Here is a 57,671-nt window from a genome sequence, read left to right on the forward strand (position 1 = left end):
TTCATACCGGTAGTGGTTCAGGCGTGTGCCGGGGGCCAGCCGGTTCCATCCGCGCAGATCGGCGAACCAGTCCAGCTCACCCGCGTCGAGGCCGAGCAGCCGGGCGAGATCGGCGGGGGTGTCGGGACGACGGCTCGCGGGTTCCTGCGCGAAATCCTCGGCCCCGGATGGGGTGGGGCGTTCGTCGACGGCCATGGTGCCGAGTGCTGTAGGGATCTCATACAGGGCGTGCCGGACCAGGACGAGGTGTCGGCCCTCGGCGCTCGCCCGCTCGGCGGCGGCGGTGAGTTCGGCGCTCTGGGCGATCCAGCGTCCGAGTTCCCGCGGACGGTCGAACGGTGCCCGCGGGTACGCGGTCAGCACCGCGGATACCAGACCCGGTAGCCATCGTCGGCGGGCACCGAGCACGTTCACTCCGGCGGCGATCAGAGCCGGCCGCGTCCAGCCGATTGCCGGGGCAGGATTCTGGTCTCGCCTGGGACCGGGTCCTTGCGCCGGGTCCCGGTCTCGCCTGGGACCGGGTCCTTGCGCCGGGTCCCGGTCTCGTGCGGCCTCCGGATATGCGGCTCCCAGGAACGCGGCGGCCAGCGAATCGGCGACCGCGGCGAGCGAGGGCGCGGGGGTGTGTCCGGCGGGTCTGCTCATCACGATCCGCCGCGATAGGGGGCCCGATCGGCGGCGGCGCGGGGGAGCGATCGACCGGTTGATGCGGCCGTGTGCGGGGCGACGCGAAGCGTCGCGAGGCACTCGGGGCGCGGTGTCCTACTCGGTTTGCGGTCCCCGGGGTTACCCCGGAGCGGAACGGTCCCATCCATGATGAGCCCTCCCGTTCTCGACCGGTTCCCCACGCTGCCGCCGGGGTGTGTACAGGCTAACCGCTGAGGGCAAGCCGAACAAGGGCACCCAGAAAAGACGGCGGGGTGCCCACGAGCCGTGGACACCCCGCCGGGAAATCAGAGCGGGCCGACTAGACGCCGAGGCGCGACTTGACCTCGATCAGCGAGGGGTTGGTTGCGGCGGTGCCGTCGGGGAAGATCAGGGTCGGCACGGTCTGGTTGCCGCCGTTGAGTTCGGCGACGAGTTCCGCGGTGCCCGGGACCTCCTCGATGTTGATCTCCTGATAGCCGATTCCGGCCGAGGTGAGCTGGGTCTTCAGACGCTGGCAGTATCCGCACCAGGACGTCGAAAACATCGTGACCTGGCCGGCTTCGGGTGTGTAATCCATGCCCCGATTCTAACCCCGCATGCGCCATGCACAGATTCCCAATCGTCACGGGCAAGTGCCCCGGGTTCCGGCGAACCGATACGCTCGATGTGAGGGCAACAGGGTGTTGACCTCACCGACCCGCCGTTGGGCCAGCACCCTCGGGCATCGGGTCAAACTATTGCGCGCAAGGGAAGTGATTCGATGAGAATTGGTGTGCTCACCAGCGGTGGCGACTGCCCCGGACTCAACGCCGTGATTCGCGGAGCGGTGCTCAAGGGCACCGCCGTCCACGGCCAGGAGTTCCTGGGGATTCGTGACGGATGGCGTGGCCTGGTAGAGGGTGACGTGTATCCCCTGACCCGCCACGACGTACGCGGCCTTTCCAAGCAGGGTGGCACCGTTCTCGGCACCAGCCGCACCAACCCCTTCGACGGCCCCAACGGCGGTCCCGAAAACATCCGGGTCACCATGGATCGTCTCGGCATGGACGCGGTGATCGCGATCGGCGGCGAGGGTACCCTGGCCGCGGCCAAGCGCCTCACCGACGCCGGACTGAACATCGTGGGTGTGCCCAAGACCATCGACAACGACCTGGACGCCACCGACTACTCCTTCGGATTTGATACCGCCGTGGAGATCGCCACCGAGGCCATCGACCGCCTGCGCACCACCGGTGACTCCCACCGTCGCTGCATGGTGGTGGAGGTCATGGGCCGTCACGTGGGCTGGATCGCCCTGCACTCCGGCATGGCCGCGGGTGCCCACGCGATCCTGATGCCCGAGCAGCCGCAGTCGATCGATCAGATCGTCGCATGGGTCGAATCCGCCAACAACCGCGGTCGTGCCCCGATCGTGGTGGTCTCCGAGGGCTTCACCCTGGACACCATGGAAACCGCCCACTCGGAGAAGGGCCTGGACGCCTTCAACCGTCCGCGCCTGGGTGGGATCGCCGATGTGCTGGCCCCGATCATCGAGGAGCGCACCGGCATCGAAACCCGCGCCACCGTGCTTGGTCACATCCAGCGCGGCGGCGTGCCCAGCGCCTATGACCGCGTGCTGGCCACCCGCCTCGGTATGGCCGCAATCGACTCGGCCGTGGCCAAGCAGTGGGGCACCATGATCGCCCTGCGCGGCACCGAGCTGGTGCACGTTCCCTTCCAGGATGCCCTGGGCGGATTGAAGACAGTGCCGCAGGACCGCTACGACGAGGCCGCAATCCTCTTCGGCTAGCCGATCACGCGCCACGCGGGCCCGGATGCTTTCCTGCATCCGGGCCCGCGTTGTTCTCCGCCCTATTCCGGGGTGACATACGCCGCGGAGATGCCTCCATCCACCAGGAATGTGCTCGCGGTGATAAAGCGCGAATCGTCGCTGGCTAGGAACGCGACCGCCGCGGCGATCTCATCGGGCTCGGCGAACCTCCCGGTGGGAACGTGAACGAGACGTCGTGCGGCCTCGGCCGGGTTCTCTGCAAACAGCGACCGCAGCAGCGGCGTGTTGACCGGTCCCGGACACAGGGCGTTGACCCGGATGCCCTCGCGCGCATACTGCACCCCGAGCTCCCTGCTGAGGGCCAGCACCCCGCCCTTACTCGCGGTATAGGAAATCTGCGAGGTGGCCGCCCCCAGCACCGCCACAAACGAGGCGGTGTTGATAATGGATCCGCCGCCGCGCTCGCGCAGGTAGGGCAGCGCATGCTTGCAGCCGAGAAACACCGAGGTCAGGTTGATCGTCTGTACCCGAATCCACGCCTCGAGCGTGGTCTCCTCGATCAGCCCATCGGAGGCCGGGGAGATGCCCGCGTTGTGAAACGCGATGTCCACGCCGCCGTAGGTGTCGGCGGCCACCCGATACAGGTGGGCCATATCGTCCTCGCGGCTCACATCCGTGGGGACAAACAGGCCATCCAGCGCGGCGGCGGTGCGTGTTCCGGCCAGCGGATCGATGTCCGCGATGACCACCCGGGCCCCCTCGGAGGCCAACCGGGTGGCGCTGGCCAGGCCGATCCCGCTGGCACCGCCGGTGATCACGGCCACGCGGCCGTGGAGTCGGGCAATCGGGGCGGGAGAGTGGGTCATGATTCCTCATTTCGTTGGGTGGATGGGTGGGGGCCGTCGTGGCTGATAAACACGGTTTTCACCTCGGTCACCGCATCGAGGGCATCCGGTCCGAGCTCTCGGCCCAGCCCCGAGTGCTTCATGCCGCCAAACGGTGTCTGATAGCGCACCGCGGTCTGCGAGTTGATCGAGAGATTGCCCGCCCGGATGGCGCGTGCGGTGCGCAGACCGCGGGCACCGTCTCGGGTCCAGATCGAACCGGCCAGGCCGTACGGGGTGCTGTTCACGCGTGTGATCACCTCGTCCTCGGTGTCAAACGGGAGGAGTGCCAAAACCGGTCCAAACACCTCGGTCGCGAGGATCGGATGGTGCGGGGGCGGTGCCACCACCGTGGGTGGGAACCAGAATCCCGGGCCTTCGGGGATTCGGCCGCGATAGACCACCGGAATATCATTGGTCACCAGGGCCGCGACCCGATCCCGGTGTGCGGCGGAGATCAGGGGGCCCAGTTGCGTGTGAGGATCGAGGGGATCGCCCACCCGGAGTGCGTCCATCGCGGGAATCAACAGGTCCACAAAGCGGTCGAATACCGGCCGCTGAACATAGACTCGTGAGCGTGCGCAGCAGTCCTGTCCGGCGTTGTCCAGCGCCCCGGACGGGGTGGCCGCGGCTGCCGCCGCCAGGTTGGCGTCGGAGAACACAACACTCGCATTGTGCCCGCCCAGCTCGAGGGTGACCGGTTTGATGTGCTCGGCTGCCGCCGCGAGCACCCGGGCACCGGTCGCGGTGGATCCGGTAAAGATGATCTTGTCCACATCCGGATGCCGTGCCAGATGATCACCCAGCAGCGCCCCCGACCCGGTAACCACCCGAAAAACACCCTCGGGAAGCCCCGCCTCACTCGCCAGGTGTTCGAGCCGAAGCGCCCCCAGCGGGGTCAGCTCGGCCGGTTTGAGTACCACCGTGTTGCCGGCGGCCAGGGCGGGGGCAACGCCCCAGGCGGCAATCGGGAGCGGGAAATTCCAGGGAGCGATGATCCCCACCACCCCGAGTGGTTCGTGAAAGGTGATCGCGGTGCCCCCGGCCACCGGAATCTGGGTACCGAGATGACGCTCGGGGGCACCGGCGAAATACGTGAACACATCCCGCACCTGATCCGCCTCGGCGCGAGCAGCGGTGACCGGATGCCCGGCCTCGGTCACCGTCAGGGTTGCCAGGTGTTCGCGGTCCGCGGCAATCGCTCGCGCGAAGCGGGCCAGGAGGTGGCCGCGTTCGGCCGCCGACAGCGCCCGCCAGCGGGCCCCCGCGCGCACCGACTCGGCGATGATCTGGTTGGTGTCGGCGATACTGCGGTGGGGCACCCGAATAAACTCATGTCCGGTTGCGGGGTTGATCAGGATCGACTCGTGCGGCGTGGGCTCGGTCATTGTGACACCTTTCGGACTGCGGGGAGGGGTTGCGACGTGGAATCCGCGGCGCGGGCGAGGGCAAAAGCCCGCGCCGCACGTACCAGCGCGCGCACCGGTGCGCGCAGCTCGGGCCGCTCCTGGGCGGTTTCGGGATGGAACTGCACGGCAAACACGAAGCGTCCGGCCGGGTCCTCGACCGCCTCGATTGTGCCGTCATCGGCGCGGGCGCTCACCGTGAGGCCGTGTCCGACCGCGTCGATGGCCTGATGGTGGTAGCAGGGCACAGCGAGCCGGGCACCGAGCAGGGATCGCGCCCGTGTCGCGGGTTCGGTGAAGATGGGCACCGACCGATATACGGCGACTCCTGATCGATGTTCGTGGGGTGCCGAGGCGGCGGTCGGTAGCGCCGGGGACACCAGGTCGGGGATGTGCTGGTGCAGGGTGCCGCCGCGCACCACATTGAGCACCTGGGCGCCACGACAGATCCCCAGGAGCGGGAGATCCCGCCCCAGGGCGGCCGCGCAGAGCCGCAGATCCAGGGCGTCCCGGCGGATCTGACTGCGAGTGGCGGGATGGGCGGGGGCACCATAACTGAGCGGGGTGATATCGGGTCCGCCGGCGATCACCAGTCCATCGAGCCCGTCCAGATAGTCGGCCGGGTCCCCGGGGATCCCCGGGGCGAGCAGCAGCGGCAGCCCACCCGCCTGGGCGACCGCATCCACATAGGACTCGGGGATCAGCACGGCACCCGTGGACCAGTCTCCCCAGGAAGCCCGTTCGCGATACCCGGTAATTCCGATCCGGGGGCGCACGGGGAGGGGCCCCGGTTCACCCGCGCCGGGTGCCGGCTCAGAGACGTTCGAAGCCACGGCGGCGCTCCCAATCGGTCACGGTCGCGGCATGGGCGGCGAGTTCCAGATCGGCGGTGTGGACATAGTGATCCACCACATCGTCGCCAAAGGCCGCGCGCGCGAGGGCGCTGCGATCCAGCAGGGTACGCGCCTCGGCAAGACTGCCCGGGAGGGCTCCGAGACTCGAGGATCCGGTCCGGGCCGCCAAATATGCGTTGCCCTCGACCGGATCGGGCAGCGGGATATCCGTGGTGAGTCCGTGAATCGCGCCGGCGATCAGCGCGGCCGCGGCCAGATACGGATTCACATCGCCCCCACCCACCCGGTTTTCCACGTGCAGCCCGCCACCGTGGCCCACCACGCGATAGGCGCAGGTGCGATTGTCGATGCCCCAGCCGATCGAGGTTGGCGCAAAACTGCCCTCGACAAAGCGCTTATACGAGTTGATGGTCGGGGCAAAAAAGTAGGTGAGTTCGGCGAGGGTTGCCAGTTGCCCGGCAAGCATGCGGTCGAGGACGGGGGAGAACCCGTGGGCTCCGGTTCCGGCGGATACCGGCGTGCCATCAAGCGTGGTGAGGCTGAAGTGAATATGACACGAGTTGCCCTCATCCTGATCGAACTTGGCCATAAATGTGAGGGACTGACCGTGGGCGGCGGCGATCTCTCGGGCCCCGTTTTTATAGATGACATGGTCGTCGCAGGCACGCAGCGCGTCCCGGTAACGGAACGTGATCTCGTGCTGCCCGCGGTGACACTCACCCTTGGAGGACTCAACGATGAGCCCGGCATCGGCCATCCCGGTGCGGATCGCCGAGATGAGCGGTTCCACTCGGCTGGTGGCCAGGAGCGAGTAGTCGATGTTGTAGCGACCGGCGGGGGTAAGTTCCGCGTAGTGGCGATCCCAGGCCCGCTCATAGGACTCCTCGAAGAGGAGGAACTCCAGTTCGGTGCTCAGATGCGCGGCATACCCCAGCGTGGCGAGCTTGGTGATCTGGTCCCGCAGGATTTGCCGGGGCGATACCCGGGCCGGTTCCTGTGTGGGCAACAGAATATCGGCCTGGACGATGGCCGTTCGCTCAAGCCAGGGGGCGACCCGCAGCGTTGCGAGATCGGGCCGGAACAGGAGATCCCCATAACCGGTTTCCCAGCTGGAGAACGCATAGCCGGCCTGGGGCGCGTTTTCCACGTCCACGGCCAGTAGATAGTCGCATCCCTCAACATCGGCGGGGGCAACATCGGCGATAAACGTGGACGCGGCAAGCCGCTTGCCCTGTAAACGGCCGAGATGGTCGGTGATGGCAACCACCACGGTGTTGATGGCCCCGTCGGCCACCGCCTGATGGAGGTCTTCGAGCGTGAGTGGTGCGGGGGCGGATCGAATGGTCATAATTTCTCCCGGGTTAGATGGAACACGGATGTTAGGAGAGCTCGCGGGTCGCCTCGGTGATCCGCGCAAACTCCTCCTCGGGTGCGGTGGTGACGATTCGGTGTCTGCTGACAAACCAGTAGTAGGCGAGGAACCCGACAAACACCGCGGCGGTGATACTGGCGGCTCGAACATCCACCACAAACGTGGAGATCACCGCGACGACCGCCAGGACCAGGGCGATGCCGGTCGTGAGGATTCCGCCGGGGGTGCGATAGCTACGCGGCAGATCGGGGGCGCGCAGGCGCAGCACGATATGTGAGACCATCAGCAGCACATAGGACACCGCGGCCCCGAAGACGGTGATGTTCATCAGTAGCCCGCCGTCTCCGATCGCGGTGGCCAGCAGGAATCCGATGGTACCGGGGACGATCAGTGCGAGATACGGCGTGCGTCGCGTCCCGGTGAGGGAGAGGACCCGGGGCAGGTACCCGGCGCGGGAGAGCGCAAACAGCTGCCGGGAGTAGGCGAAGATGATCGAGAAGAAGCTGGCCACGAGGCCGGCAAGCCCCGCATAGTTGACGATGGTTGCGAGCACCGAATCCTGCCCGTAGGCGATGCGAAGCGCCTCGGGCAGCGGATTATCCGAGGCTCCCATCGCGGTGGCACCACCGGCCCCGGGAATCAGGATCAGCATCGCCGCGCCCAGCAGCACCAGCACGGCGAGGGCGGCGATGATTCCCCGGGGCATATCTCGGGCGGGATTGGTGGATTCCTCGGCGGCCAATGGCACCCCCTCCACCGCCAGGAAAAACCAGATTCCGAACACCAGGCAGGCCAGCACCCCGGGGATTCCGAAGGGGAGGAATGAGCTGGCACCCGGGGCATCGGTGGGGGCGATTGTGAAGAGGTTGGCCACATCAAACCGGGGGATCAGGCCGATGATGGTGGCCAGCAGGGTCAGCACGGCGATGGCCGCGATCACAAACAGGATTCGAAGGGCCTCGCCGACCCCGCGCAGGTGAATCCCCACAAAGACGACATAACAAACCAGATAGATCGGCCAGGGGTGCGCGAGGGTGAAGAGACCCAGCGCCTGAACATAGCCGCCGATGAAGATCGAGACGGCGGCCGGGGCAATCGAGTATTCGATGAGGACGGCGATGCCGGTGGCATAACCACCCAGCGGGCCCAGCGCGCGTCGGGCGAACCCATACCCGGCACCGGAGGTGGGAAGCGCCGAGGACATCTCGGCGAGGCCCAGGACGATGCCCGTGTACATCAGCCCCATCAGGGCAAAGGCGATCAGCAGGCCGCCCCAGCCGCCGACGGCAAGACCGAGGTTCCAGCCGGAGAAATCCCCCGCGATGACGTAGGCGATGCCGAGGCCCGCAAGCAAAACCCACCCCGCGGCCCCGCGGCGCAGCTGACGCCTGGCCAGGTACTCAGAGGCACCGGTGTCTCGGGCACCAGAATCGGCGGAGGTCTCGGGCGCGGCCAGCGGTGCCTCGCCGGGAGGGGCCAGCGGTACCTTCCCGGGAGGGGAGAGTGGTGCTCCGCCGGATGGGATGAATGGTGCTCCGCCGGGAGGGGCCAGCGGTGCCTTCCCGGAAGGGGTGAGCGGTGCCGCGGAGTGTGGAGACGAGTCGTCGTGGTTGTGGTGACGCCGCATTGCTTCCCCCTGAAAACTCTGGCCGGGCTCCGCGGGGGATCGGGGCCGGTGTGCGTGTGTTGCTCGGGGGAGCGACGGTGTGGGATCGAGTCTGCGCGCGGCAAAACCCCGGGTCAAGCACAGTGTGATCGTTATTGGGCGAATTCTCGGAAACGGTGCGGCATGCCCGTTGGCGGCAAAAAACCGCGGGTGGCATCGGAATGATGCCACCCGCGGAGGTGGTGTTGCGAGGCAGGCATTACGCGCGTAGGCGGGTGGGGTCGAGTCTGCCGGGAACGCCGTATATCTGCTATCTAGTCGGTGCTCTCGGCCAGACTCAGGACGTCCAAGATCCAGGCGAGCTCGAACGCGCGTTCGCGCCAGGAATTGTAGCGGCCGGTGACGCCGCCGTGTCCGGCCGACATCTCGGTCTTGAGGAGAACGGGAGCATCAACTTCGCGCAGTCGGGCCACCCATTTGGCGGGTTCAACATAGAGCACCCGGGTGTCGTTGAGGCTTGTGATGGCCAGGATCCGCGGGTAGGTCACATCCGTGCGGATGTTCTCGTAGGGGGAGTACTCCTTCATATACCGGTAGACCTCGGGATCGTGCAGCGGGTTGCCCCACTCATCCCACTCGATCACCGTGAGCGGAAGGTCGGGATCGAGGATCGAGGTCAGCGGATCCACAAACGGCACACTCGCCAGCACCCCGGCGAAGAGCTCGGGCGCCAGGTTGGCGATGGCACCCATGAGTAGACCACCGGCGCTGCCGCCCTCGGCCACCAGTCGATCCGGCGTGGTGTAGCCGTGATCGATGAGGTGCTTGGCGCTGGCAACAAAGTCCGTGAACGTGTTCTTTTTGGTGAGGGTCTTGCCCTGTTCGTACCAGGCACGCCCCAGCTCGCCACCGCCGCGGACATGCGCGATCGCGAAGGTGACGCCGCGATCCAGCAGCGACAGCCGCGCGACCGAGAAGGACGGATCCATGCTGGCCTCATAGGAACCGTAACCGTAGAGCTCAAGCGGACCGGGAACCCGGTTTCCCGGGGCCGCCTCGGCGTAAGTGTCGGGTGCACTCGCCGCGTGCCCACGCTTCCACACCAGCGAGATGGGGATGCGGGTGCCGTCCTCGGCAATGGCCCACTCGCGTGCCTGCTGGTAGTCGGCCGGATCGTAACCGCCCAGGACCGGCTGCCGCTTGAGCACACGGATGTCGCCGGTGGCGACGTCGAGCTCGGACACGGTGGATGGGGTGATCAGCGAGCCGTAGCCCAGGCGGAGCGTGGGCTGGTCCCATTCGGGGTTGGAGCCGGTGTGCACGGTGTACAGGGGCTCGTCGAATTCAATTTCACGCGGGGCGATGGAGGACAGGGTGGTGTCGGGGGTGAGGGCGGCGACCGCGACGCGTGCCAGTCCCTCACGCCGGTATTCCACGGCCAGGAAGGAGGAGAAGACCGCCACGGACTCCAGACGCACATCGGCGCGGTGAGCAAGCACCACGGTGGCCGTTTCGGGGGAGGACGCGGACTCGGTTCCGATGTCGTCTACGGGGACCGCCACCAGCTCGAAGTTCTCGGCACCGGCATTGTGCGTGATCAGCAGGAAATCCTCCCCTCCGATGACCGCGTGTTCAACCTCGTACTCGACCCCGTCCCGGCGGGCCCAGATGACCTCGGGTGCCGAGCCCGCGGCTTCATCGCGAACCAGGAGCCACTCGGACGTGATTGAGGATCCCGCCGCAATCAGCAGGAATTTGCCGCTCTGCGAGAGCCCCGCTCCCACCCAGAAACGCTCATCGGGCTCATGGAACACCTGCTCGTCCGCGATGTCCGCGCCGAGGGTGTGCCGCCAGAGGGTATCCGGACGCCAGCTCTCATCGACGGTGGTGTAGTAGACGCGCCGTCCGTCGGCGGAGAAGAACGCACCGCCAAACGTGTTCTCGATGGTGTCGGGTAGCTCCCGGATCTCTTCTTCGGAGCCGGCGCTGGCACCCAGACCGTTGGCACCCAGACTGTTGGCACCCAGACCGCTGGCACCCAGACGGCTCAGATCCCGGAAACGCAGCGTGTAGCGCTCATCGCCCGAGACGTCGACCCCGTACAGCAGGGTGTTGCCATCCTGGGAGACGTCAAAGGACCCGATCGAGAAAAACTCATGCCCCTCGGCCAGCAGGTTTCCATCGAGCAGGATTTGTTCGCCGGGAACGGGGTGCGCGGGGTCGAGCTCGGGCGGGGTCCAATCATCCGGCCCGGCAATGGGCGCGCGGCAGTGCAGCGCATACTGGCTGTCCTCGACGCTGCGCGAGTAGTACCACCAGTTGCCCTCGCGAGTGGGTACCGAGAGGTCGGTCTCCAGGGTGCGCCCCTTGATTTCGCCAAAGATCCGCTCGCGCAGATCTTCGAGGTGCGCGGTGTGATCCTCGGTGAAGGAATTCTCGGCCTCAAGATGAGCGAGAACCTGCGGATCTTCCTTTGCCCGGAGCCACTCATAGTTGTCGATCACGGTGTCGCCGTGATGGGTGCGTTCGGTGGGGCGCCGCTCGGCGCGGGGTGCGGATGCGGATGTCGAAACCATAGTCCTACGCTATCGCTGACGGCCGGGGAATTGACCGGTGAAGCCGCAACCTGTGGAATTTCGCTCAGCGCTGAACGCCTGTGGAGGAAGCTGGAAATGCTTGGCGGGTGTGGTCCCGAGGAGTAAATTCGGGATATGACCCAGTATCCAGTGCATCCCCTGAACGATGGCCACCGCCTGCCCGCGATCGGGTTCGGAACCTATCCGCTGACCGGACCGGAGGGCGTCGAGTCGATCGCCGAGGCGCTTCGGATCGGCTACCGCATGCTGGACACCGCGGTGAACTACAACAACGAGGAGACCGTGGGGGAGGCGCTGCGTGTATCCGGGGTCGCCCGTCGCGACATCACCCTCACCAGTAAGCTTCCGGGCCGGGATCACGGATTTGATGAGACGCTGCGCTCATTCGACGGCACCCTGGAACGACTCGGAGTGGACAAGCTCGACCTCTATCTCATTCACTGGCCCAACCCCAGCGTGGATCGGTTCGTCGACACCTGGAAGGCGATGATCCGCCTCCGCGAGGAGGGACGTGTGTCCTCGATCGGTGTCTCCAACTTCACCCCCGAGTTCCTGACCCGCCTGCTGGCCGAGACCGGTGTGCTGCCGGCGGTCAACCAGGTCGAGCTGCACCCCTACTTCCCGCAGGAGGCGCTGCTGGACTTCCACCGCGAACACGGCATCGTGACCGAGGCGTGGAGCCCGCTGGGCAAGCGTGCCAAGCCGCATGAGGAGGCCGTGATCGGCGAGATCGCAACCAAGCACGGGGTGACCCCAGCCCAGGCGGTGCTGCGCTGGCACCTGGAGCGCGGCGTGGTTCCGATCCCCAAGTCCTCGTCTCCCGAGCGCCAGCGGGAAAACTTCGATGTGTTTGGGTTCACCCTGGAGGAGGCGGACATCGCGGCCATTACCGCGCTGGGAAAGCCCGATGGGCGCCTGTTCGACGGGGATCCCAACACGCACGAGGAGATGTAACCTCACAAACTCCCCGGGGCATCCGCGACAACACCGTCGTGGATGCCCCGTTTTGTTGCCGGGAGCGGGTGCATGTCCCCTAGGGTGGAGGCATGATTCTGCTGAGTGCGCTCCCTACCCGAACCTCGATCGGGATGCGCGGGTTGGCGAGGCGGGCGACACGTTGGACCACTGCCCTGCTGCTGGGGACGGCCCTGCTGGGCGGCACCCTGCTGTTCCCGGTGTCCGGAGCGCTCGCCGCAGAGATGCGATCCTCGACGCCGGCGAACGCAGACTCTGCTTCACCGGCGAATGCTCCGGCATCGGAGATCCTCGCCACCACGGTGACGGCCAAGTCCGGTGTCGAAAACTTCACCTTTGACAGTTTCGAGGGTGTCTATTCGCTCTCCCGGGATGCCGAGCGTCACTCGATTGTCGACGCGCGAGAGACCTTTGTGGCCCGCTTCCCCGACATCGATCAGAACCGGGGCATTGTGCGGGCGATTCCGCGTGATTACCGCGGCGTCGACCTGGGCACCGTGGTTGAATCGGTGACCGATGCCCAGGGGGTCGCGGTTCCCTTCAGTATCGAAACCACCGGCTCCAACACCGTGGTGTCGATCGGGGATGAGTCGTATCTTCGCGGCGTGCACACGTTCGTTCTGCACTACACCCAGCGGGATTCCACCCGGTACTTCTCAAATACCCGGTCGGACGAGTTTTACCGCGATTCAATCGGAACCCAGGTGCGCCAGCCAGTGGATGCGGCCACCATGAAGGTCATCGTTGATCCCACCCTGGTAACGGACCTGACGACCAATCAGGCCTGCTATGTCGGGCCAGCGAAGTCCAACCAACGCTGTGAGTTCTCTCGGGCCGATGCCGACGGTGCCGCGGTGTTTACCTCCGCGCAGCAGCGCCTGGCCCCGGGGGAGAACATCACGATGTCGGTCGGATTCACCGCGGGAACGTTTGCCCAGACCAAAGCGCTCGGCGAGCAGCCGATCTTCAGCTGGCTCCCCGCGGTCCTGGCCGCCCTGAGTATTTTGCTGGTCATTTTCGCGGCGATCCTGCGCCACCGCCGAAACCCGCGAGTGACCGGGGACGGAATCGTGGTCGCGCAATACACCCCGCAGCCCGGTGTGGATCTGGGGGTTGCCGCGGACCTGCTGCAAAAGCGCAACCTGCCGCAGGCGGCGATGGTGGACCTCGCGGTTCGGGGCAAGCTGCGCATCGTGGAGACCGAGGGTCGCGGCCTGTTTTCGAAGAAATCGACCTTCATGCTTGAGTACCGGGCGCCCGAGGAGGGCAAGGGCGCGTCTGCGCGGGTGCTGCGGGCGCTCTTTGGTAAGGACGCCAAGGCGGGCAAGACGGTGTCATTGGATAAGCCGAGTAAAAAGCTCACCGAGGCGATTACCAAGCTCACCTCCACGACCCGCGAGCAGGCCCTCGCGCAGGGATTACGCCGATGGGAAAAGCTACCCGCGGCCGGATGGTGGGCCATCACCGCGGTGTTGGCGTTCATCGCCACCCTGGGCATGACGATCACCGCCGCCTCCCAGGGGGGCGCGCCGGCCGTGGCGGTCGGGGCCACCGTCATCACCGGGATCACGATGCTCCTCACCTTACTTTTTGCCATGCCGGTGGCCGCGCTGAGTGCCGATGGCATGCGCGCGGTCGAGTATCTGAAGGGGCTCAAGCTGTATCTGGAGGTGGCCGAGGAGGATCGGCTGCGGATCCTGCAGTCCCCGCAGGGTGCGGAACGGGTGGACGCCACCGGGCCCGGCACGGGCGCCGAGGTCGGGGCCGCGGCGATCGAACCGCAGCGGGTGCTCCGTCTCTACGAGGCGCTGCTGCCGTACGCGGTGCTGTGGGGCGTGGAGAAGGAATGGGCAAAGACCCTCGCCGGCCGATATGAGACCGATCTGAGTGAGCCCAACTGGTACGTCGGACATAACGGGTTCAACGCCGCCGCACTGGGCCTGGGGATCGCCGGATTCAACTCGGCCGTATCCACCGCATCCTCCTGGAGTAGCTCGGGTGGGTCCAGTACGGGCGGCTCCATGGGCGGCGGCTTCTCCGGCGGCGGTGCCGGGGGCGGCGGGGTCGGCGGACGCTAGTTTCGCGACCATCGGACAGGGGGCCGTCAATAGCCGCCAGGTGCGCACCGGGCGAGGAATTAAATCCAGCGATTTTGAGGTCGTGACATCGGCCACGTTTTGCGCGCTCACCGGGGGGAACGCTGCGGCGTGTCGAGGGGAGCGTGGGTGTGAGCCCCCGGCGCGTCGAATGTCGAGTTGACGCACGTGGATACCGATGGAAGTATCGACATGACAACCCCGTTTGCAACCCCGTGTGTGGGAAATCGTCGTGAACTCCGTATGACGCATTCCTGAACAGTGGGGGTCCGACTCAGAGAAAAATCCCGGTGGACGCAACCTTTATCGTTATTCTCGTAATAGCGCTCGCACTCTTTTTTGACTTTACAAACGGTTTTCACGACACCGCTAACGCGATGGCCACCCCCATTGCTACCGGTGCGATGAAGCCGAAAGTCGCGGTTACACTCGCGGCCATCCTGAATCTCGTCGGAGCATTCCTGTCGACCGAGGTTTCCAAGACCATTTCCCACGGCATCATTCGCGAGGGCGGAGACGGCGGGGTTCAAATTACCCCCGAGCTGATCTTCGCGGGCTTGCTGGGTGCGATCATCTGGAACATGCTGACCTGGTTGCTGGGTCTGCCCTCGAGCTCGTCTCACGCGCTCTTTGGTGGCCTGATCGGTGCCGCCATCGTGGGTATCGGCTTTACCGCGATCGACAGCGGACAGCTCCTGTCGAAGGTGATCCTGCCCGCGGTGTTGGCGCCACTCACGGCCGGTCTGATTGCCTTCCTGGCGACCCGCCTGGTGTACGCGATGACCCGTCGCTATGACGGCAAGCCCGACGGTCGTGCCGGCTTCCGCTACGGCCAGATCTTTACCTCCTCCCTGGTGGCTCTGGCGCACGGTACCAACGATGCGCAGAAGACCATGGGTGTGATTACCCTGACCCTGGTCGCCGTGGGTGCGCAGTCCGCCGATCACACCGAACCGCAGTTCTGGGTGATTCTGGTGTGTGCACTGGCCATCGCGCTGGGAACCTACGTGGGTGGATGGCGCATCATCGCAACCCTGGGTACCGGTCTGACCGAGGTGAAGCCCGCCCAGGGCTTCGCCGCCGAGACCTCCACCGCGGCCACGATCCTCGCCTCCAGCCACCTCGGATTCGCCCTGTCGACCACCCAGGTCGCCTCGGGATCGGTGATCGGTTCGGGACTTGGACGCCGCGGATCCAAGGTGAAGTGGGGCACCGCCGGGCGCATCGCGCTGGGCTGGCTGATGACCCTGCCCGCCGCCGCCATCGTGGGTGGCCTGGCCGCCTGGGTGGCACACAACTTCGGAACCGTGGGCCTGATCATCGACGCGATCGTCGGATTCGGTGCCGTGCTGTTCATCTACCTGTGGTCGCGTCGCAGCAAGACCGACTTTGTCGAGGCTGCGGTGGCCGATGTGGCCGAGTCCGCCTTCGCCGTGGACATCCCCGAGGAGATCGAGCCCAAGCCGATTCCCGCCCGCATCGAGGCACGTCTCGAGGCCCAGGCCGAAGCTAAGGCGGAAGCCAAGGCCGAGGCAAAGGCGGAGGCCAAGGCCGAAGCAAAGGCCGAGGCCCAGGCGGCCAAGGCCGATCCCGAGTCCGGTTCGAGCGAGGGAGACAAGCGATGAGCGTCGACTGGATCGCCTTTATTACCGTTTTCGTGGCCGCCCTGACCGGCACCATCCTGGTGGTTGCCCTGTACGCGATGGGTGTGCGCCTGCTGGTCACCGCCGGTCGTGTGCCGGTGGCGCTGCCCGCCGAGTTCACCGATGCAATCACCGTGCTGTCCAAGGCCGAGATCAAGCAGGCTTCCAAGCGCGCCGCCAAGGCCGCCAAGAAGAACCCGCTGACCCCGGCACAGAAGGGCCTGGCCCGCGCCGGTGCCTATGCCTGCTTCGCGCTGTGTGCGGCGGCAGTGCTGGCCGGTATCTATCTGATTGTGCCGTTCTTCCACGGCTAGAACGTGTCACGCGCGCCTCGGGGTGCTCGCCTGCGGGCGGGCACCCCGAGATCGTTAGGCGGGGATACGCAAAACGGGCCCGATCCTCAGCAGAGGATCGGGCCCGTTCTGATGGGACGTCTTAGCCGCGCCCGCGAGCGATCTCGCGAATCACCGCCACCGCACCACCGCGCGCCCACTCCTCAAACGTGTGGGACGCCACGATGATCTCGCAGTTCAGGGCGGACCCGAACGCGTGCTCGGCAAAGGCCTTCCGGATGCGTTCGGCATAGAGGTCGTACTCACCCACGGCCTCGCCGGCGATGATCACGCGCTGCGGGCCGATCAGGTTGACCAGAGCGGCCAGCGCCGATCCGATGGTCTCACCGGCGTCGGCAAACGCGGTCCGCGCGGCCACATCGCCCGCTCGGGCCAGTTCTACCACCGCGGGCATGTCCAGGGTGTGATTGCCGAGGGCTCGACGCACGGCGGTCACGATCGCCGCCGAGGACGCGATGGTCTCCACACACCCGCGTCGTCCGCACGAGCACACCAGATTGCCGGGCGCGAGTGGGAGGTGCCCGATCTCGCCCGAGACCCCGTGGGCCCCCTCGACCACCGCGCCGTTGACAAAGATGCCACAGCCGATGCCGGCACCGATGGTGACCATCGCAAACGAGTGGGTGCCGGCACCACGGCCGAACATCTGCTCGGCGATGGTCAGCGCACGCACGTCGTTTTCCAGGACGATGGGCAGGCCGAGTCGCTCACCCAGTAGCGCGGCAACCGGGACATCCCGCCAGCCCATCAGCGGGGAGTCGCGGACCACGCCGGCCTGCGCATCCACGTCGCCCGAGACGGTGATCCCGACCCCGGAGATCGGGGTCCCCACGGTGCTGAGCTCGGCCACCACCGCGGCGATCTGTTCAAGCACGGCCTCGGGGGTGGTGCCGGGGTTGGCGCGGCTGGTCGCGGCCAACGGGGTCGCGATAAGGTCGGTGCGGACCGCATACACCCGGTCCGCGGTGACCTTGACCCCGATGGCCTGTGCCCGTCCGGCGCGCACCCGCAGCGGGTTGGCCGGACGTCCCAGCAGCGCCTCGGCGCGCGGGGGAGCGGCGGAGTCCTCGTCCTCCAGGAAGCCGTCCTCGATCAGCACGCTCACGGCCTTGGTGACCGCCGCCTGCGAGAGCCCGGTGGCCCGGGCCACGTCGATCCGCGGGACCGGACCGTGACTGAGGATGTGTCCAAAGACCGCAATGCCCGCCGGGGAGGACACCGGGATCTGCGTGATGCCGGTCATCCCTTGAGCCCGCTCGACGCGATGCCGGCAAAGAACTGGCGCTGGAGGGCCACAAAGATGATGATCAGCGGCAGCGAGACGATGAAGGATCCAGCCATCAACAGGGGATAGTCGGTACCGTACTGCCCCTGCAGGGCGGCGAGTCCAACGGGCAGCGTCATGGTTTCCTTCGACGAGGTGACAATCAACGGCCAGAGCAGGTCGTTCCACGAGTATAACGAGGTCAGCACCGTGAGGGCTGCAAGCGTGGGGCCCGTCATCGGAAGCATGATCTGCCAGAAGATCCGCCAGGATCCGGCACCGTCCAGGCGGGCGGCCTCCTCAAACTCGCGCGGGATGGCCAGGAATGCCTGACGCATCAGGAACGTACCAAACGCCGAGAAGATACCGGGGAGCGCGATGGCGGGCACAGTATCGAGCATTCCCAGGCCCTTGACCAGGTCGAACTGGGCGATGATGAACAGCTGGCTCGGGGCCATCAGCATGATCAGGAACGCCCCGAACAGCAGGTTGCGACCGCGGAACTCGAAGCGGGCAAACCCGTAGGCCGCCAGCGCACAGATCAGCAGCTGCCCGGCCACCCGCAGCAGCAGCGCGCCCAGGGAGACCGCGAGCATGCCCCAGAAGGGCACCATGTCAAAGAAGCGCTCATAGGAGGAGAGATTGAACGTGCCCGGGAGCAGGGTGGGCGGAACCGCCCGCGACTCGGGGATCGTTTTCATGCTGGTCAATAGCTGCCAGATGAAGGGGGCCACCATCACGAAGGCACCGAGGATCAGCGCCGTGTGGGTGACCCACTGCGTCGGACGGCGCGAGGCTCGTCCGCGGCTCAAAACTGTCTCACCCATAAAAGACCCATCTGCGCTGAAGGCGGAACTGGATGGCGGTGGCCGCCATGATGATCATCAGCAAGACGATCGCGATCGCGGCCCCAAAGCCCTGATCGTTTTCGATAAACGCCTTCTGATAGAAGAGGAACACGATGGTTTTCGAACCGTCGAGGGCGGGGGATCCACGGCCGATCATCACGTAGATCAGATCGAACATCTGCAGCGAGGAGATCACCGAGAGTACCGAGACGAAGAAGATGCTGGGGCTCAGCAGCGGCAGCGTGATGCCGAAGAACTGGCGGACCGGACCGGCACCATCCAGCGAGGATGCCTCCATGAGCTCCTCGGGGATGCCCTGCATCCCCGCGCCCAGGATGATGATGTTGGTGCCGAGGGTCATCCAGATGCCCACGATGGCGACCGCAAAGATCGCGACCTGCGGGTCGGCAACCCAGCTGGGCCCGTCGATCCCGAACAGACCAAGAAACTGGTTGAGCAGACCGAAGTCGCCGTTATAGATGTAGCGCCAGACCATACCCACGGCCACGGGGAGGGTGACCACTGGCAGGAAGTAGAGGACACGGTAGATCGCGCGGCCGCGCCGGGCGTTGTTGATCAGTGCCGAGACGAGGATCGCCAGCGGGATACCGATCAGCACGATCGCCGTGTAGATCGCGCTGTTACGCAGGGCATGCCAGAAGGCCTCGTCACCGAGCAGCGCCTCATAGTTGGACAGGCCGGTAAACTTACCGCCACCAAAGGGCCCGGTCTCCATCAGGCTGAGGACAACCGTGCGGACCAGGGGGATCAGATAGAGGGCGAGTAGCCCGATGAACGCGGGAGCGATAAAGAGCAGGCCGACCGCGGCACCGCGTCGCCGGGCCGGACGGGCGGGACGCGTGTTCGCGCCCCGCCCGCTCAGTGTGCTGGTCATTCTTTGGCGAGAACCTTGTTCATGGCCTCGGCGAGGGCGTTTGCCGCATCCGGCACGCTCTCACTCAGCTCCCACGCCGGGGCGAGCAGCTTGTCCTCAAGCTCGTTCCAGGCGGGGGTGTTCTTGGACACCGGGTAGACCACCGAGTCGGGGACCTGGTCGATGAAGTTCTTCAGCGCGAACTCGGGCATCGAGTCGATCCATGCCTGCTGGGTGTTCTCATAGGCGGGGATCGCGGCACCGGTGTCGGCCTGGATCTTGGCGGCCTTCTCGCCACCGAGGAACAGCAGGAATTTCTTCAGCTCCTCGGGGTGCTTGGTCTTGCCGTAGCCGACGTTCTGGATGCCGTTGATCACGGTGGCGCGCTTCTCGCCCTTGGGCAGCACGGTCACGTCGATCTCGCCGCGCAGCTTCGCGTCCTCGTAGAACCGGCTCGCGTAGAAGGATCCGCCGTAGTACATGGCGACCTTGCCATTTTCGAACTGGGCGACGGCTTCGGTGTCGGCGAGCTGCTTGAGGGTGGGGGACTGGCCGTTCTTCACGAAGTCGACCCAGTACTGCAGGCCCTCCTGGGTCTTGGGGCTGTCGTAGCCCGACTTCTTTCCATCGGCCGAGATGACCTCGCCACCGGCCTGGGCGATGGTGTTGTAGATGCCCTCCTGGCGGTTTAGCGGGGCGGCGATACCAAACGTGCCCGTGGCCGGGTCGGTCAGCTTGGCCGCGGCTTCCTGAACGTCCTTCCACTCCCACTGGTCGGTGGGGTAGGCGACGCCGGCGGCATCAAACAGGGTCTTGTTGTACCAGAGACCGATGGTGTCAAAGTCCTTGGGCAGGCCGTACTGCTTGCCGTCGTAGTTGAACAGGTCCACCAGGGCCTTGGGGTAGACCGAGGTGTCGATGCCCGCGTCCTTGATCGCGTCATCCAGCGGGAGGAGCTGATCGTTGGATGCGTACACCTGGAAGCGGTCGCCGAGCATCCAGAAGGCGTCGGGGGCGGTGCCACCCTGGGCGCTGACCTGGAGCTTGGTCCAGAACTCATTCCACGGGTTGACCTGCAGCTTGACCTTGATCTTGGGGTTGTCCGCCTCGAAGGCGTCCACGATCTTCTGCATGGCATCCTCCTGCGACCAGACGCCGTAGGTAAGGGTCACGGCTTCGTCGCCGTTCGAAGATCCGGGGCTCGACGATGAGCACCCGGCCAGGAGGGCACCGGCCGCGAGCATCGCGACGGTGGTACCAAGCCACTTCTTCATGGGTATTCCTTTCGTAGTTCCGCCCGGGGGCGGGATGGATGGAACGCTTGGGGGAAGGGTTAGGACTGGAGGCGCGGGTTCAGCCAGTCGATGTGGGCCGGGGCCGCTCCATCGAGGGGCTGGGTGCGCAGGGTGAGGGTGTGGGCACCGACAACCGGAATCTCCAGGTCGTGGGGTGCCTCACCCGAGCGGAGGGTGAGCCGGGTGTGCTCGGTGCCGTCGATCTCGATCGAAACCTGGGCGGCGGCATCGGGGGTTTCGTCATCCACGGCGACCGCGGTGCGCAGCGTGGAGGCCGAACCACCCAGGTAGAAGGTGACCGCGGAGTTGTGGGAGACGCCGAGCCCCGAGGGATAACTGGTTCCGGCGACGGTCAGCGTGGTGCCATCGTGGGGATCGCCCCCGCCGTTGGACTCGTTGCGTTCCACCGGCCCGACCTCGTTGTGGCAGAAGAGGAAGGGTGCATCCGAGAGCGGGTGCTCACCCTCCCCAAACGGCAGGACAAAGCGGGCGTGGGCGGTGCGCGGGACGCCGTCGGTCCCGGGCAGCTCGATGGTCACGATTCCGGTGTCTCCGGCGCTCGCCGCGGCGGGGGCGGTGATGGTCCAGGCGTGCTCATTGTCGCCCGCCGGCAGCGCCGACCAGCCCGGGGTGATGCGGATGCGGGCATCGGGCTCGGTGTGCAGGGTTGCGGTGCCGCCGGCGGTGATGGCGGCAACCCGGGGTTCGACGGTCGGTTCGGGAAGCACCGCTCGTGGCTTCGCCCGCAGCAGCGGGGTACCGGCGGGGACCGCGATGGCCACAAATCCGCCGTTGGTGGCGACCGGGACCTCGATCGCCTCGCCGCCGTGGGCACTCAGCAGTGTCTCCTCGAGGGTGTTGTCGGGACCGTCGGTGACCAGCCAAATGTCCAGCGCGGCGCCCGACAGCTCACCGATCGGCAGGCTCAGCGTGCGCGCGGCACCGGTCGCGATCGCCCCCAGGTACCAGGCGTCGCCGTGGCGACGGGCAATCAGCGCGTGACTGTCGGGGTCGCCGCCAAGCAGTCGGGTTTCGTGCCAGGTTGCCGGCAGCTCGGCCAGGAATCGGTTAGCCAGCGGACGCTCGCGGTAACGGTCGGGATCATCGGCAAAGTGGGTGATCCCCGACTCATAGACGATCCCGAGGGCCAGCTCATGGCCGTCGCTGGTTTCGCGCTCGGGGGCGCTGAAGGTGACCGGGGTGTAGTCCATCGCACCGACCACATTGCGGGTGAAGGGCTGGATCACATTGTGTGAAGCCGAGAGCGGGTTGCCGTAGAACACGTAGTACTCGGCCCCGCGAATGCCCTCATAGGAGACCACGTGCGGGTAGGTCTTGGCCCAGCCGCGGGGAATCACCGAGCCGTGGAAGTTCACCATCAGGCCCACCCGCGCGCTCTCGCGCAGGATCGCGTCGTACCAGCGGTAGCGGCGGTTGCCCTCGGACTCCATGAAGTCCACCTTGATTCCGGCCACACCCCAGTTGCGCCAGCGCTCAAGCTTGCTCAGCGCCTCGGCACCGTCGAGGTCGGACCAGGAGCTCCACAGGTGCACCTGGATGCCGCGGGCGGCGGCGAAGGCGACCAGCTCGGGGACCCAGGTTTCGTCCCAGCCGCAGTCCACCAGCACGTGCTCCCACCCCTGTTCGGCGGCGTACTCGGTGAAGCGCTTCTGGTCGGAGAGGTAGGCACCGGAGTACTGGCTTGACCACCAGGACCAGGCTGCACGTCCCGGACGCGGCGCGGTGATCGGGCCGCTGGGTGCGGGGGCGAGGTCATCCACCAGGGTCGAGGCGACAACCCGGGCCAGGGATCCGATGATCGCGACCCGCCACGGGGTGCGGTGTCCGGCCAGGATCGAGAGTGTGGGGTCCGCCGGGGTCACCAGCAGAGCGGGTCCGCCCTCGCGGGTGAACACCGGGTGGGCACCCGAGTTGGTGGCGTCGATGTCGGATTCGCTCCAGAGGACGTGTGCGCCTCCGGGGCGCGAGACCAGCAGCGGGAACCCATAGTCTCCCGGAGTGAGGTCGGCGAGATCCACGCCCACCCGCGGGGTTTCGTACCAGGTCTGGTAGTCGAGTACCCAGGCGCGCTCGGCGTTTTCGAGCGAGATCCGGGTCAGCTCGGTGCCCAGGGTCAGGGTGTCGGCGGGAACCGCGGCGGCGGTGCCGATCTGGTAGCGGAAGGCCAGGCCGTCGTGACCCAGGCGCAGGATGAGGGTCCACTCGGTGCCGCGCGGGGAGCGCAGTTCGATGTGTCGCTCGGCGTGGTCCACGGTGCGGGTCCCGGTGGCCTTGCCTGTATAGGCGGTGTAGGTCTCGGCGATCCGCTCCTGGTGGATGCCGGTGATCTCGCCGGTGCCGGTGAGGGCCTCGCCGTTGACGGTGATGCCCAGTTCGATCGGGTCGATTGCCGGGGCACCGTTGTGGGTCGCGCTCAGCAGCAGGCGTTCCCCGTCGTGGGTCAGGGTCGCGGTGAGGTCACCCTCGACCAGTTCGGTGACGGCGACGGGGGTGGGGAGAGGGGAGGTGCTTGTGATCATCGTTGATCGGGGTCCTTTTCGCGGGGAATCCGGAATACACGGTTGCGTTGTTGGTTGAGTGTAGACATTATTAATTCACGATGTCAAGTATGCACGAACGATGTGCCAGATGAGGAAGTCTGCATGAACAACACACCTGCTTCGCCCATTCACCTGTCCGCGGCCGGGGTCAGCGTGGTCCTCGACGTGGTGGGGGATGAGCTCCCCGCGGTGATCCACTGGGGGGAGGCCATTCCCGCCGGGGATGCCCACGCCCTGGAGGACCTGCGCGCGACCGCGCTCCCCTCGGTGGTCAACAGTTCCTTCGACCAGCCGCGGCGGCTCGGGATCCTGCCCGCCCAGTCCGATGGTTGGTCCGGGGTGCCGGGGATCGAGGCGGCTCGCGGCGGGCGCAGCGCGACCCGGTTTGAGCTGCTGCGCGTGGAGAGCGATACCCGGTTGGCCCGATTCTGGCTGCGTGAGGCGGCGACCGGCCTGGAGGTGGTGGCGAACTACGAGCTGAGCCCGGCCGGGGTGCTGGCCGTGCGCTTCGAGCTGGTCGCTGCGGAGTCGCCGCTGGGCGGCGCTGGATCGGGGGGCGGGGTGAGCTTGCTCGCCGAGGACCCGGCGGACTCGATCCTCGCGCTCGGGGCCGTGCGCGCCCTGCTGCCGGTGCCCGAGCGGGCCCGCGAAATCCTCGACTTCACCGGCCGTTGGAGCGGGGAGCGCCGCCCGCAGCGCACGTCGCTGAGCGACGGCGGTCACGTGCGCGCCACGCATCGAGGACGCCCCGGACACGACGCCGCCTACCTCACCCTGCTCGGCACGCCGGGCTTCGAGAACCGCAGCGGAGAGATCTGGGCCACCCACGTGGCGTGGTCGGGATCCCTCGAACAGCGCGTGGATCGCCTGCCCGAGGGGGCCGGCACCCTCACCTCGCTGATCGGCGGCGGCGAGCTGCTGGAACCGGGCGAAATCCGGCTGCGGGCGGGGGAGCGCTACGTGTCGCCCGAGGTGCTCTTTGCCTGGTCAAACGCGGGAATCGACGGTATCAGCGCCCGCTTCCACGCCTATTCGCGCGCCCTGGCCGCGCACCCGGAGAAGCCGCGTCCGCTTGTGCTCAACACCTGGGAGGCCGTCTACTTCGACCAGAACTTCGAGACCCTGGCGCGCCTGGCCGATACCGCGGCCGAGATCGGGGTCGAGCGTTTTGTGCTGGATGACGGCTGGTTCCGCGGGCGACGCGACGACACCGCGGGCCTCGGCGACTGGTTTGTGGACGAGGGGATCTGGCCCGGTGGGCTGGGGAAGCTCGCCGCGCACGTGCACAGCCTGGGCCTGGAGTTTGGGTTGTGGTTTGAGCCCGAGATGATCAACCTGGACTCGGATCTGGCGCGCGCGCATCCCGAGTGGATCCTCGCCGATGACCGCCAGCTCGGCCGGAGTTGGCGTCACCAGCACGTCCTGAACATCGCGCATCCCGAGGCCTATCGCTTCATCTATGACCGGATCTCGGCCCTGGTGCGGGAGTACGGCATCAACTTCATCAAGTGGGATCACAACCGCGAGCTGCACGCGGCGATCGACCGCACCACCGGCACCGTCCGGGTCCACGAGCAGACCCGGGCGCTGTACCGGATGTTTGCCGAGCTGCGGGCCGAGTTCCCCGAGCTGGAGCTGGAATCCTGCGCGAGCGGCGGGGCCCGGGTGGACCTGGGGATCATGGGCCGTGCGCAGCGGGTGTGGGCCTCGGATACCAACGATCCGATCGAGCGACGCTGGATCCACCGCTGGACCGCGGCGCTGCTGCCCCCCGAGGTGATCGGGGTGCACGTGGGGCCCGAGGAGGCGCACACCACGCACCGCTCGATCGCGCTGCCGTACCGGCTGATCGCCGCGCTGTTTGGTCACGCCGGAATCGAATGGGACATCACCTCCTGCACCCCCGAGGAGCGGGCGATGCTGACTGCCTGGACCGCGCTGTATCGCGAGCTGCGCCCGGTCCTGCACGCGGGCACCTCGGTGCATGCCGACGGGCTGGATGCGGGGGCCGCACTGCACGGGGTTGTCGCATCGGATGGGTCGCGGGCGATCTATGCGTGGGAGCGCTTTGCGACCAGTGCGGTGGCCCACACCCCGCGTGTTCGCTTCCCGGGACTGGATCCCGAGGCGCGCTATCGGGTGGCGATTCGGCGCGAGGTGGGGCCCGCGCAGGCGCATCAGGTGGCGGATCCCGAGTGGTTGCCCACGGGGGAGTCGGCACCGATCCTCTCGGGATTTGTGCTGGGCGTGACGGGGGTTCCGCTGCCCCTGCTCAACCCGGGAAACGCGCTGCTGTTTGACCTGGTTCGCGCCTAACCGAGATCAAACTGTTACTTGACGATGTGAATTAAATTCGGTTTACTCCTGAGTGTCGACGCGATGGCGCGTCGACCGACAGGAGGAAGCATGAAACAACATCGTCTTGTTGCCCTCGCGAGCGGCGCACTGCTGCTTGCGGGGGCCGCGATCCCGCTCGGATCGCTTCCCGCAGCCGCCGTCGGAGGGGCCTATACGGTCACCTCTCCGGACGGCAACACCTCGCTCGTGGTCACCGAGGCCACCGGCGGTGCGCTGAACTACAGCGTCGCCCAGAACGGTCAGAGCGTGATCGATTCCTCGGCGCTGGGCCTGGTCACCGCGGCCGCGGACCTCAGCACCGGACTGAATTTTGACTCGGTGACCACCCGTGCCGTGCACCAGGAGTACTCGCTGGTGGCCCGAACCAACGGCCCGATCACCTCGGACGCCAACGAGATGACACTGACCTATCGCAAGGGCGCGGCCACCCTGGAAATCACCGCCCGCGCCCAGAACGACGGGGTGGCCTTCCGCTACCGGGTCGCCGGCGTGGGCCAGACCACGCTCACTCGTGAGGCCACCAAGTTTGCGCTCCCCGCGGGGACCGGACTCTGGGCCAGTCCCTACCGCGAGGCCAAGGACTACGAGGACAGCTACCCGTATGTCTCGTCCACCCAGATGGGCACCAAGAAGTTCTCCATGCCGGTGCTGGCGAGCCTGCGCGATAACGCCTCCTGGGCGCTGATCACCGAGGCCGCCGTCTACAACAACGACTTCTATCCGGCGATCCGACTCGATGCGAACGGCAACAACAACCGCACCCTGAACGCCCAGCTCCCCGGACCCGACAACAACGTGTTTAACACCGCGGCCTCGGCCGTGGCGGTGCCCGTAAACGGTGCGGTGCAGACCCCGTGGCGCGTGGTGATCGCCAGCTCGCAGCTGGAAAAGGTCACCGTGAGCTCGATGGTCACCGACCTCAACCCCGATCCGGCGGCCGGGACCGACAGCTCCTGGGTTGAACCGGGGGCCGCACTCTGGTCCTGGTGGTCGAATGAGGAAAAGGCGGGCGAGGGTGACAACATGCGCCTGTCCCAGCAGTCCTATATCGACTCCGCCGAGGAGCTCGGGGTGCGCTACGTGACCGTGGACTGCTGTTACAACAACACCAACGGCGACGTCGAGTATCTGGCCGCCTACGGCAAGGAGCGCGGCGTGGGCATCTTCATCTGGATGCACAAGGGCGACTTCACCAACGCCGACGGTAGCTACTTCACCCAGGCCCAGGTCAACCAGGTCATGCAGAACGTGAAGAACCGCGGGGTTTCCGGGGTCAAGATCGACTTCATGCAGTCCGATCGAGCCGAAACCATCGCGCTCTACGATCGCATTTCGAAGGCCGCCGGGACCGCCCACGTACTGGTGAACTTCCACGGCTCCACCAAGCCGGCGGGGGAGAACCGCACCTATCCGCAGATCATCACCAGCGAGGCCGTGCTCGGTAACGAGCAGTACAAGTATGGCCGCCCGCCCACGGCCAAGGACTCGGCCACCTACCCGTTCACCCGTAACGTGATCGGCGGCATGGACATGACTCCGATCACCTTCTCGATCGGATCCCTGCTCACGACCCACGCCCACCAGCTGGCACTCGGCGTGGTGACCGCCTCGGCGATGGCACACTATGCGGATTCCAACGCCGCGTATGAAACCTGGGTTGGCCGTCACCTGCTGCGCGCGATCCCCAGCGTGTGGGACCAGACCAAGCTGATCGAGGGCTTCCCCGGCGACTACGCGACCCTGGCTCGACGCAGCGGGGACGACTGGTTCATCGGATCGGTCACCGATAAGGCCCGCACCGCCACGATCCCGCTGAGCTTCCTGGGCTCGGGATCCTACACCGCGACCATCTTCGCCGACGGCACGGATGACCGCAGCATCGCGCTGAGCACCCAGACGGTGACCGCGGGCACCACGCTGAGCATTCCGCTGCGCCTGCACGGCGGCGTCTCGGTGCACGTGTCCAAGACCCCGTTGGCGATGCTCGGGACCGCCGACCGCGTGATCGAGGCCGAGGGATCTGCCGCTGTGCGTGCGGGCGGAGCCCAGATCGCCGCCTGCCCGGGCTGCTCGGGTGGAAGCAAGGTGGGCAGCATGGGGGGATCGGCGACGCTGAGCTTCCCGAACCTCCAGGTTGCCACGGCCGGAACCTACACGCTGCGGGTCGGGTATCTCTCCGAGGACCCGCGCTCCTTCACCGTGAAGGTCAACGCAGGCTCGGCGCAGACGGTCTCGCCGCCGCGCTCGGGTAAGGGCAACGACGGCAAGCCGAGCGGATGGGAGATCGTCCGCACGGTCGATGTGCCGGTTCAGCTGAACGCCGGCAACAACACCGTGGTGATCGGTGCCGTCGGTGGCTATGCGCCGGACTTTGATCGGGTGACCGTCGTGTCCGGTTACGCGCTGTCCTCGGGCAGCGCGAGTGTGAACGCACTCAACGCCGGATCCACGACCGCGCAGATCCGCTACTCGGCGGCCACGGCGACCTCGGCCAAGGTGGTGGTGAACGGGACCGTGGTGCCGATCACCCTGCCCGCGACCGGTGGTGCCGGGCACGTGGGGACGCAGACCGTTTACCTGCCGCTCGGTGTCGGGACCAACGCGGTGAGCGTGCAGCGTGCCGATGGCGGAGCGATTGCCGGACTCGAACGCCTGGACGTGCGCCAGTAGCACGATCCGGTTCGTCGCTGAAAACGGGAACCCCCGCCGAGTAGCTCGGCGGGGGTTCCTGTGTGTGGCGGGGTGGGGTTACGCGGCTGTGCCCGCGTCCTTGCCCGAGGTGGTGGCCGAGGCGGCCGGGGCCTCGGTGCCACCGATCAGCGGCGAGGCGTCCTCACCGTCGGTGCCGCGCCAGCGACCCAGCACGTTCATCACGTGGTAGATCACGATGGCGGCGATCGCACCCAGGGCGATCGAGTTGAACGAGATGTCGTCGAAGGTGAAGACAAACTGTCCCACGGCCACGATCAGCGCGGTAGCCGCGGTGAACTGGTTCTTGGGCAGCGAGAAGTCGACCTTATTGTCCAGCCAGATCTTCACACCGACGATACCGATCAGACCGTACAGCGCGGTGGTCACACCACCGAGCACACCGGCGGGGATTGTGGTGATGATCGCGCCGATCTTGGGGGAGAGGCTCAGCAGGATCGCCACGATACCGGCCACCCAGTAGGCGGCGGTCGAGTAGATCCGGGTTGCGGCCATCACACCGATGTTCTCGCCGTAGGTGGTGGTGGCCGAACCGCCGCCGGAACCGGCAACGATGGTGGCCAGGCCGTCGGCGAAGAGGGCGCGGCCGGTGAGCTTGTTGAGCTTGGGCTGGTCCACCATCTCGGCGACGCCGCGGATGTGGCCCACGTTCTCGGCGATCAGCACGAGCACCACGGGGATGAAGGCGGGCAGGACGGTCCACAGACCGGAGTCCAGGAACGGGTTGCCGGGCAGGTGCAGGTCGGGCAGGCCGATCCAGGCGGCCTCGCCCACGGCCTTGAAGTCGACCTCGCCACGGATCACGGCGAAAACGTAGCCGACGATCACGCCGATGAAGATCGAGAGGCGACCGAGGATGCCCTTGAACAGCACGGTCGAGAGGACCACCGCGAACAGGGTGACCAGTGCGGTGATCGGGGCCTTTTCGGCGTTCATCCAGGCCGCCGGACCCAGGGCGAAACCGATCAGCGCGACGATGGTTCCGGCAACAACCGGCGGCATGAGCTTATTGATCCAGCCCACACCGGTCCAGTTGACCAGCAGACCGATCAGCGCCAGGGTCAGACCCACCACCACGATGCCAAACAGTGCGCTCTCCTGGCCGTGGCTGGCCACCGCCGCCTGAACCGGGGCGATAAATGCAAACGAGGAGCCGAGGTAGCTGGGCAGCTTGTTCTTGGTGATGAGCAGGAACAGGATCGTTCCGATACCCGAGAAGAGGATGGTGGTGCTCGGCGGGAACCCGGTCAACACGGGGACGAGGAACGTCGCACCAAACATTGCAATAACGTGCTGGGCACCGATTCCGATGGTGCGGGGCCAGCTCAGGCGTTCGCCGGGGGCAACAATTTCGCGGGGCTGAACGGTTTTTCCGTCGCCATGCAGGGTCCAAGGGAGGGCCATGTATTCACTTTCAGGGAGGGTAGGGTATCGCGTGTCGTCAACAGACCTGGCAACACTCTATGCTATTTCACAGACAAACTTTTTGAGAGGAGCGCCCGCCAGTGGCCTCAGAGAACGCATCCAGCGTCAAGAGCAAGATCGACAGGTTTTTTGAGGTAACCAAGCGAGGTTCCTCCTTCGGCGCGGAAATCCGCGGCGGTCTGGTGACCTTTGTCACCATGGCCTACATCGTGGTTCTGAACCCGATTATTCTCTCCGGTCACCCCGATATCGCCGGTAAGGCCCTGGACTTCGCCCAGGTCAGCGCGGTCACCGCCCTGACCGCCGGTGTGATGACCATCCTCTTTGGTGTGGTGGCCCGCCTGCCCTTCGGCTTCGCCGCGGGCCTCGGCATCAACTCGTTCCTGGCCGTGAGCGTCGTGGGCCAGGTCACCTGGTCCGAGGCCATGGGTCTCGTGGTCATCAATGGTGTAATCATCGTGCTGCTGGCCGTGACCGGCCTGCGCCGGATGATCTTCGACGCGGTCCCGGTGCAGCTCAAGGTGGCCATCTCGGTGGGTATCGGTCTCTTTATCGCGTTCATCGGTTTTGTGAACGCGGGCTTTGTGACCTCGACCGGCCTGGGTTCGCCCCCGGTGGGCCTGGGCAAGGACGGCTCGATCACAACCGTTCCGACCATCATGTTTGTCATCGCCCTGCTGCTGACCGGAATCCTGGTCGCCCGCAAGGTGCGCGGCGCGCTGCTGATCGGCCTGGTTGTCAGCACCCTCCTGGCAATCATCGCCGAGGCCATCTTCAAGCTCGGCCCGGCCTTCGTGGACGGCAAGCCGAACCCCGGCGGCTGGGGCCTCACCGTGCCCGAGTTCACCGGCAGCCTGGTCTCGCTGCCCGACTTTAGCCTGATCGGTGCCTTCAGCTTCGGCGGCTTCGAGCGCCTGGGCATCCTGGCCGGCATCATGGTGGTCTTCACTCTGGTCTTCTCGAACTTCTTCGACGCGATGGGCACCATGACCGGTCTGTCCAAGGAGGCCGGACTGGCCGATGAGAAGGGTAACTTCCCGCGTCTGAAGTCGGCCCTGGTGGTTGAGGGTGTCGGAGCGATCGCCGGTGGTGTGACCTCGGGTTCCTCCAACACCGTGTTTGTGGAGTCCGGTGCCGGAATCGGTGAGGGTGCGCGCACGGGTCTGGCCAACGTGGTCACCGGTCTGCTCTTCCTGCTGGCCGTGTTCTTCACCCCGCTGACCCAGCTGGTGCCCTCCGAGGTGGCCTCGGCCATGCTGGTGATCGTGGGTGCCATGATGATCAGCCAGATCAAGGAGATCGACTGGACCGAGTACACGGTCGCGCTGCCGGTCTTCCTGACCATCACCGTGATGCCGATGACCTACTCGATCGCCAACGGTATCGGCGTGGGCTTTGTCTCCTGGGTTGTGCTGCACGCCCTGGCGGGCAAGATTCGTACCATCAGCCCGCTGCTGTGGATCGTCGCGGCCGGCTTTGTGGTGTTCTTCGCCCGCGGACCGATCGAGGCCCTGATCGGCTAAATCCGAATAACACACACGGCGAGGACACCTTTGTTTCCTCGCCGTGTGTGTTTAACGGGATGTTGTCTGGGGGTTCAGGGTCTTTCCGTGTCGGACCGGGCGAGCCGGTGATTCCGCGGGCTAGGCTGGTTCCATCACCCTCTCCCTCACCGGAGGGCAACGACGCCACAGTGACTATCGCGCGGTATCCCGCAGATATGGAGCAAGGAACAACATGACCACCACCAACGCCACCCGCACCGAAACCGACTCCCTCGGCTCGGTTGAAATTCCGGTCGACGCCTACTGGGGTGTCCACACCGCGCGGGCCCTGGAAAACTTCGCGATCACCAAGCGACCCATCTCGGTGTATCCGGACCTGGTCAACGGTCTCGCGGCGGTTAAGCAGGCGGCGGCTCGGGCCAACGTGGAGCTGGGCACGCTCTCGGCCGAGAAGGGCGATCTGATCGTACGTGCATGCCAGAAGGTGCTCGATGGCGAGTACCACGACCAGTTCTGCGTGGGTGTGATCCAGGGCGGTGCCGGCACCTCCACCAACATGAACGCGAACGAGGTCATCACCAACATCGCGCTCGAGCTGGCCGGCCGGGAGAAGGGCGACTACGCCTACCTCTCGCCGATCGATCACACCAACCGCAGCCAGTCCACCAACGACGTCTACCCGACCTCGATCAAGATCGCTCTGGCCTTCTCACTGCAGACCCTGCTGACCGAGCTCAAGGCGCTGCGTGCCTCCTTCACCGCCAAGGGGAGCGAGTTCAACCACGTGCTCAAGGTGGGTCGCACCCAGCTGCAGGACGCCGTGCCGATGACCCTGGGCCAGGAGTTCCACGGGTTCGCCACGACCCTCGGCGAGGACTACGACCGACTGCGCGAAACCCTGCCGCTGCTGGCCGAGATCAACCTCGGGGCCACCGCGATCGGTACCGGTATCACCGCGGATCCTCGTTACGCCGGCGTGGTGGTGCGTCACCTCAACGAGATCACCGACCTGGGGCTCTCCACCGCCCCGGACCTGGTCGAGTCCACCTCGGATGTGGGTGGATTCATGTCCTTCTCGGGCACGCTTAAGCGTTCGGCGGTGAAGCTCTCCAAGATCTGCAACGACCTGCGCCTGCTCTCTTCGGGTCCGCAGGCGGGTCTTGGCGAGATTAACCTGCCCGCGCGTCAGGCGGGATCCTCGATCATGCCGGGCAAGGTCAACCCCGTCATCCCCGAGGTCGTGAACCAGGTCGCGTTCTCGGTGGTCGGCGCGGATATGACAGTCACCATGGCGGTGGAGGGCGGCCAGCTGCAGCTCAACGCGTTTGAGCCGGTCATCGCGCACTCGCTGCTGCAGTCGATCACCTGGATGGCACAGGCCTGCAACACCCTGCGGATCAACTGCATCGACGGCATCACCGCCAACGAGGAGCGCCTGGAAACCATGGTGGGAACCTCGGTGGGTGTGGTCACCGCGCTGACCCCGTTCATCGGTTATGCCGCCGCCGCGGCGCTGGCCAAGACCGCTCTGCTGACCGGTCGCAACGTCGCGGACCTGGTGGTCGAGGCGGGTCTGATGAGCCGTGAAGAGGTCACCAAGCAGATCGCTCCGGCGCGTCTTTCGGGCATGGAGGCCATCACCAGCGCGATCCCGATCATTTCGCCGACCGCTTAAGTTCATGTGCCGCGTCCGGTTCGGGTTTTGAAATCCCGGCCGGACGCGGTTTGATTAACCCATGACCAACAACACCAAGCCTGAAATCGACGCTCCCGTCGGTCCCGCCCCCACCGAACTGCAGATCGTTGACCTCGAGGTCGGCACCGGCGCCGAGGCTCAGGCCTCCTCGACCGTTGACGTCCACTACCTCGGCGTCTCGTTCGAGTCCGGCGAAGAGTTCGACTCCTCCTGGAGCCGTGGACAGTCCATCAACTTCCCCCTGCGCAACCTGATCTCGGGTTGGCAGGAGGGTATCCCCGGGATGAAGGTTGGCGGACGCCGCCAGCTGACCGTGCCGCCGCACCTGGCCTACGGCCCCGCCGGTTCGGGTCACCAGCTCTCGGGCCAGACCCTGATCTTCGTGATCGACCTGCTGGGTGTGAAGTAAGCACCTTGACCGCCGCCGATCTGGTGCTCGCGCACAGCGTCACCATTCCCGACTTTCCCAAGCCGGGTATCCTGTTTCGTGACCTCACCCCGGTCTTCAGCCACGCGGACGCGTTCCGCGCGGTCATCGACGAGTTTGCCGAGCACTTTGCCGGCCAGTTCGATGCGGTAGCCGGTGTGGAAGCACGCGGATTCCTGCTGTCCTCGGCGCTTGCCTACGCCACCAACACCCCGCTGATTGCGGTGCGTAAGGCCGGCAAGCTGCCCGGTGAGGTGATCCGTGAGGATTACCAGCTGGAGTACGGCACCGCGTCGCTTGAACTGCGCCCCGGGCAGCTGCCCGAGGGCAGCCGGGTACTCATCCTCGATGATGTGCTCGCAACCGGTGGCTCCTGCCACGCGTCCGGCCGCCTGATTGAGCGCGCCGGCTACGTGGTTGCCGGGTTTGGTCTGGTGCTGGAACTGGCCGATATGACCGGTCGGGAGCGTCTGGCGGGTTACCCGCTGCACGCGATCATGAGCGAATAGGGTTTTCACCCTCCAAACGAGCCTCGCCTTCGGGCGGGGCTCGTTTTGTGTGTGGTGCTCGATTGGGAGGGGAGAGCACGGCGGCCCGGGTTCTTAGTGAACCCGGGCCGCCTTCTGATCCGATCTAGAACTCGCGCACCAGCGAAACCGATTTTGCCTCGGGGGCGAATCCGACCGACTGGTAGAGGCGCAGGGCACCGGTGGGGCTCTCCGAATCCACATCCAGGGCGGCTCGTTCGAGGCCCTCGGCCTTCAGGTTGCGCAGCACCTGAGCCAGCAGCGACTTGGCCAGGCCCTTGCCTCGCCAGTCGCGTCGGGTCGCCACCAGGTCGATGTAGCCGTAGGTGTACCCGGCGGCCTCCCACTGGGCGGGATCCACCGAGACGATGACCAGCGCGGCCACCTCGTTCTCGGGGGTGACCGCGAGCGCCGACAGGTCCCCGCGCAGCGTCGAGACTGAACCGTACTTCTCCCAATCTTCTTGGTTGGTCGGCTGGGATCCCCAGTGATCGCGGAACGAATCGTTGAAGGCCAGGCGGGTGGCCTCGGAGAGATTATCGGTCAGCGGTTCCAGTCGGACATCCGCGTGCAGCGGAAGCTCGGGGATGGGCGCGCCCAGATCCCGGGTGAGTTCCATCCACCAGCGCCGTTCCCCGTACCCGCGAGAGGTGAGGAAACCGCGCGGGCTCGTCGCGTGTTCGGAGGCTCCGGTGGAGAACCATCCGGGCACGCTCAGCTCGGAGGCCGCGAGGTGCTGAGCGGCGCGAGCCTCCTGCCAGTCGAGCAGCGCGGTGCCGAGTCCTCGGCCGCGGTGGTCGGGGTGGACTGATCCCGGGATATGTGCCTTGACCACGCTGCTGGCTTCGGGCTCGGCGTGGGAGGTACCGTAGGCGATCACGGTGCCGTCGGCGGTTTCGGCGAGCAGGGAATCGTGTTCGGGATCAAAACCCGAGGCGGCAAAGTCCACGGTGAGGGCTTCCAACGTGGTGACGTGGCGCGGATCGTCCACGGCCTCCACGGCGCGATCAAGTTCCAGGATCGCGGGCAGGTCGGCACTGGTGGCCGGACGCCAGGTGACGCCCTCGAAGCCGGTGGGCAGCGAGAGCTGGGTGGGTGCGGTGATCCGCTGGTTCAACGGGAGCATGCTTTCCGTAGTCATGTCCCAATTCTTTCACCCGTTATGTAAAAGACGCTAGGGGACGGGGTGAAGCGCGTCGTAGTGACGGAAGCTCCGCTGGGTGGCCACCAGCACATAGACCAGCGCGATGATGACCACGCCGCCCACCAGTGGCGGGGCCCAGGCCAGCAGGAGCGAGGCCATGATGCCCATGTAGAGGTCGCCGAGGCGCGGACCGCCGGTCACCACCACGGTGAACAGGCCCTGGAGTCGTCCCCGGACCCCGTCGGGCACCGCCGACTGGAGCAGGGTGCTGCGGAAGATCGCCGAAACGTTGTCGGCGGCACCGGATCCGGCCAGCGCCAGCGCGGCGAGCACCAGCCCCGGGATGTAGGCATCCGCGAACAGGTCGCCCACGCGCGCGTTGCCGGTCCAGGTCACCACGCCGAGCACCAGCCCGAACAGGCCGATACAGGCACCGTAGGCGGCCACGGCCCAGGCGATCGCGCGCCCCTGATAGCGCACGCGCCCCAGCGGTCCCGAGAACACGCTGCTGACCAGCGTGCCCACCGCGGACGCCGCGGTCAGCACGCCCACGGTGATCGGTCCGCCACCCAGCAGGAACGCGCCCACCGCGGGGAAGATCACGCGCGGCTGACCGAAGGTCATCGCGATGATGTCGATCACAAACGAGGCGCGCACGTTGGGGGCCGTACGCAGGAAGTTCCATCCGTCTACCAGGCTCGACAGCCCCGGCAGCCTGCGGGAGGCCCCATCGGGCACGATCGCCGGAAGCGAGGCAATGCCCCAGAACGCGGCGAGGAACAGCACCAGGTCCAGCGTGTAGGTCCACGGGACTCCGACGGTCGCGACGAGCACACCGGCGAGCATCGGACCCACGGTCACCGCGGCCCCCATCGAGATACCGCCGAGCGCCGAGGCCGCGGGCAGTAGTCGGGCGGGCAGGATGCGGGGGAGGATCGCCGCCCGCGAGGTGCCCACCACGGTCGAGGAGACCGCGTTAAGGGTGGTGAGGACGTACAGCGGCCACACGGTGGTCGAGCCGGTCCAGGCGAGGATCGCGATGATCGCCGTGGACACCCAGGTCACCGAGGCGGCGGCCAGCGCGAGTTTGCGGCGGTCTACCGCGTCGGCGAGCATGCCGCCGTAGAGCCCAAAGATGATCATCGGGACCAGCGCAACCACACCCACCAGAGCCACCGCGAAGGTGTCGTGGGTCAGATCGAAGATGTGCAGGCCCACGGCGACGATGGTCAGCTGGCCGCCGATGGCGGTGATCGCCGAGCCCGCCCAGAGCCGGGCGAACGCCGGGCTGAAGCGCAGCGGTTCCAGGTCCAGGAAGATGCCGCGATGCTTATGTGGGGCATCCTCGTGGGGGTCGTTGGGGGAGCCGGGGGTGTGCGGCAGCGGATCCTGACCGGTCTCGGTGGGCAGGGGGATGGGAGAGGTCTGTGGATCCGCGGGCATGGGGTAAGCCTAGTCCGCGGCCCGGACACACCGCGGTGGCGTGTCACGGTGGATATCACGACCACTTTCGGCGGCGGGGAATTCCGTGCGATCGATGTGGCTTATACCGAGGGTGTGGTTCGCGAGGGTCGCGCACATACGAAGGGACGGCAGTGAAACTTTCAATTCTGGATCTGGTGGCGGTACGCACGGGTCAGACCACCTCTCAGGCACTTCGAGCCGCGGGATCGGTGGCCCGCTGGGCCGACGCCGCAGGCTTTACCCGCTACTGGCTGGCCGAACACCACAACATGCCCTCGGTGGCATCCACCAATCCGCCGGTGCTGATCGGACTGATCGCCGCGCAGACCGAGCGCATCCGGGTCGGCTCGGGCGGCGTGATGCTGCCCAACCACGCACCGCTCGTGGTGGCCGAGCAGTTTGCCCTGTTGGAGGCCGCCTATCCGAACCGGATCGACCTGGGCATCGGCCGCGCCCCCGGCAGCGACCCGGTGGTCACCGCCGTGCTCAACCGCTCGGGTGCAACCAGCGATGTGAACACGTTCCCGCGGTCGATCCAGGAGATTCAGGGCCTACTCGAGCGCGACGGCATCGAGGTGTCCCTGTCCAGCGGTCGCGAGTACGGGCTGCGTTCGACCCCGGATGCTGCCAGTAGCCCGGACCTGTGGCTGCTCGGCTCCTCCGACTACTCCGCGCGCCTGGCCGCCGCCCAGGGGCTGCCCTACGTGTTTGCCAACCACTTCGGGGGAACCGTCCCGGACCAGGCGATGCAGGTGTACCGCAGCGAGTTCCGTCCCGGTGCCGAGGAGTCCCCGCGCACCTTCATGACCGTGACCGCGGTGGCCGCCGATACCGCCCAGGAGGCGGAGGAGCGCGCGCTGTCGCAGATGATCATGATGGCGCGGATGCGCACCAATAAGCCCATGACCAAGGGGCTCACACGTGACGAGGCGATCGCCGTGGAGCTCGATCCGATCGAGCAGAGCGTGGTCGAGGGCATGCGTCAGAACTGGATCATCGGCGACGCCGACACCGTAGCGTCCCGCATCCAGGCCCTCGCCGACCGCTTCGGCGTGGACGAGGTCATGATCGCCCCGGCCACCGCCGAGGACTCGGCCACCGACCTCGAGAGTGCCCCCGCGCGGATTCGCACGCTCGAACTGCTAGCGGATCGTCTGCTGGATCGCTAGCGCACACCCCGCGCGACACGCCGAGGCGAGCATGGGCGCGAGTTATTGTTGAAATGACTTTAACTGGGTTGGGGGTGACACTAAGTCACCACTCGGCCGGCGTGATCGCCCGCAATTCGCGGGATAAGCGAGGAACGGCCCCGTTGTGGTCCGAGTGACACTAACTCGGTGCGGGGCCGTTTTTGCGTGCGAAAACCGCCAAAAACCGCGCATAAATGCGAGCAAAATGGCCTGCATGACTCGATTAGACCGCCTCGATGCGCTCCCCTTTACCCGTGAACACCGCAAGCTCCTCTATGGATCGGGAGTGGGCTGGGCTCTGGACGCGATGGATGTGGGACTGTTCTCGTTTGTGATCGTCGCGCTCACCCAGCAGTGGAAGCTGGAATCCGGTGAGCAGGGCATCATCGCCTCGGTGGGGTTCCTGGGCATGGCGATCGGTGCCAGCGTGGGTGGGCTGCTGGCCGACCGTTTCGGTCGACGCCAGGTCTTCGCGATCACCCTGCTGATCTTCGGCCTGGCCACCGGTGCCTCGGCCCTGGTGTGGTCGGTGGGTGCGCTGATCGCGCTGCGCTTCCTGGTGGGTCTCGGCCTCGGTGCCGAGCTGCCGGTTGCCTCGACCCTGGTGAGTGAGTTTGCCCCGCCGCGCATTCGCGGACGCATCATCGTGCTGCTGGAGGCCTTCTGGGCGGTGGGGTGGATCGCCGCCGCCGTAATCGGCTACTTCGTGGTCAAGGCCGGGGATGACGGCTGGCGCTGGGCGCTGCTGATCGGTGCGGTCCCGGCAATCTACGCGGCCGTGATTCGCTTCGGAATGCCCGAATCCGTGCGCTTCCTCCAGTCCCGCGGCAAGAACCTGCAGGCCGAGAACACCGTGCGCCGCTTCGAGCGTTCGGCGGGGATCGACGCCCCGCACCTGAACGCGTTGCCGACCGCCGCCGAAAGCGATGCCGCCGAAACCACAACCGTGGAGCCTGCCGTTCCCGCCCGAGAGCGACTTGCGGCGCTGTTTGCCCCGGTTCGACGCGGGCAGACCATCGCCCTCTGGACCGTCTGGTTCTGCGTGAACTTCTCCTACTACGGAGCCTTCGTCTGGATCCCCACGCTGCTGGTGAACTCAGGTTTCTCGCTGGTTCAGTCCTTCACCTACACGCTGATCATCACCCTCGCCCAGCTGCCCGGGTATGCGGCCTCGGCCTACCTGGTGGAGAAGTGGGGCCGCAACCGCACCCTGGCGATCTTCCTGATCGGTTCGGCCATCGCCGCGACCCTGTTCGGTCTGGCCACGGTCGAATGGCAGATCATCGCCGCCGGGATGCTGCTGTCCTTCTTCAACCTCGGTGCCTGGGGTGCGCTGTATGCGATCACCCCGGAGCTCTACCCGACCAAGCTGCGCGGAACCGGGGCGGGCTGGGCCGCGGGCTTCGGACGGATCGCCTCGATCATCGCCCCGCTGATCGTCCCGACCCTCGCCAAGACCGCAGGTCTGCCCACGGTGTTTATCGTGCTGGCCACCGCGTTTGTGATCGCGGCCATTGCCGCCTTCCAGCTGCATGATCGTCGTGGCCAGTCGATCGATGACTTTGCCGAGGAGCCCGCGCAGGTTCCCGCACCCACCGCCTAGCGCGGCTCGTCGTCACAGCAAAGCAGCCCGTTCCGGGATTCGGAACGGGCTGCTTTTATGCCTAGATCCTAGGCCTGGTTGATGCGGATGAGGTTGCCGGCCGGGTCTGGCAGGGCGGGCGCTGTGCGGCGTCGTGTGGTTAGGCCTGGTTGATGCGGATGAGGTTGCCGGCCGGGTCACGGAACGCCGCATCCCGCACCCCGTAGGGCTGATCAGTGGGCTCCTGAATGACGTCGGCCCCGGCGGCGGCGAGGCATTCGAACAGCGCGTCGAGATCATCGCTGGACAGGGTGATCGCGGTATACACGCCCTTGGCGATGAGCTCCAAGACCACCCGGCGCTCCTCCTCGGTGATGCCGGGGTCGGCCACGGGCGGGTGCAGCACGATCGAGGTGCCGGGCTGGCCAACCGGTCCGACGGTGATCCAGCGCAGGTCGTTGTAGCCGACGTCCTGACGCACCTCGAAACCGAGGAGGTCGCGGTAGAAGCCGAGGGCGGCTTCGCCGTCGGTGTGGGGCAGGAATGCGTTCTGAATGGTGAGGGTCATAACGCCATGCTAGTTAGGCGTTCTCACCGCGCGCTTCTTGATTCCTGACCGGTCTGGTGATCTGCTTGGCCAGGCAGTGGGGGATGCCCGCGGCCGCCTGCGACTGGTCGCGTCGATACACGCTGGGAGCCACCCCGACCAGTTCGGTGAAGCGGGTGCTGAAGGTTCCCAGTGACGTAAATCCCACGGCAAAGCACACTTCGGTGACGCTCTGATCCCCGCGCCGCAGCAGGGTCATCGCCCGTTCGATCCGCCGCGTCATCAGGTACGAGTACGGCGATTCTCCGTACACCCGGCGAAACTCGCGGCTGAGGTGACCGGCGGACATGTGCTCGCCGCGGGCGAGTTCCTCGACGTTGAGCGGCTGGGCGTGCTCGTGGTCGATCCGGTCGCGCACCCGGCGCATCGTGACGATGTCACGCAGCCGCTTCTGCTCCTCGGGTGTGCCGCTCATACCGTCATCCTCGCACGCCCACATATCGAACGTCATAAAAACCCGGGCGTTTCGGTTGCGGATGCAGGGCCCTTCCCGCCAAAATTCAGCTATCCCGCGCACGGGCGCGGATGGAAATGGTGGGCTGAATCGTGGGGGACCGGAGCATGCAACAGCAGGCGGCTTCGACTCGGCGACCCACGGCCGAGTATCCGCGCGGTCCGTTGGGCCTGGGCGTTCGCGTTCCCGGAACCGGGAATCCCGCCCGACTGTGTCTTGCGTTCCTGTTTGTCCCGTTGACCGGGGCGAGCGCGCTGCTCCGGTTCTTCGCCGAGGACCCCGGAAATCCGCTGGCCTTTCTCGGGACCCACTGGATCGGTGTGGTCTGGGTGGCCATGCTGCTCCTTGTGCTGCGTGCACTGATCGGTGGCGTGTGGGTCAGCGGAGACCTGGTCCTGGTGCGCTCCTGGTGGCTCACCCGACGCGTCGCTCGGACCGATATCACCCGGGTGTCGGTGATCGGCGGGCCCTCCGTGCGGCTGGCCGCGCTGGAATTTGGGTTGGGGGCGGCGCAGAACTCGCGGCCGATGGCGGGGACCGTCCTGTTTGGTCGTCGAATCCCCGAGGCGCTCCTCTTTCTCGCCGAAGCGTGCGACCTACCGCCGCTGATCGCGAGTTTTCCCGATCCGGTGCGCGAGCGTGCGGTGGCTCAAAACGTGCGCGGGGTTCTGGATGGGCCTCGGGCCGCGGAGAGCAGGCTTGTTCGTCCCCGTCCGGCCGGCCCGGCACGCTGGCATCGGGTGCGCGGAACCGGCACGCTCTCGGGCCTGCAAACCCTACCGCTGGCCGGACTCCTGATCCTGTTGGGCTGGGGGACGCTTTCCGATAGCGCAACCAGGGAGGTGACGCCCGGTGCCACACTCTTCGTTGCCTGGTTGTGGTTTGCCCCCGCGATCTTCCTGGTGGTGCGCTTTTTTACCACCGGGCTCTTCGTTCGTGGTGACACCGTGCTGATGATCCGGCTGGGGTTCCCCACGCTCATTCGCTTTGGCGAGGCGACCCGGGTGGATATCGCACCTTCTGATTTGCCCTGGGGACAGACCCTGTCCATCACCCGGTCGGGTCGCGCGATCACCCTGCTGCGGCACGCGCACTTTCCCGCGCACTCGGCGCGGATTCGGGACGAGGTGAGCGCAGCGCTCGGACTCCCGCTGAGCACCGACCCAGACGCGGAGACCGCGGCCGACACCACCGCGTCTCGCGGCACCGAACCGTCTGTTGGCTCCCACCCGGGTGGAGTATCCGGATGAGCCCCGTCGCGGCACCGCCGCGCGGTCCCGGCTACGTTCCCCATGTTGTGCGCATCCAGGGCACCGGTGCCCTCTATCGAATTCTCCTCACCCTGGCCCTGCTTGGGCTGATCATCAGCTTCGTGGTTGTCCCGCGGGGAACCTGGTTCCTGCCCGACTGGGTGGCCATTCTCTGCGTGCTCGCGGGAGTGTGGGTGCTCGCTCGCGGGGTCTGGATCACCCGCTCTCACGTGGTGCTGGTGAACATCTGGGGCGTCTTGGTGTTTAGGCGTTCGCACATTCGCCGGGTGTACGTGGATACGCGGGTGATCTGGGTGTCTCGATTCGCCCAGGAGCGGACCTTCCTCGGGTTGGAGATCGAGGGACGCCGACGTCCGGTGCGGGTGGAAGCGGCCTTCGTGGAGGAAGACTCCGTGCTCGACGCCTATCAGGAGCTGGTCTGGCGACTGACCGACAACCTGGGCGACCCGGTATTTGGACGCGATGGTGCCGGAAAACCGGTACTCCTGAGGCCTGCCTCGCTCGCTGCGCCGCGCGCCCACGATGGGCGGGAACAGGATTCGCCGGTGCTGCCCGTGGATGTCGACACCGCCCGCGCCCTCATCCCACTTCAGGTCGAGCTGTCGTCGGACGCCTGGACGGATCCGCAAGCGGGGGTTCAGGCGCAGCGGATTGCCCACCTTCCTCGGGTGCGTCCGCTCATCATCCAGCACCGAGACCTCGCCCTCGCCGTGGTCCGAACACTGATGCCCGGGTATTTTGATGCGGCCGGCGTGGCGAGCGCCACGGAGATTCTGGAACACGAGCCCAGCCTGACCGCGGTGGAGCGGGCACTGGCCAGCCGCGGTCTCGGCCTGAGGGTTGTGCCCTCGGGCTGGGTGCTGTGCCCGTCAGACGCCCAGGGGTCCGTGCGGATTCCGACCTCCCCAGCGCCGGAGACGCTGATCGCCGAGCTGCACGCGGAGCGACTGGCCCGGATCGATGGGCTCAGCCCGATCTGGGACGAGACCGAGGTGAAGGCGATCGAGGCAACCAGCGCGCTGCTGCGCCCGATTCCGCAGGCCGAACAGGGCCTGATTGCCGCGACGTTCCTGCTGACCGAGCGTGACGACCTGGACCGCTTTCGCCTGGCGATCGTTGATGCCGACACCGCGATCATCGAACGGGAGCGCGACGAGGACTGGATGCTCAACGCCCTGATCGACGACGGCTATGCGGCCCCCACCCTCTGGGACTATGTGTCCACACTCGGTGCCGAGGCCGTGCCCGTGGCGATGTCCCGCCCCCATCTTTCACCCATCCCGCGCACGGTCGTGGAACATCAGGAGGACTAGAACACGTGGTTGACAATCTGTCCGCACCGCCGAGCATCGCGCGCACGCCGCGCGGGGTCGCCTGGCTGGGGCGTCGAATCCCGGGGACCGGTGCGCCGGCGCGGCTGGGTCTGCTGGTGACGTATCTGTTTTTTGTGGGAATTTTCTGCCTGATGGCCATTGACTATGAAGATCCCGAGACGATTCTTGACACGGTTCAGGGTGGGCTATTCGCGCTCCTCCCGGTGTTTGCGCCGCTCATCCTGCGCGCCCCGTTTGTCGGGGTGTGGGATGCCGGCGACCTGATCCTGGTGCGTTCGTGGTTCTCCACCCAGCGGTTCGCCAAGGCGGATATCGTCCGTGTCTCGACCACGGCGCACTCGGCCTGGCGGGTGCTGGCCTGGGGCTCCCCGCGGGATCGGGTGCGCTCGCTCAACCTGGGGCTGGGCGTTTCGAATGCGCGGCTGATCTTTCCCACGGCGGCAGTGCGGCGAGGACGCGCCCACACCGCGCTGAGCGCGCTCGCCGCGGCGCTGGGGCTGCCCTCTCGGGTGATGGAGTTTCCCGGAGCCCTCGATGATCTGGTTATCGGCACTGACGTACGAGAAGCCACCCACGCCGTCGACACTGCACCGGCCACCCACCTGATGAGCCCGCCGCCGGTGGGCTCACACTGGCGGCGGGTGAGCGGGACCGGGCTCATGTCACTGTTCTTCGCCTTGCCGCTGTCCGCGCTGGCGGGCGTCCTGGCCTGGAGCACGATTGTGGGGGATCCCAACGTGCTTGATGATGATGGCGACGTTCTGGTCTCGTACCCCCTGGGTATTTTTTTCCTGTTCTGGATGGTCGCCTGTGCCCTCTCCGTCCTGGGCAGCGGGATCTTTGTGCGCGGGGGCACCGTGCTGCTGCTGCGTTTTGGTTTCCCCACGATCATCAACCACGGTGAGGCCACCCGGGTGGACCGGGTGGGCAGCATGCTGCCCTGGGGCGATTCGATCCGAATCACCACCCGCACCGGCCCGATCCGAATGTGGATGCTCACGAGCTTTAGCGGGGATACCCGGCGCATCCGCACCGAGATTAGTCGGGCCCTGGGTCTGCTGGCCACCGATTCCACCCGAAAGGACCGAGTATGAGTGAGGGCACAACCGGCACGCACCGCGGGCCCACCTTTGAGCAGCGGATCGTGCGCATTCGCCGCTCGGGATCCTTTTTCCGGCCCCTCGTGATCGCGATTCCCATATCCGTGGCGATTGGCATTCAGAACTCCGACGGTGTGCCCGGCTGGTGGAGCATTGTCGCGGTAGTGGTCGCGCTGATCCTGCTCCTGCGGGGCGTGTGGGTGACCCGGACACACGTGGTCATCATGAACCTCTGGGGTCCGCGGATTGTGCGCCGATCACGCATTCGCGGCGTCGGGATCGAAAAGAGTGACGTGTGGCTTGCCAATTCACCGGGCTACACCCGTCCGATGCTTGTGCTCGCCCTGGAGGGACGCACCAGCCCGGTCGGAGGTGAGGGCGGTTTTGTTCCCGTGCGCGAGGCGCAGGCGGCCCTCGATGAGCTGCGCTGGCGTCTTGGGGCGCACCTGGTAGACCCGATCGTGACGGTCCCCGAATCCGGTACCGCGCAGCGGCGTGGGCTGCGTGTGCTCCCGGCAGATCTTCCGCTTCCCTCGGGTCTCACCCCGGTGGAGAACCCCGCGGTGCTCCTGCCGTACCGCTATGAGAATCCGGCCGCGCGCGTCTCCACCCAGGGTGTTGTCGCCAACGAACTGGTGTACCTCGGCGACTATTACAAGATGCCCGTGACACAGACTGAGGCGCCCGGGGAGGCCTGGGTGAAATCCGATGAGCTCCTGGACTCCTCACGCATCCCGCGGCTTCCGGCGCTCCTCCCACTCGTGCTCCGGCATCGGGACATGGCACTCGCCGTGACCCGTACCCTGCTTCCCGGACGGCTGGATGGTGCGGGACCGCTCGGTGCCGAAGACCTCTTTGATCTTGAACCCCGCGCAATTGAGGTGGACCGTGCCCTCGCCGGAACCGGGCTGGCCCTTGCCCTGGTGCCGGAGGGGTGGGAGCTAGCCCAGCGCGAACACCCGGCTGCCGAGGATCCCGAGAATCTGCGTGAGCCCGAACCGATCCTCCTGGAGGCGCTGCATCGCGAGCTTGCCGATGAGTGGGCACGCAGCCTGGCGGCGGATCCGCGTGCGGTATTTCGGTCGGATCGGGATGAGTTCTCCCAGCTGGCGGTGGAGGCGCGTGGACTGGTGGCCGCGGCCCATTTGATGCGCAACCAGTCGCGGTATCTCGCGCTGGTCTCGAGTGAGACCGTGCTGCGTCGACAGGACACCGGCGACGCCTGGGTGCTGGAGCGTCTGACCGCCTCGGGATTCGCCGCGAACGCACTCTGGGACTATGCGAGAGCCCGGGAACCCCGCCGCGAAAGGGTCGGGGAATAAACTCGGGAGGGGTGCAGTTGACCCATATATCTATTCAAATGGATATACTTAGGGTGATTGAGAGCAGAGGGACACACCATGCAGTTTGGAATCTTCAGCGTCGGTGACGTGACCACCGACCCCACGACCGGCAAGACCCCCACCGAGCATGAGCGGATCCAGGCGATCCTCGCCATCGCCCGCAAGGCCGAGGAGGTGGGCCTGGATGTGTTCGCGACCGGTGAGCACCACAACCCGCCGTTTGTGCCCTCAAGCCCCACCACGATGCTCGGGTTCCTGGCCGCGCAGACCAACCGCATCCTGCTGAGCACCTCGACCACGCTGATCACCACCAACGATCCGGTGAAGATCGCCGAGGACTTCGCGATGCTCCAGCACATCAGCGGCGGCCGGGTGGACCTGATGATGGGCCGCGGCAACACCGGCCCGGTCTACCCCTGGTTCGGCAAGGACATCCGCGATGGCATCTCCCTGGCGATCGAAAACTACGCGCTGCTGCACCGCCTGTGGCGCGAGGAATTCGTGGACTGGGAGGGGAAGTTCCGCACCCCGCTGCAGGGCTTCCAGTCGACCCCGCGTCCGCTGGATGGGATCGCGCCCTTCGTCTGGCACGGCTCGATCCGCAGCCCCCAGATCGCCGAGCAGGCCGCCTACTACGGCGACGGATTCTTCCACAACAACATCTTCTGGCCGCAGCAGCACACGGCCCAGATGATCAACCTGTACCGCGAGCGCTATGAGCACTACGGTCACGGCCCCGCGGCCCACGCGATCGTGGGTGTGGGCGGTCAGGTGTTTATGCGTAAGAACTCGCAGGCGGCCAAGGACGAGTTCCGTCCCTACTTCAACAACGCCCCGGTCTACGGCCACGGCCCCTCGATGGAGGAGTTCACCGAGCAGACCCCGCTGACCGTGGGATCCCCGCAGGAGGTCATCGACCGCTATGCCGCCCAGCAGGAGCTCTACGGCGACTACCAGCGCCAGCTGTTCCTGATGGACCACGCGGGCCTGCCGCTGAAGACCGTGCTCGAGCAGCTCGACCTGCTGGGCGAGGAGGTCGTGCCGGTGCTGCGCCGCGAGTTCGCCGCCAAGCGCGCGCCGGGTGTTCCCGATGCGCCGACCCACGCGAGCCTGCTCGCCGCCAGCGGTGCCGTCTCTCAGGCGATCGCACCGCAGAACGACCCGACCTATGACACCGGGTTCGGTGTCACCGGTATCGCCCCGGGTGCCGCGACCCTGGCCTCGGTGGATGCCGAGTCGGGCCGTTGAGCACGCTCATCGCACCCGTCGCACCCCGAGAACTGGAGGTTTGATCATGACCACGCGTCGCATTGCCGTCATTAGTGCCGGGCTCAGCGAGCCCTCCTCGACCCGCCAGCTGGCCGATGCCCTCGCCCGCGCGAGCGCAATCGAGCTGGAGCGCGGGGGAGAGGTGGCCGAGATCGAGGTCATCGAGCTCCGCCACATCGCCCCCGACGTGCTGAACGGTCTGCTCACCGGAACCCACGCCGCACCCCTCGCCCATGCCCTGCGCGTGGTTGAGGAGGCCGACGCGGTGATCGCGGTCACGCCGATTTTCAGCACCAGCTACTCGGGCCTGTTCAAGATGTTTGTGGACCTCATCGATCGCGACGCCCTGACCGGCACGCCGGTGATCCTCGGTGCGACCGCCGGTACGCCCCGCCACTCGCTGGCGATCGACTATGCGATCCGTCCGATCTTCGCCTACCTGCACGCCGACGTGGTTCCCACCGGGGTCTTCGCGGCAACCGCCGACTGGGGCGGGCAGGGGACCGATGCCGAGGGGCTGCCGGGCCGCATCGCCCGAGCCGCCCGCGAGTTGGCGGGCAAGCTCACCGGTAGCGCGCCGCGTTCGTCCCGGGACCTGCCGGCCGCATCGGAGCCCGCCGCGCCCGCTTCGGCGAGCCCCCACGGTGCTGCCCCTGCAACGCGGCCCACGGCGCCGCTCGGTGGCGCGGCCTCCCGCGCCTTCGACGGGGGCTTTGTCCCGATGGGGGATCTGCTGCCGCGCTAGATTCCTCTCGCTCTCACACCCCACGCCGGGGTATCCCTCTGGGGTACCCCGGCGTTGTGTGCATCCGCGTGGTCCTGCTATGGTCATCCCACACAGTCGGGATATCGTCCCGATTATCGGTACCGTCGCCGAAAGGGCCCCGCAATGACCGTTTCCCCCGCTCGCACCCCGCTGTCTCCGATCCTCACGGAGACCCCGATTGTGGCCGTTCTGCGTGCCCGGCACGCACGCGAATACGCGCCGGTGATCGAGGCCCTGGTCGCCGGTGGGGTGCGCTCGATCGAGCTGACCCTGAGCACCGACGGTGTGTTTGAGCACCTGCCCGAGTTGATCCAAAACTTCGGCGAGCGCGCCGAGATCGGGGTGGGCACCATCACCTCCCGTGACCAGGCCAAGCGTGCCCTGGATGGCGGTGCCGCGTATCTGGTCACCCCGATCACCGACCTCAACATCATCGCCGCCGCCACCGCGCGCCGCGTGCCCGTGTTCCCCGGCGGGCTCACCCCTACCGAGCTGTTCTCGGCCTGGGATGCCGGGGCGGCCGCGGTGAAGCTGTTCCCCGCGAGCACGGTTGGACCCGGCTATATCGCTCAGCTGCGCGGGCCGTTCCCGGGCATTCGGGTAGTCCCCTCGGGGGGAATCGGCGTGGATGATGCGGCCGCCTGGATCCGTGCCGGTGCCTCGGCCGTGAGTCTCGGAGGCCCGCTGCTCGGTGACGCCTTCGCCGGAGGCGACCTTGCCGCGCTCACCGATCGCGCCCGGCGCCTGGTGGACAATGTGGCCGACGCCCGCGGGGATGCCCGTGTCGCCGCCGGCTCGGCCGAGGATCGTGTCGCCGCCGGGATCGCCCGATGAGTCGCATTGACGCGGGCATCGCCCCCACCGAGGTGCTCACGTTCGGCGAGACGATGGCGCTGATGCGCACCGATTCGCCCGGTCCGCTGGCCACCGCCCATCAGCTTGCCCTGGGCATCGGCGGGGCCGAAACCAACGTGGCCATCGCGCTGCGCCGGCTCGGGACCGACGTGACCTGGATCGGCCGGGTGGGCGACGACGGCCTCGGTGAAAAGGTGCTGCGCGAGGTCGCCGCCGAGGGCGTACGGGTGGTGTCGATCCTCGATTCGCACGCCCCCACCGGACTGATGATCAAGGAGCGTCGCACCGGCGACCACACCCGGGTCACCTACTACCGTGCGGGCAGCGCGGCCTCCCGCCTGACGCCCGAGGACGTGCCCGCCGAGCGGATCGCCGCCGCCCGGCTGCTCCACGTCACCGGTATCACCCCCGCGCTTTCGGCGTGTGCCCGCGAGACGGTGTTTGCCGCAGTGGATATCGCCCGCGAGCACGGGGTGACCGTGGCCCTGGACCTCAACTATCGTGCGGCGCTGTGGTCGGCGACCGAAGCCGGGGAGGTTTTGCGCGAGCTGGTCACCCGGGCGGACATCGTGTTTGCCGGGGATGATGAGGCCGCGCTGGTTGTGGGTTCGGGTGGGTGTGCCGATCTGGCGCGCGGGCTCGCCGTGCTGGGGCCCGCACAGGTCGTCATCAAGCGCGGGGACAAGGGTGCCCACGCGCTGATCGACGGTGAGGTCCTCGATGTGGAGGCCGTGCCCATCCGCCCGGTCGACACCGTGGGGGCCGGGGATGCGTTTGTGGCCGGATACCTGGCCGAGTTTCTAGCCGGTGAGGATCCCGCCCGCCGCCTGCACACGGCCGTGCGCACCGGGGCATTCGCCTGCCTGGTCGCGGGGGACTGGGAGGGCATGCCGACCCGCCGCGAACTGTCCCTGCTCGACTCGACCGATCCGGTCCAGCGCTAGCCTGCCTAGAGCCAGTGCTCGGCGAAGTCCGGGGTGAGGTGCGCGCCGATCTCCGGGGCGGCGGAGCTCAGGACCGCGGCCACCTCGGCGATCCGGGCGGGTGTCATAAACACGCTCGGTGCCGAGACCGACACCGCCGCGCGATACTCCCCGGTCACATCCGCGATGGCCACCGCAACACACGTGATGCCCAGCTCGTTTTCCTGATCGTCCAGCGCAAACCCGCGGGTGGTGACCTCGCCGAGCGCCGCGGCAAACGCGCCGACATCGGCGAGGGAGCGCTCGGTGCGGCGCTCGGCCGGGTCGAAATAGGTCGCGGCCACGGCGGGCTCGGCGTGGGCGAGCAGTGCCTTGCCCATCGCCGTGTGTTGGGCTCGAAAGCGCGCGCCGGGACGCGAGGCCATGTCGATGCCGCGGCGTCCGCGTGCCTTGGCCAGGTAGAGGATGTCGGTTCCGTCCAGGATGCCCAGGTGGGTCGCGTCGCCCAGTTCGGCGGCGATTCCGGCCAGGAGCTGCTGGACACGGCTGGGGAGATCCATCTCGCGTTCGGCCAGGCTGCCGAGTTCCAGGAGCGCCACGCCCAGGCGGTAGCGCCCATCCGAACTCAGGGTGAGAAAACGGGTGGTCACCAGCGAGGTCAGCATGCGGTGGGTGGCCGACCGGCTCAGGCCGCTGGCGGCCGCCAGCTCATCCAGGCGAACCGTGCCGTGCGCGACCAGGCGCAGCAGGCCCAGCCCGCGCTCGAGGGTCAGGGCACCGGATGTGGGCGTAGTCATGCCCCCAGTATCGCAGCAGGCGGACCGCCACGCGGTTCGGCGGGGGCCCGCGAAGCTGTTATAGTTGAGAGGTTGCCGTTAGATCGGCCGCGGATTAAGAGAGCCCACGCATCCCGTGTGCGGCACCGCGCAGCGAACAGAAAGGGGATCACCACTATGGCTATTACTGACGAAGTCAAGAAGGCGATCATCGAAGAATACGCGACTCAGCCCGGTGACACCGGATCCCCTGAGGTCCAGGTTGCTCTGCTGAGCGCCCGGATCAAGGATCTGACCGAGCACCTCAAGGAGCACAAGCACGACCACCACTCGCGTCGTGGCCTGCTGCTCATGGTGGGTAAGCGTCGTCGTCTGCTGGGTTACCTGCAGGACGTGGACATCAACCGCTACCGTTCGCTCATCGAGCGCCTCGGCCTGCGCCGCTAGTCCGCGACACAGTTCTTCGCGTTTTCAACGCTCTCGTCGGGCCGTCGATCTTCCTTTGGGAATGATCGGCGGCCCCTCGTCTTTTCCCCGCAGAATCTTGAGGATGATCCCGGTATGACCACCCCGACCACGCCCCGTCCGCGCCGCGCCCTGACCCAGTGGGTGGGATATCCGGTGCTGGTTCTGCTTGTGTACTTTGTTGCCGGATCGGTGCTGCTGCCTCTGGTGGACGGTGTCGCGCATATCGTCGCCGTGGCGGTCCTGGTTGCGATCGGGCTCTACCTGCTGGTGTGGCTCTGGCGCTGGGGGAGCGGCCCCAAGGCCGCTCGCAAGCCGCTCACCTCGCTGCGGGACGTCACCCTGCGCGCCCTGGGCCGCGATGCGGATACCGTGGGTGATGTGACCGTCCTCGCCTCGCGCACCCCGGTGCCCGAGAGCCGTTTCTTCCGCAGCCCACTGACCACCGTGCAGGCGTGGCGCGGGGATTTCCCGGCCGCGATCCTGGTGCCCGGCATCACCAGCGGGGTCTCCCGCAACCTGCGCGTGGGTGTGCAGATGGAGGGTGGCGGCAAGGTCTATCTGGTGGGATTCATCGCCCCCGAACAGGACCGTGAGCTGCTGGAGCGCCTGGAACCCCTCGCCGCACGCGGCGAGTATGTCAGCGTGCCCGCCCAGATCCTCAAGAGCACGCTCGGTCACAACCTCACCATCGACCTGGATCTCTCGGTCATTCCCGCCGAACTCGGCTAGCGTCACCGCCCGTTTCGCGTCCGCGTATGCACCGGCGCGAATGGTTGCACGGTACTCTGGAACGTATAACGGGTATGTCACCCGATACATATAACGGGGAGAGAATGCATGGCCGAGCGCGGAATCGCCTCCAGTCTGGTGCGATTTGCCCCGGGCGGCCCCCGCTGGCCGGCCGCCGTTCAGGCGGGCATTGCGATGTTCCTCCCGATCACCATCGGCACCGCCCTGGGCGCACCCCAGCTGGGACTGCTCGCCGGAACCGGCGCGTTCGCGGCAATGTACGGGGGCGGAATCTCGCGCCTGGATCGGGTGCGGGCGCTGCCCTTTGTGGTGATCGCACTGATCCTCTCGGCGGGCCTCGGGGTCCTCGGCTCGGGATCGCACGCAACCGCGCTGATCGTGGTTTTGATCTCGGGAATCCTCTCCTCGATTCTCTCCGCGGGATATAACGTCGGTGCCCCCGGTGCGTTCATGTTCACCCTGGTGACCGGTATCGGCGTGCAGCTGGCCGCCCCACACGCCAGTGGGGGCGCGGGTCTTCCCGGGTGGGAGGTGATCGCGCTTGTGGCCGCCGGGGCAATCCTGTCCTACCTGGTGGTGATTGCCCCGCTGATCGTGCCGCGGATTCGCCGTGCCCAGCCCACACGCACCCCGGTTGCGGGAATCTTTGGCCGTTTCGAGCTTGACGACAACAGCTACCTGGCCACCGTGCGTATGGTGGTGGCCGTGGTGCTGGGAACACTGGTGGGAATCGGCATCGACAGCCATCGCGGGTACTGGATCGTGTGCACGGCGATGGCGATCCTCAGCGTGGGCCACAGCCGGCGGCTGACCCTGGAACGGGGAACCCACCGGGTCCTGGGAACCCTGCTGGGCGCCGGGGTTTTCCTGCTGCTCGCACTGATGCAGCCGCACGGTTTTGTGCTGGCCATCATCCTGGGAATCTTCCAGGGCGTCACCCAGCTGGTTATCTCGCGCCACTACGGGCTCGCCCTGACCCTGATCACCCCGCTCGCGCTACTGATCGCCGGAAACTCCCACGTCAACGCCGAGGCCGTGGCCTTCGAGCGGGTGCTGGACACCGTGATCGGCGCGATCATCGCCGCCGGCGTGCTGCTGGTGACCGTGCCCCGCCCTCGCCGCCGTTCGGCGGAAGCGCCCGCGGAGTCGGCCTAGCGCGGAACCCGTCGCCACGCCAGGATGGGTGATTCCAGCGAAATGGGTTAGTGTGTACCGTTGTTATTTTCGCCGGAAAGGGAACCTGGATGGGTCTGTGGAAGCGTCGTGAACGTTCCAGCAGCATGGAGGAGCTCACCGCCGCGTATGAGCGTGCGGAAGCCGAAGCCAACACCCCGGCCATGGTCGAGGCACTGATCGATATCGCCTGCGCCTGCGAGGCTCGTTCGGCCGGTCGCGGGGTGCGCCACGCGATCGATACCGCCGCCGCGCTGGCCGCCGAGGCCGAGGATCCCGCGCTGATCGAGCGGGTACGCAGCATGGATGCGGCCCTGGACTGCGCGGCTCACCGCGCCTAGTCGGCCCCCGTTTGTGGTCGATCCGATCACGCCACACCCTCCCTCTGAACGGGCCCCTCTGGTAGTGTTGAGGTGGCCTCCCGCTTCGGGAAGCCACTAACTCCGCGTGGGATAGGCCGGCAGGAAGCTGGTCCTCGGTGGTAGGTTCCTCTCGAATAATACGGTTCGCAGGGTGACTTTCTACTGGAGATCAGCCAGACCCAGGTCGTGGTCTGAGCAAGTACCGTCGCCCCAGCCTTCGCGGGCCAACGAGCGTGCGCCCGGCGCGCGCTCAGACGCGAATGGAGATGTGACCTATGGAGGGTCCCGAAATCAAGTTTGCCGAGGCCGTTCTCGACAACGGTAAGTTCGGTAAGCGCACCGTCCGGTTTGAAACCGGACGTCTGGCACAGCAGGCACAGGGTGCCGTTGCCGCCTACCTCGACGAGGAAACCATGCTGCTGTCGGCTACCAGCGCCAGCAAGCACCCGAAGGACAACTTCGACTTCTTCCCGCTGACCGTTGACGTTGAAGAGCGCAGCTACGCAGCCGGCAAGATCCCCGGTTCGTTCTTCCGCCGCGAGGGTCGCCCCTCGACCGAGGCCATCCTGGTCTGCCGTCTGATCGACCGTCCGCTGCGCCCGTCGTTTGTGACCGGTCTGCGCAACGAGGTTCAGATCGTCATCACCGTGCTGTCGATCGCTCCGGGTGAGTTCTACGATGCCCTCGCCATCAACGCCGCTTCGGCTTCGACCCAGATCTCGGGTCTGCCCTTCTCGGGTCCGATCGCCGGTGTGCGCCTGGCCCTGATCCCGGGTGTCAACAGCTCGGATGACCAGTGGGTCGTCTTCCCGACCGCCGCTCAGGTAGAAGACGCCGTCTTCGACCTGACCGTTGCCGGTCGCGTTGTGACCGACGCCAACGGCAAGCAGGACGTCGCCATCATGATGGTGGAGGCCGAGGCTACCGAGAACAGCTGGAACCTGATCAAGGGCGGCGCTACCAAGCCGAACGAGGCCGTTGTGGCCGCCGGTCTTGAGGCTTCCAAGCCCTTCATCAAGCAGCTCGTGGATGCTCAGGCTTCGCTGGCCGCTCAGGCAGCCAAGGAAATCGCCGACTACCCGGTCTTCCTGCCCTACACCGAGGCCGGCAAGGCCCTGGTTTCCGAGCTGGCTCTTGAGGAGCTGACCTCGGTGTACCAGATCGCCGACAAGACCGAGCGTCAGAACGCCGACGACGAGCTCAAGGACCGCACCAAGGCTGCCGTGGCCGCCAAAGTTGAGGCCGAAGAGGTCGAGCAGATCGTTCTGGACCAGTTCTCCGCCGCCTACAAGGCCGTGACCAAGGACGTTGTCCGCGGTCGCATCCTGCGTGACGGTGTCCGTATCGACGGCCGTGGCGCAGCGGACATCCGCGCGCTCGACGCCGAGGTTCAGGTCATCCCGCGCGTGCACGGTTCGGCCATCTTCCAGCGCGGCGAGACCCAGATCCTGGGTGTCACCACGCTGAACATGCTCAAGATGGAGCAGCAGATCGACTCGCTGAGCCCGAACAAGAGCAAGCGTTACCTGCACCACTACAACTTCCCGCCCTACTCCACCGGTGAGACCGGTCGCGTGGGTAGCCCGAAGCGTCGCGAGATCGGGCACGGCTTCCTCGCCGAGCGCGCCCTCGTGCCGGTACTGCCGAGCCGCGAGGAGTTCCCCTACGCGATCCGTCAGGTATCCGAGGCGCTGGGCTCGAACGGTTCGACCTCGATGGGTTCGGTCTGTGCATCGACCCTGTCGCTGCTGAACGCCGGTGTGCCGCTGCGCGCACCCGTTGCCGGTATCGCCATGGGCCTCGTGTCGGATGAGGTGGACGGCCAGACCCGTTACGCCGCACTGACCGACATCCTGGGTGCCGAGGACGCACTGGGCGACATGGACTTCAAGGTCGCCGGTACCTCCGAGTTCATCACCGCCATCCAGCTGGACACCAAGCTGGACGGTCTCCCCGCATCGGTGCTGACCGCAGCGCTGGCTCAGGCCAAGGATGCCCGCACCAAGATCCTCGACGTGATCAACGCCGCGATCGACACCCCCGACGAGATGGCTCCGACCGCGCCCCGCGTGATCAGCGTCAACATCCCGGTGGACAAGATCGGTGAGCTGATCGGCCCCAAGGGTAAGACGATCAACGCGATCCAGGACGAGACCGGCGCGGACATCTCGATCGAAGAGGACGGTACCGTGTACATCGGTGCCGTGGACGGTCCGTCGGCCGAGGCTGCGCGTGCGCAGGTCAACGCCATCGCGAACCCGACCAACCCGGAGATCGGCGAGCAGTTCCTCGGAACCGTCGTGAAGCTGGCCGCCTTCGGTGCGTTCGTGTCGCTGCTGCCCGGTAAGGACGGCCTGCTGCACATCTCCGAGGTGCGCAAGCTTGCCGGTGGCAAGCGCGTGGAGAACGTCGAAGACGTGCTCGGCGTGGGCCAGAAGATCCTGGTGGAGATCACCAAGATCGACGACCGCGGCAAGCTGTCGCTGTCGCCGGTGATCGCCGATGAGGCTGCAGCCGAGGCTCCGGCCGAGGACTAATCCTCAGGTTTCACACCACACCGCCGCCCGTCCCGTTCTCGGGGCGGGCGGCGGTGTTTTGTGGGTGCGTGTCCGGATCCGCTTGACCTGGAGTGCACTCCAGGGTCTATCGTGACGAATATGAGCATCACTACCACCGACCTCTCGATCTCAGCCCTGGCTGAGCTCTCCGGGGTCTCCATCGACACGTTGCGCTACTACGAGCGCGCCGACCTGTTTGTGCGTCCGGTTCGCCGAGACGGGGCCGGCCGGCGACGCTACGGGGAGCGCGACGTGATCTGGGTCCAGTTTGTGACCCGGCTGCGTGCCACCGGGATGGGAATCAACACGATCGCCGAGTACACCCGGCTGGCGCGCCTCGGGGAGAGTACAAACTCCGCCCGACTTGCGCTGCTGGAGGCACATCGGGAGCACGTGGTGGAAAAGCTCACGGAGACTCAGGCGAGCCTCGATGCGATCTCCTACAAGATCGCCGAATATCAACGAAAGGTAGCCGACCTATGAAAACCACCACACTGGGTAGCGAGAACACCCCCGGCGGCGCGCTAAGCGTCGGAAGACTGGGGCTGGGCTGCATGGGGATGTCCGCGTTCTACTCGGGCGCAGGCCTCGATGATGCCGCCTCAATCCGCACGATTCACCGCGCACTGGATCTGGGTGTCACCCTGATCGACACCGCCGAAATCTACGGCCCGCACACCAACGAGGTGCTGGTGGGCAAGGCCCTCGCGGGTCGCCGCGACGAGGTCACCCTCGCCACCAAGTTCGGGATTGTGCCCACCGGTGAGGGCGAGCGCCGATTCGATGGCAGCCCGGAAAACGTGCACCGCTCGATCGACGGATCCCTGCAGCGCCTCGGTACGGACTACGTTGACCTCTACTACCTGCACCGTGTCGACCCCAACGTGGCCATCGAGGACACCGTGGGCGCGCTGGCGGAGCTGGTGGCGGCGGGAAAGATCCGGCACATCGGGCTCTCCGAGGCCGCAGCGGACACCATTCGCCGAGCTCACGCCGTGCACCCGATCACCGCGGTTCAGACCGAATACTCGCTCTGGACTCGCGATCCCGAAGCCGAGATTCTGCCTGTTGTGCGGGAGCTCGGCATCGGATTCGTGCCGTATTCGCCGCTGGGTCGGGGCTTTTTGACCGGAACCATCCGCAGCCTGGACGGACTGGACGAGAACGACTTCCGCCGCTTCAACCCGCGCTTTGCCGGGGACAGCCTGGAGGCGAATATTCGCATCGTCGAGCAGGTGGATGCGGTCGCCCGGGAACTGGATGCGACTCCCGGCCAGGTTGCGCTCGCGTGGCTGCTGGCTCAGGGTGAGCACATCGCCCCGATCCCCGGCACCCGCAAGATCGCCAACCTCGAACAGAACGTGGCCGCCGACGCACTGGTGCTGAGCGCCGCGCAGCTCAAAGCCCTGGACGCGGTTGCCGCCCCGGTGGGCGAGCGCTATCCGGACATGTCCTCGCTGAACCGCTAGGCCCCGCAACACGCAACGCCCGTCGATTTCGACGGGCGTTGCGTGCGTTAACCCCGCTCGGGATACCTAAGGTCGGGGCCGAACATTAAAGAGGTGTTATCTCTATTGCGGATTCTGTGGGAGCGGGGAAGACTGGGGAAAAGTGAGGGGAGGGCCCATGATGAATGTCGTGATTTCACAGAAACAGTCTGTTAGCGCTGTGGCGAGCCCATGGACGAACCTATTGGGACCTTGCTATGTCGATGAATCGGTCCGACGTGAACTCGATATGACCCAGGAAGAGCTCCATCGTGCCAGGCGAGAACTGCGCTTACTCGTCCTGCGCACCGCAGATGGGCGCGATGTCTATCCCGCGTTCCAGATCGTGGACGGAAAGCTGGTCACGGGGTTGCGGGAGGTGCTCCTTGAGCTTCGTCGGGGGACCCACGATTCTTGGACCTGGGCCCAGTGGCTCGGCGCGCCGAACGAAAGCGCAGGCCCGGGAACGGCGCTGCGAAACATCGATCGACTCGTCGCGGGCGCGGTCTCCGAGACCATTCGCGCGGCCACACAATCCGCGGTGATCTGGGCGTCATGAGTGCGCAGCTCGGGGCACCTGATCCACACCCCAACTATGCCGGTTTTCCACGAAAGCGGGTCGCTGCTGGTACTCAGATGTACCGCGCGCACGCCGTAACGCGATCGGCATGGTGGTTTGATAGCGGCCCTCACGGCCGTTTTAATCTGCAGCCTCCACGAGGAACCTGCTATGTCGCCACCAGAATCGAGACTGCTGTTCGTGAGCGCGTTCGCGGGGAAATTCATCGGTCAGGATTTGTGTCTTCCGAATTCGCGCGCTCTTTCAGGATCTCGGCTCTCACCGCGCCAACACGATACTCGTGTGCCTCCGTGAGCTCATCTCGCGCGGCACGGTATCGACTTGTACGCGAGTTAGTCACGCTTGCCAACTATGATCTACCTCGAGAGTGGGCGCGTTCGTTCGCTGATGCGGGATTTACCGGAGTGTTTTACGGCTCCGCTTTTACCACCGGATCGCCCACGGCATTGGGGTTATTTGGGAGTGCAGGCGGCCGCGCATCCGAGGAATTTACCGAACAACACTGTCTGAGTGGGACCCAG

General features: G+C 66.5%; 49 protein-coding genes (2 of these 49 only partly in view). 30 read left to right on the forward strand and 19 right to left on the reverse strand.

Features of this window, described 5'->3' with window-relative positions; genetic code table 11:
* Positions 1–645, reverse strand: the 5' portion of a protein-coding gene (locus M2390_RS00755; protein WP_259176331.1) for a reverse transcriptase family protein. The gene continues 885 nt to the left of window position 1, outside the view; the window shows 645 of its 1,530 coding nt (coding positions 1–645); the start codon lies at positions 643–645; the stop codon falls past the left edge of the window.
* Positions 646–967: 322 nt separating this feature from the next.
* Positions 968–1,225 carry a glutaredoxin domain-containing protein gene (locus M2390_RS00760; protein WP_259176333.1) on the reverse strand — a complete coding sequence of 86 codons (258 nt, stop codon included), beginning with the start codon at positions 1,223–1,225 and terminating at the stop codon, positions 968–970.
* A gap of 183 nt (positions 1,226–1,408) precedes the next feature.
* Here M2390_RS00760 and M2390_RS00765 point away from each other — a divergent pair, with 183 nt between their 5' ends.
* The gene (locus tag M2390_RS00765) at positions 1,409–2,437 is read left to right on the forward strand and encodes a 6-phosphofructokinase (RefSeq protein WP_030142970.1); all 1,029 of its coding nucleotides are present in this window, start codon (positions 1,409–1,411) and stop codon (positions 2,435–2,437) included.
* A 62-nt stretch (positions 2,438–2,499) separates the two neighbouring features.
* Here the strand turns inward: M2390_RS00765 and M2390_RS00770 are convergent, their stop codons facing one another.
* From M2390_RS00770 to M2390_RS00795, 6 genes are all read right to left on the reverse strand, one after another.
* Positions 2,500–3,285 carry a 3-oxoacyl-ACP reductase gene (locus M2390_RS00770; RefSeq protein WP_259176335.1) on the reverse strand — a complete coding sequence of 262 codons (786 nt, stop codon included), beginning with the start codon at positions 3,283–3,285 and terminating at the stop codon, positions 2,500–2,502.
* Complete coding sequence (locus M2390_RS00775; protein WP_259176336.1) at positions 3,282–4,691, reverse strand: aldehyde dehydrogenase; 1,410 nt, start codon at positions 4,689–4,691, stop codon at positions 3,282–3,284. The genes M2390_RS00770 and M2390_RS00775 overlap by 4 nt, the downstream gene beginning before the upstream one ends.
* A complete protein-coding gene (locus M2390_RS00780; protein WP_259176338.1) occupies positions 4,688–5,542 on the reverse strand; it encodes a gamma-glutamyl-gamma-aminobutyrate hydrolase family protein in 855 nt (284 codons plus the stop codon). Before M2390_RS00780 ends, M2390_RS00775 begins: the two co-directional genes overlap by 4 nt.
* Positions 5,523–6,911: a glutamine synthetase family protein gene (locus M2390_RS00785; RefSeq protein ID WP_259176340.1), complete on the reverse strand. Its 1,389-nt coding sequence runs from the start codon at positions 6,909–6,911 to the stop codon at positions 5,523–5,525. The genes M2390_RS00780 and M2390_RS00785 overlap by 20 nt, the downstream gene beginning before the upstream one ends.
* A gap of 31 nt (positions 6,912–6,942) precedes the next feature.
* On the reverse strand, positions 6,943–8,562 hold the full coding sequence (gene eat, locus M2390_RS00790) for an ethanolamine permease (RefSeq protein ID WP_259176342.1): 1,620 nt from the start codon (positions 8,560–8,562) through the stop codon (positions 6,943–6,945).
* Positions 8,563–8,855: 293 nt separating this feature from the next.
* On the reverse strand, positions 8,856–11,117 hold the full coding sequence (locus tag M2390_RS00795; protein ID WP_259176344.1) for a S9 family peptidase: 2,262 nt from the start codon (positions 11,115–11,117) through the stop codon (positions 8,856–8,858).
* A gap of 135 nt (positions 11,118–11,252) precedes the next feature.
* Here M2390_RS00795 and M2390_RS00800 point away from each other — a divergent pair, with 135 nt between their 5' ends.
* The 4 genes from M2390_RS00800 to M2390_RS00815 all read left to right on the forward strand — a co-directional run bounded on the left by M2390_RS00800 (position 11,253) and on the right by M2390_RS00815 (position 16,166).
* The gene (locus tag M2390_RS00800; RefSeq protein WP_259176347.1) at positions 11,253–12,092 is read left to right on the forward strand and encodes an aldo/keto reductase; all 840 of its coding nucleotides are present in this window, start codon (positions 11,253–11,255) and stop codon (positions 12,090–12,092) included.
* A 92-nt stretch (positions 12,093–12,184) separates the two neighbouring features.
* Positions 12,185–14,191, forward strand: a complete 2,007-nt coding sequence (locus M2390_RS00805) for a DUF2207 domain-containing protein (RefSeq protein ID WP_259176349.1) — start codon at positions 12,185–12,187, stop codon at positions 14,189–14,191.
* A 308-nt stretch (positions 14,192–14,499) separates the two neighbouring features.
* Positions 14,500–15,834 carry an inorganic phosphate transporter gene (locus M2390_RS00810; RefSeq protein WP_259176350.1) on the forward strand — a complete coding sequence of 445 codons (1,335 nt, stop codon included), beginning with the start codon at positions 14,500–14,502 and terminating at the stop codon, positions 15,832–15,834.
* Positions 15,831–16,166 carry a hypothetical protein gene (locus M2390_RS00815; protein WP_030142975.1) on the forward strand — a complete coding sequence of 112 codons (336 nt, stop codon included), beginning with the start codon at positions 15,831–15,833 and terminating at the stop codon, positions 16,164–16,166. The genes M2390_RS00810 and M2390_RS00815 overlap by 4 nt, the downstream gene beginning before the upstream one ends.
* A 121-nt stretch (positions 16,167–16,287) precedes the next feature.
* On the opposite strand, the gene M2390_RS00820 is transcribed toward M2390_RS00815, so the two are convergent.
* The 5 genes from M2390_RS00820 to M2390_RS00840 are packed head-to-tail and all read right to left on the reverse strand — an operon-like array spanning position 16,288 to position 23,026.
* Positions 16,288–17,448, reverse strand: a complete 1,161-nt coding sequence (locus M2390_RS00820; RefSeq protein WP_259176355.1) for an ROK family protein — start codon at positions 17,446–17,448, stop codon at positions 16,288–16,290.
* On the reverse strand, positions 17,445–18,296 hold the full coding sequence (locus tag M2390_RS00825) for a carbohydrate ABC transporter permease (protein WP_187976475.1): 852 nt from the start codon (positions 18,294–18,296) through the stop codon (positions 17,445–17,447). The genes M2390_RS00820 and M2390_RS00825 overlap by 4 nt, the downstream gene beginning before the upstream one ends.
* A complete protein-coding gene (locus M2390_RS00830) occupies positions 18,289–19,212 on the reverse strand; it encodes a carbohydrate ABC transporter permease (protein ID WP_051701446.1) in 924 nt (307 codons plus the stop codon). Before M2390_RS00830 ends, M2390_RS00825 begins: the two co-directional genes overlap by 8 nt.
* Positions 19,209–20,465, reverse strand: coding sequence for a sugar ABC transporter substrate-binding protein (locus M2390_RS00835; RefSeq protein ID WP_259176358.1), 1,257 nt, complete (start codon positions 20,463–20,465; stop codon positions 19,209–19,211). The genes M2390_RS00830 and M2390_RS00835 overlap by 4 nt, the downstream gene beginning before the upstream one ends.
* A 59-nt stretch (positions 20,466–20,524) precedes the next feature.
* Complete coding sequence (locus M2390_RS00840; protein WP_259176359.1) at positions 20,525–23,026, reverse strand: glycoside hydrolase family 97 catalytic domain-containing protein; 2,502 nt, start codon at positions 23,024–23,026, stop codon at positions 20,525–20,527.
* A gap of 123 nt (positions 23,027–23,149) precedes the next feature.
* Between M2390_RS00840 and M2390_RS00845 the strand changes: the two genes are divergently transcribed.
* Both M2390_RS00845 and M2390_RS00850 read left to right on the forward strand, forming a co-directional pair.
* Positions 23,150–25,363, forward strand: a complete 2,214-nt coding sequence (locus tag M2390_RS00845) for an alpha-galactosidase (protein ID WP_259176361.1) — start codon at positions 23,150–23,152, stop codon at positions 25,361–25,363.
* A 90-nt stretch (positions 25,364–25,453) separates the two neighbouring features.
* A complete protein-coding gene (locus M2390_RS00850; RefSeq protein WP_259176363.1) occupies positions 25,454–28,075 on the forward strand; it encodes a glycoside hydrolase family 97 catalytic domain-containing protein in 2,622 nt (873 codons plus the stop codon).
* 78 nt (positions 28,076–28,153) lie between these two features.
* Here the strand turns inward: M2390_RS00850 and M2390_RS00855 are convergent, their stop codons facing one another.
* Entirely contained in the window at positions 28,154–29,518 is a 1,365-nt protein-coding gene (locus M2390_RS00855) for a uracil-xanthine permease family protein (RefSeq protein ID WP_187976469.1), read from the reverse strand.
* Positions 29,519–29,619: 101 nt separating this feature from the next.
* Here M2390_RS00855 and M2390_RS00860 point away from each other — a divergent pair, with 101 nt between their 5' ends.
* The 4 genes from M2390_RS00860 (at position 29,620) to M2390_RS00875 (ending at position 33,676) form a co-directional block, all read left to right on the forward strand.
* Entirely contained in the window at positions 29,620–31,062 is a 1,443-nt protein-coding gene (locus tag M2390_RS00860) for an NCS2 family permease (RefSeq protein WP_259176365.1), read from the forward strand.
* A 214-nt stretch (positions 31,063–31,276) separates the two neighbouring features.
* Positions 31,277–32,719, forward strand: coding sequence for an aspartate ammonia-lyase (locus M2390_RS00865; RefSeq protein WP_259176368.1), 1,443 nt, complete (start codon positions 31,277–31,279; stop codon positions 32,717–32,719).
* Between the two features lie 61 nt (positions 32,720–32,780).
* Positions 32,781–33,149, forward strand: coding sequence for an FKBP-type peptidyl-prolyl cis-trans isomerase (locus tag M2390_RS00870; protein ID WP_121688301.1), 369 nt, complete (start codon positions 32,781–32,783; stop codon positions 33,147–33,149).
* Positions 33,150–33,154: 5 nt separating this feature from the next.
* On the forward strand, positions 33,155–33,676 hold the full coding sequence (locus M2390_RS00875) for an adenine phosphoribosyltransferase (protein WP_121688300.1): 522 nt from the start codon (positions 33,155–33,157) through the stop codon (positions 33,674–33,676).
* A 124-nt stretch (positions 33,677–33,800) separates the two neighbouring features.
* Here M2390_RS00875 and M2390_RS00880 read toward each other — a convergent pair whose 3' ends face one another.
* Both M2390_RS00880 and M2390_RS00885 read right to left on the reverse strand, forming a co-directional pair.
* The gene (locus M2390_RS00880) at positions 33,801–34,835 is read right to left on the reverse strand and encodes a GNAT family N-acetyltransferase (RefSeq protein WP_259176370.1); all 1,035 of its coding nucleotides are present in this window, start codon (positions 34,833–34,835) and stop codon (positions 33,801–33,803) included.
* Positions 34,836–34,868: 33 nt separating this feature from the next.
* The gene (locus M2390_RS00885) at positions 34,869–36,281 is read right to left on the reverse strand and encodes an MFS transporter (RefSeq protein WP_259176371.1); all 1,413 of its coding nucleotides are present in this window, start codon (positions 36,279–36,281) and stop codon (positions 34,869–34,871) included.
* A gap of 152 nt (positions 36,282–36,433) precedes the next feature.
* Here M2390_RS00885 and M2390_RS00890 point away from each other — a divergent pair, with 152 nt between their 5' ends.
* Positions 36,434–37,471 carry an LLM class flavin-dependent oxidoreductase gene (locus M2390_RS00890; protein ID WP_259176373.1) on the forward strand — a complete coding sequence of 346 codons (1,038 nt, stop codon included), beginning with the start codon at positions 36,434–36,436 and terminating at the stop codon, positions 37,469–37,471.
* Positions 37,472–37,706: 235 nt separating this feature from the next.
* Positions 37,707–39,095, forward strand: coding sequence for an MFS transporter (locus M2390_RS00895; protein ID WP_259176374.1), 1,389 nt, complete (start codon positions 37,707–37,709; stop codon positions 39,093–39,095).
* Between the two features lie 139 nt (positions 39,096–39,234).
* On the opposite strand, the gene M2390_RS00900 is transcribed toward M2390_RS00895, so the two are convergent.
* Entirely contained in the window at positions 39,235–39,642 is a 408-nt protein-coding gene (locus M2390_RS00900; RefSeq protein WP_259176376.1) for a VOC family protein, read from the reverse strand.
* Positions 39,643–39,655: 13 nt separating this feature from the next.
* Entirely contained in the window at positions 39,656–40,096 is a 441-nt protein-coding gene (locus M2390_RS00905; RefSeq protein ID WP_259176377.1) for a helix-turn-helix transcriptional regulator, read from the reverse strand.
* Between the two features lie 146 nt (positions 40,097–40,242).
* Between M2390_RS00905 and M2390_RS00910 the strand changes: the two genes are divergently transcribed.
* From M2390_RS00910 to M2390_RS00945, 8 genes are all read left to right on the forward strand, one after another.
* A complete protein-coding gene (locus M2390_RS00910; RefSeq protein WP_259176379.1) occupies positions 40,243–41,385 on the forward strand; it encodes a hypothetical protein in 1,143 nt (380 codons plus the stop codon).
* Positions 41,382–42,719 (forward strand): hypothetical protein, encoded by a 1,338-nt coding sequence (locus M2390_RS00915; protein WP_259176381.1) that lies wholly within the window; start codon positions 41,382–41,384, stop codon positions 42,717–42,719. The genes M2390_RS00910 and M2390_RS00915 overlap by 4 nt, the downstream gene beginning before the upstream one ends.
* Positions 42,720–42,724: 5 nt before the next feature.
* Complete coding sequence (locus M2390_RS00920) at positions 42,725–43,834, forward strand: hypothetical protein (RefSeq protein ID WP_259176384.1); 1,110 nt, start codon at positions 42,725–42,727, stop codon at positions 43,832–43,834.
* The gene (locus M2390_RS00925; protein WP_259176385.1) at positions 43,831–45,162 is read left to right on the forward strand and encodes a hypothetical protein; all 1,332 of its coding nucleotides are present in this window, start codon (positions 43,831–43,833) and stop codon (positions 45,160–45,162) included. The genes M2390_RS00920 and M2390_RS00925 overlap by 4 nt, the downstream gene beginning before the upstream one ends.
* A gap of 78 nt (positions 45,163–45,240) precedes the next feature.
* Positions 45,241–46,431 (forward strand): LLM class flavin-dependent oxidoreductase, encoded by a 1,191-nt coding sequence (locus M2390_RS00930; protein WP_259176386.1) that lies wholly within the window; start codon positions 45,241–45,243, stop codon positions 46,429–46,431.
* 46 nt (positions 46,432–46,477) lie between these two features.
* Positions 46,478–47,197, forward strand: coding sequence for a CE1759 family FMN reductase (locus tag M2390_RS00935; RefSeq protein ID WP_259176389.1), 720 nt, complete (start codon positions 46,478–46,480; stop codon positions 47,195–47,197).
* Positions 47,198–47,341: 144 nt separating this feature from the next.
* On the forward strand, positions 47,342–48,052 hold the full coding sequence (locus tag M2390_RS00940) for a bifunctional 4-hydroxy-2-oxoglutarate aldolase/2-dehydro-3-deoxy-phosphogluconate aldolase (RefSeq protein ID WP_259176391.1): 711 nt from the start codon (positions 47,342–47,344) through the stop codon (positions 48,050–48,052).
* Positions 48,049–49,017, forward strand: a complete 969-nt coding sequence (locus M2390_RS00945) for a sugar kinase (RefSeq protein ID WP_259176393.1) — start codon at positions 48,049–48,051, stop codon at positions 49,015–49,017. The genes M2390_RS00940 and M2390_RS00945 overlap by 4 nt, the downstream gene beginning before the upstream one ends.
* Before the next feature lie 5 nt (positions 49,018–49,022).
* Here the strand turns inward: M2390_RS00945 and M2390_RS00950 are convergent, their stop codons facing one another.
* The gene (locus tag M2390_RS00950) at positions 49,023–49,793 is read right to left on the reverse strand and encodes an IclR family transcriptional regulator (protein WP_259176394.1); all 771 of its coding nucleotides are present in this window, start codon (positions 49,791–49,793) and stop codon (positions 49,023–49,025) included.
* Between the two features lie 156 nt (positions 49,794–49,949).
* Between M2390_RS00950 and rpsO the strand changes: the two genes are divergently transcribed.
* The 9 genes from rpsO to M2390_RS16165 all read left to right on the forward strand — a co-directional run.
* Positions 49,950–50,219 carry a 30S ribosomal protein S15 gene (rpsO, locus tag M2390_RS00955; RefSeq protein WP_030143008.1) on the forward strand — a complete coding sequence of 90 codons (270 nt, stop codon included), beginning with the start codon at positions 49,950–49,952 and terminating at the stop codon, positions 50,217–50,219.
* Positions 50,220–50,333: 114 nt separating this feature from the next.
* Positions 50,334–50,969: a hypothetical protein gene (locus M2390_RS00960; protein ID WP_259176396.1), complete on the forward strand. Its 636-nt coding sequence runs from the start codon at positions 50,334–50,336 to the stop codon at positions 50,967–50,969.
* Positions 50,970–51,077: 108 nt separating this feature from the next.
* The gene (locus M2390_RS00965; RefSeq protein ID WP_259176397.1) at positions 51,078–52,145 is read left to right on the forward strand and encodes an FUSC family protein; all 1,068 of its coding nucleotides are present in this window, start codon (positions 51,078–51,080) and stop codon (positions 52,143–52,145) included.
* A gap of 89 nt (positions 52,146–52,234) precedes the next feature.
* Positions 52,235–52,504 carry a hypothetical protein gene (locus tag M2390_RS00970; protein ID WP_156027348.1) on the forward strand — a complete coding sequence of 90 codons (270 nt, stop codon included), beginning with the start codon at positions 52,235–52,237 and terminating at the stop codon, positions 52,502–52,504.
* A gap of 296 nt (positions 52,505–52,800) precedes the next feature.
* Positions 52,801–55,062, forward strand: a complete 2,262-nt coding sequence (locus M2390_RS00975; RefSeq protein WP_259176399.1) for a polyribonucleotide nucleotidyltransferase — start codon at positions 52,801–52,803, stop codon at positions 55,060–55,062.
* A gap of 120 nt (positions 55,063–55,182) precedes the next feature.
* Entirely contained in the window at positions 55,183–55,566 is a 384-nt protein-coding gene (locus M2390_RS00980) for a MerR family transcriptional regulator (protein ID WP_259176401.1), read from the forward strand.
* Positions 55,563–56,552, forward strand: a complete 990-nt coding sequence (locus M2390_RS00985) for an aldo/keto reductase (RefSeq protein ID WP_259176402.1) — start codon at positions 55,563–55,565, stop codon at positions 56,550–56,552. Before M2390_RS00980 ends, M2390_RS00985 begins: the two co-directional genes overlap by 4 nt.
* Positions 56,553–56,820: 268 nt before the next feature.
* Entirely contained in the window at positions 56,821–57,129 is a 309-nt protein-coding gene (locus M2390_RS00990; protein ID WP_259176404.1) for a hypothetical protein, read from the forward strand.
* 77 nt (positions 57,130–57,206) lie between these two features.
* On the forward strand, positions 57,207–57,671 hold the 5' portion of the coding sequence (locus M2390_RS16165) for an RES family NAD+ phosphorylase (protein ID WP_396822403.1). The gene runs 81 nt beyond the window's last position; the window shows 465 of its 546 coding nt (coding positions 1–465); its start codon is at positions 57,207–57,209; its stop codon lies beyond the right edge, outside the window.

The sequence above is a fragment of the Mycetocola sp. BIGb0189 genome (assembly GCF_024810155.1).
Taxonomy (GTDB): Bacteria; Actinomycetota; Actinomycetes; order Actinomycetales; family Microbacteriaceae; genus Mycetocola; species Mycetocola lacteus.

Coding starts and splice junctions, on each gene's coding strand:
- M2390_RS00930 (WP_259176386.1), top strand. CDS start 45,241: ATGCAGTTTGGAATCTTCAGCGTCGGTGACGTGACCACCGACCCCACG.
- rpsO (WP_030143008.1), top strand. CDS start 49,950: ATGGCTATTACTGACGAAGTCAAGAAGGCGATCATCGAAGAATACGCG.
- M2390_RS00855 (WP_187976469.1), bottom strand. CDS start 29,518: ATGGCCCTCCCTTGGACCCTGCATGGCGACGGAAAAACCGTTCAGCCC.
- M2390_RS00950 (WP_259176394.1), bottom strand. CDS start 49,793: ATGACTACGCCCACATCCGGTGCCCTGACCCTCGAGCGCGGGCTGGGC.
- M2390_RS00935 (WP_259176389.1), top strand. CDS start 46,478: ATGACCACGCGTCGCATTGCCGTCATTAGTGCCGGGCTCAGCGAGCCC.
- M2390_RS00990 (WP_259176404.1), top strand. CDS start 56,821: ATGACCCAGGAAGAGCTCCATCGTGCCAGGCGAGAACTGCGCTTACTC.
- M2390_RS00945 (WP_259176393.1), top strand. CDS start 48,049: ATGAGTCGCATTGACGCGGGCATCGCCCCCACCGAGGTGCTCACGTTC.
- M2390_RS00840 (WP_259176359.1), bottom strand. CDS start 23,026: ATGATCACAAGCACCTCCCCTCTCCCCACCCCCGTCGCCGTCACCGAA.
- M2390_RS00825 (WP_187976475.1), bottom strand. CDS start 18,296: ATGGGTGAGACAGTTTTGAGCCGCGGACGAGCCTCGCGCCGTCCGACG.
- M2390_RS00970 (WP_156027348.1), top strand. CDS start 52,235: ATGGGTCTGTGGAAGCGTCGTGAACGTTCCAGCAGCATGGAGGAGCTC.
- M2390_RS00820 (WP_259176355.1), bottom strand. CDS start 17,448: ATGACCGGCATCACGCAGATCCCGGTGTCCTCCCCGGCGGGCATTGCG.
- M2390_RS00760 (WP_259176333.1), bottom strand. CDS start 1,225: ATGGATTACACACCCGAAGCCGGCCAGGTCACGATGTTTTCGACGTCC.
- eat (WP_259176342.1), bottom strand. CDS start 8,562: ATGCGGCGTCACCACAACCACGACGACTCGTCTCCACACTCCGCGGCA.
- M2390_RS00915 (WP_259176381.1), top strand. CDS start 41,382: ATGAGCCCCGTCGCGGCACCGCCGCGCGGTCCCGGCTACGTTCCCCAT.
- M2390_RS00985 (WP_259176402.1), top strand. CDS start 55,563: ATGAAAACCACCACACTGGGTAGCGAGAACACCCCCGGCGGCGCGCTA.
- M2390_RS00870 (WP_121688301.1), top strand. CDS start 32,781: ATGACCAACAACACCAAGCCTGAAATCGACGCTCCCGTCGGTCCCGCC.
- M2390_RS00885 (WP_259176371.1), bottom strand. CDS start 36,281: ATGCCCGCGGATCCACAGACCTCTCCCATCCCCCTGCCCACCGAGACC.
- M2390_RS00895 (WP_259176374.1), top strand. CDS start 37,707: ATGACTCGATTAGACCGCCTCGATGCGCTCCCCTTTACCCGTGAACAC.
- M2390_RS00975 (WP_259176399.1), top strand. CDS start 52,801: ATGGAGGGTCCCGAAATCAAGTTTGCCGAGGCCGTTCTCGACAACGGT.
- M2390_RS00925 (WP_259176385.1), top strand. CDS start 43,831: ATGAGTGAGGGCACAACCGGCACGCACCGCGGGCCCACCTTTGAGCAG.
- M2390_RS00775 (WP_259176336.1), bottom strand. CDS start 4,691: ATGACCGAGCCCACGCCGCACGAGTCGATCCTGATCAACCCCGCAACC.
- M2390_RS00965 (WP_259176397.1), top strand. CDS start 51,078: ATGGCCGAGCGCGGAATCGCCTCCAGTCTGGTGCGATTTGCCCCGGGC.
- M2390_RS00830 (WP_051701446.1), bottom strand. CDS start 19,212: ATGACCAGCACACTGAGCGGGCGGGGCGCGAACACGCGTCCCGCCCGT.
- M2390_RS00940 (WP_259176391.1), top strand. CDS start 47,342: ATGACCGTTTCCCCCGCTCGCACCCCGCTGTCTCCGATCCTCACGGAG.
- M2390_RS00815 (WP_030142975.1), top strand. CDS start 15,831: ATGAGCGTCGACTGGATCGCCTTTATTACCGTTTTCGTGGCCGCCCTG.
- M2390_RS00805 (WP_259176349.1), top strand. CDS start 12,185: ATGATTCTGCTGAGTGCGCTCCCTACCCGAACCTCGATCGGGATGCGC.
- M2390_RS00960 (WP_259176396.1), top strand. CDS start 50,334: ATGACCACCCCGACCACGCCCCGTCCGCGCCGCGCCCTGACCCAGTGG.
- M2390_RS00980 (WP_259176401.1), top strand. CDS start 55,183: ATGAGCATCACTACCACCGACCTCTCGATCTCAGCCCTGGCTGAGCTC.
- M2390_RS00865 (WP_259176368.1), top strand. CDS start 31,277: ATGACCACCACCAACGCCACCCGCACCGAAACCGACTCCCTCGGCTCG.
- M2390_RS00785 (WP_259176340.1), bottom strand. CDS start 6,911: ATGACCATTCGATCCGCCCCCGCACCACTCACGCTCGAAGACCTCCAT.
- M2390_RS00835 (WP_259176358.1), bottom strand. CDS start 20,465: ATGAAGAAGTGGCTTGGTACCACCGTCGCGATGCTCGCGGCCGGTGCC.
- M2390_RS00905 (WP_259176377.1), bottom strand. CDS start 40,096: ATGAGCGGCACACCCGAGGAGCAGAAGCGGCTGCGTGACATCGTCACG.
- M2390_RS00880 (WP_259176370.1), bottom strand. CDS start 34,835: ATGACTACGGAAAGCATGCTCCCGTTGAACCAGCGGATCACCGCACCC.
- M2390_RS00765 (WP_030142970.1), top strand. CDS start 1,409: ATGAGAATTGGTGTGCTCACCAGCGGTGGCGACTGCCCCGGACTCAAC.
- M2390_RS00850 (WP_259176363.1), top strand. CDS start 25,454: ATGAAACAACATCGTCTTGTTGCCCTCGCGAGCGGCGCACTGCTGCTT.
- M2390_RS00910 (WP_259176379.1), top strand. CDS start 40,243: ATGCAACAGCAGGCGGCTTCGACTCGGCGACCCACGGCCGAGTATCCG.
- M2390_RS00800 (WP_259176347.1), top strand. CDS start 11,253: ATGACCCAGTATCCAGTGCATCCCCTGAACGATGGCCACCGCCTGCCC.
- M2390_RS00900 (WP_259176376.1), bottom strand. CDS start 39,642: ATGACCCTCACCATTCAGAACGCATTCCTGCCCCACACCGACGGCGAA.
- M2390_RS00795 (WP_259176344.1), bottom strand. CDS start 11,117: ATGGTTTCGACATCCGCATCCGCACCCCGCGCCGAGCGGCGCCCCACC.
- M2390_RS00845 (WP_259176361.1), top strand. CDS start 23,150: ATGAACAACACACCTGCTTCGCCCATTCACCTGTCCGCGGCCGGGGTC.
- M2390_RS00770 (WP_259176335.1), bottom strand. CDS start 3,285: ATGACCCACTCTCCCGCCCCGATTGCCCGACTCCACGGCCGCGTGGCC.